Annotated in this window: 59 protein-coding genes and 1 pseudogene; 18 read left to right on the top strand and 42 right to left on the bottom strand. The window is 59.9% G+C overall.

All coding sequences use genetic code 11. The features are described from left to right. The 10 genes from G404_RS0115600 to G404_RS0115555 all read left to right on the top strand — a co-directional run. Positions 1-690 (top strand): aldolase/citrate lyase family protein (locus tag G404_RS0115600; protein ID WP_028641907.1); only part of this gene is annotated, 690 nt, incomplete at its 5' end. Then, a complete protein-coding gene (locus G404_RS0115595) occupies positions 690-1,388 on the top strand; it encodes a hypothetical protein (protein WP_028641906.1) in 699 nt (232 codons plus the stop codon). The genes G404_RS0115600 and G404_RS0115595, both read left to right, overlap by 1 nt. A gap of 3 nt (positions 1,389-1,391) precedes the next feature. After that, positions 1,392-3,161, top strand: a complete 1,770-nt coding sequence (locus G404_RS0115590; protein ID WP_028641905.1) for a thiamine pyrophosphate-binding protein — start codon at positions 1,392-1,394, stop codon at positions 3,159-3,161. 4 nt (positions 3,162-3,165) lie between these two features. Beyond that, the gene (locus G404_RS19930; RefSeq protein WP_051280822.1) at positions 3,166-4,179 is read left to right on the top strand and encodes an NAD-dependent epimerase/dehydratase family protein; all 1,014 of its coding nucleotides are present in this window, start codon (positions 3,166-3,168) and stop codon (positions 4,177-4,179) included. Between the two features lie 95 nt (positions 4,180-4,274). After that, a complete protein-coding gene (locus G404_RS0115580) occupies positions 4,275-6,215 on the top strand; it encodes an SLBB domain-containing protein (RefSeq protein WP_051280820.1) in 1,941 nt (646 codons plus the stop codon). Further along, on the top strand, positions 6,212-7,357 hold the full coding sequence (locus G404_RS0115575) for a GumC domain-containing protein (RefSeq protein ID WP_028641903.1): 1,146 nt from the start codon (positions 6,212-6,214) through the stop codon (positions 7,355-7,357). The genes G404_RS0115580 and G404_RS0115575 overlap by 4 nt, the downstream gene beginning before the upstream one ends. Beyond that, entirely contained in the window at positions 7,296-8,312 is a 1,017-nt protein-coding gene (locus G404_RS0115570; RefSeq protein WP_245584555.1) for a glycosyltransferase family 2 protein, read from the top strand. Before G404_RS0115575 ends, G404_RS0115570 begins: the two co-directional genes overlap by 62 nt. Positions 8,313-8,316: 4 nt before the next feature. Next, entirely contained in the window at positions 8,317-8,706 is a 390-nt protein-coding gene (locus G404_RS0115565; RefSeq protein WP_028641901.1) for a GtrA family protein, read from the top strand. Continuing rightward, positions 8,703-10,115 (top strand): glycosyltransferase family 87 protein, encoded by a 1,413-nt coding sequence (locus G404_RS0115560; protein WP_028641900.1) that lies wholly within the window; start codon positions 8,703-8,705, stop codon positions 10,113-10,115. Before G404_RS0115565 ends, G404_RS0115560 begins: the two co-directional genes overlap by 4 nt. A 6-nt stretch (positions 10,116-10,121) precedes the next feature. Further along, positions 10,122-11,744, top strand: coding sequence for an ArnT family glycosyltransferase (locus tag G404_RS0115555; RefSeq protein ID WP_156906330.1), 1,623 nt, complete (start codon positions 10,122-10,124; stop codon positions 11,742-11,744). 348 nt (positions 11,745-12,092) lie between these two features. Here the strand turns inward: G404_RS0115555 and G404_RS19365 are convergent, their stop codons facing one another. The 3 genes from G404_RS19365 to G404_RS0115540 all read right to left on the bottom strand — a co-directional run bounded on the left by G404_RS19365 (position 12,093) and on the right by G404_RS0115540 (position 16,097). After that, positions 12,093-13,733, bottom strand: a complete 1,641-nt coding sequence (locus G404_RS19365) for a strawberry notch-like NTP hydrolase domain-containing protein (protein ID WP_051280818.1) — start codon at positions 13,731-13,733, stop codon at positions 12,093-12,095. A gap of 547 nt (positions 13,734-14,280) precedes the next feature. Then, positions 14,281-14,973, bottom strand: a complete 693-nt coding sequence (locus G404_RS0115545; RefSeq protein WP_036521707.1) for a ParA family protein — start codon at positions 14,971-14,973, stop codon at positions 14,281-14,283. 263 nt (positions 14,974-15,236) lie between these two features. Next, entirely contained in the window at positions 15,237-16,097 is an 861-nt protein-coding gene (locus G404_RS0115540) for a hypothetical protein (protein ID WP_156906329.1), read from the bottom strand. Positions 16,098-16,442: 345 nt separating this feature from the next. Between G404_RS0115540 and G404_RS0115535 the strand changes: the two genes are divergently transcribed. The 4 genes from G404_RS0115535 to G404_RS0115520 are packed head-to-tail and all read left to right on the top strand — an operon-like array spanning position 16,443 to position 20,555. After that, positions 16,443-18,245, top strand: a complete 1,803-nt coding sequence (locus G404_RS0115535; protein ID WP_036521687.1) for an HsdM family class I SAM-dependent methyltransferase — start codon at positions 16,443-16,445, stop codon at positions 18,243-18,245. Beyond that, positions 18,245-19,303 carry a BsuBI/PstI family type II restriction endonuclease gene (locus tag G404_RS19360; protein WP_036521705.1) on the top strand — a complete coding sequence of 353 codons (1,059 nt, stop codon included), beginning with the start codon at positions 18,245-18,247 and terminating at the stop codon, positions 19,301-19,303. The genes G404_RS0115535 and G404_RS19360 overlap by 1 nt, the downstream gene beginning before the upstream one ends. Further along, on the top strand, positions 19,300-19,446 hold the full coding sequence (locus G404_RS20775) for a hypothetical protein (protein WP_211230797.1): 147 nt from the start codon (positions 19,300-19,302) through the stop codon (positions 19,444-19,446). Before G404_RS19360 ends, G404_RS20775 begins: the two co-directional genes overlap by 4 nt. Beyond that, positions 19,443-20,555, top strand: a complete 1,113-nt coding sequence (locus tag G404_RS0115520; protein ID WP_425411652.1) for a tyrosine-type recombinase/integrase — start codon at positions 19,443-19,445, stop codon at positions 20,553-20,555. Before G404_RS20775 ends, G404_RS0115520 begins: the two co-directional genes overlap by 4 nt. A gap of 249 nt (positions 20,556-20,804) precedes the next feature. Here the strand turns inward: G404_RS0115520 and G404_RS0115515 are convergent, their stop codons facing one another. From G404_RS0115515 to G404_RS0115410, 23 genes are all read right to left on the bottom strand, one after another. Continuing rightward, the gene (locus G404_RS0115515; RefSeq protein ID WP_028641894.1) at positions 20,805-21,098 is read right to left on the bottom strand and encodes a hypothetical protein; all 294 of its coding nucleotides are present in this window, start codon (positions 21,096-21,098) and stop codon (positions 20,805-20,807) included. Positions 21,099-21,142: 44 nt separating this feature from the next. Further along, the gene (locus G404_RS0115510) at positions 21,143-21,928 is read right to left on the bottom strand and encodes a TnsA endonuclease N-terminal domain-containing protein (protein ID WP_028641893.1); all 786 of its coding nucleotides are present in this window, start codon (positions 21,926-21,928) and stop codon (positions 21,143-21,145) included. A gap of 254 nt (positions 21,929-22,182) precedes the next feature. After that, positions 22,183-22,791: a recombinase family protein gene (locus tag G404_RS19355; RefSeq protein ID WP_036521685.1), complete on the bottom strand. Its 609-nt coding sequence runs from the start codon at positions 22,789-22,791 to the stop codon at positions 22,183-22,185. Continuing rightward, positions 22,788-23,150, bottom strand: coding sequence for a hypothetical protein (locus tag G404_RS20425; protein ID WP_156906328.1), 363 nt, complete (start codon positions 23,148-23,150; stop codon positions 22,788-22,790). The genes G404_RS19355 and G404_RS20425 overlap by 4 nt, the downstream gene beginning before the upstream one ends. After that, a complete protein-coding gene (locus tag G404_RS0115495; protein ID WP_028641892.1) occupies positions 23,143-23,571 on the bottom strand; it encodes a type II toxin-antitoxin system VapC family toxin in 429 nt (142 codons plus the stop codon). The genes G404_RS20425 and G404_RS0115495 overlap by 8 nt, the downstream gene beginning before the upstream one ends. Further along, complete coding sequence (locus tag G404_RS0115490) at positions 23,571-23,825, bottom strand: type II toxin-antitoxin system Phd/YefM family antitoxin (RefSeq protein WP_028641891.1); 255 nt, start codon at positions 23,823-23,825, stop codon at positions 23,571-23,573. Before G404_RS0115490 ends, G404_RS0115495 begins: the two co-directional genes overlap by 1 nt. Positions 23,826-24,198: 373 nt before the next feature. After that, the gene (locus G404_RS0115485) at positions 24,199-24,837 is read right to left on the bottom strand and encodes a recombinase family protein (RefSeq protein WP_028641890.1); all 639 of its coding nucleotides are present in this window, start codon (positions 24,835-24,837) and stop codon (positions 24,199-24,201) included. A 272-nt stretch (positions 24,838-25,109) separates the two neighbouring features. Further along, positions 25,110-25,940 (bottom strand): hypothetical protein, encoded by an 831-nt coding sequence (locus G404_RS19350; RefSeq protein ID WP_156906327.1) that lies wholly within the window; start codon positions 25,938-25,940, stop codon positions 25,110-25,112. A gap of 83 nt (positions 25,941-26,023) precedes the next feature. After that, positions 26,024-27,070 (bottom strand): DNA methyltransferase, encoded by a 1,047-nt coding sequence (locus G404_RS19345; protein ID WP_051280824.1) that lies wholly within the window; start codon positions 27,068-27,070, stop codon positions 26,024-26,026. Between the two features lie 309 nt (positions 27,071-27,379). Then, positions 27,380-27,931 (bottom strand): hypothetical protein, encoded by a 552-nt coding sequence (locus G404_RS0115470; protein ID WP_051280811.1) that lies wholly within the window; start codon positions 27,929-27,931, stop codon positions 27,380-27,382. Further along, positions 27,924-28,472 carry a hypothetical protein gene (locus G404_RS0115465; protein WP_028641888.1) on the bottom strand — a complete coding sequence of 183 codons (549 nt, stop codon included), beginning with the start codon at positions 28,470-28,472 and terminating at the stop codon, positions 27,924-27,926. Before G404_RS0115465 ends, G404_RS0115470 begins: the two co-directional genes overlap by 8 nt. Before the next feature lie 69 nt (positions 28,473-28,541). Further along, entirely contained in the window at positions 28,542-29,036 is a 495-nt protein-coding gene (locus G404_RS0115460; protein ID WP_084601386.1) for a Ros/MucR family transcriptional regulator, read from the bottom strand. Further along, positions 29,029-29,307, bottom strand: a complete 279-nt coding sequence (locus G404_RS0115455) for an HU family DNA-binding protein (protein WP_028641886.1) — start codon at positions 29,305-29,307, stop codon at positions 29,029-29,031. The genes G404_RS0115460 and G404_RS0115455 overlap by 8 nt, the downstream gene beginning before the upstream one ends. 203 nt (positions 29,308-29,510) lie before the next feature. Further along, complete coding sequence (locus G404_RS19340) at positions 29,511-30,569, bottom strand: helix-turn-helix domain-containing protein (RefSeq protein ID WP_028641885.1); 1,059 nt, start codon at positions 30,567-30,569, stop codon at positions 29,511-29,513. A gap of 178 nt (positions 30,570-30,747) precedes the next feature. Next, positions 30,748-30,960: a hypothetical protein gene (locus tag G404_RS20420; RefSeq protein ID WP_156906326.1), complete on the bottom strand. Its 213-nt coding sequence runs from the start codon at positions 30,958-30,960 to the stop codon at positions 30,748-30,750. Further along, positions 30,950-31,369 (bottom strand): hypothetical protein, encoded by a 420-nt coding sequence (locus G404_RS0115445; protein ID WP_156906325.1) that lies wholly within the window; start codon positions 31,367-31,369, stop codon positions 30,950-30,952. The genes G404_RS20420 and G404_RS0115445 overlap by 11 nt, the downstream gene beginning before the upstream one ends. Next, positions 31,362-31,586 carry a helix-turn-helix domain-containing protein gene (locus G404_RS21025; RefSeq protein WP_425411653.1) on the bottom strand — a complete coding sequence of 75 codons (225 nt, stop codon included), beginning with the start codon at positions 31,584-31,586 and terminating at the stop codon, positions 31,362-31,364. The genes G404_RS0115445 and G404_RS21025 overlap by 8 nt, the downstream gene beginning before the upstream one ends. A gap of 115 nt (positions 31,587-31,701) precedes the next feature. After that, a complete protein-coding gene (locus G404_RS19335) occupies positions 31,702-32,589 on the bottom strand; it encodes a 2OG-Fe(II) oxygenase (protein WP_084601382.1) in 888 nt (295 codons plus the stop codon). 34 nt (positions 32,590-32,623) lie between these two features. Beyond that, on the bottom strand, positions 32,624-33,571 hold the full coding sequence (locus G404_RS0115435; RefSeq protein WP_028641883.1) for a CsgG/HfaB family protein: 948 nt from the start codon (positions 33,569-33,571) through the stop codon (positions 32,624-32,626). A gap of 34 nt (positions 33,572-33,605) precedes the next feature. Further along, on the bottom strand, positions 33,606-35,912 hold the full coding sequence (locus tag G404_RS0115430; RefSeq protein WP_169719721.1) for a S8 family serine peptidase: 2,307 nt from the start codon (positions 35,910-35,912) through the stop codon (positions 33,606-33,608). A gap of 409 nt (positions 35,913-36,321) precedes the next feature. Next, entirely contained in the window at positions 36,322-36,543 is a 222-nt protein-coding gene (locus tag G404_RS0115420) for a hypothetical protein (RefSeq protein ID WP_028641880.1), read from the bottom strand. Positions 36,544-36,567: 24 nt separating this feature from the next. Then, positions 36,568-37,404: a M23 family metallopeptidase gene (locus G404_RS20770; RefSeq protein WP_084601379.1), complete on the bottom strand. Its 837-nt coding sequence runs from the start codon at positions 37,402-37,404 to the stop codon at positions 36,568-36,570. Further along, a complete protein-coding gene (locus G404_RS0115410; protein WP_028641879.1) occupies positions 37,404-37,718 on the bottom strand; it encodes a hypothetical protein in 315 nt (104 codons plus the stop codon). The genes G404_RS20770 and G404_RS0115410 overlap by 1 nt, the downstream gene beginning before the upstream one ends. A 98-nt stretch (positions 37,719-37,816) precedes the next feature. Between G404_RS0115410 and G404_RS0115405 the strand changes: the two genes are divergently transcribed. Together G404_RS0115405 and G404_RS0115400 are read left to right on the top strand one after the other, a co-directional pair. Next, positions 37,817-38,077, top strand: a complete 261-nt coding sequence (locus tag G404_RS0115405; protein ID WP_028641878.1) for a BrnT family toxin — start codon at positions 37,817-37,819, stop codon at positions 38,075-38,077. Then, positions 38,067-38,360, top strand: coding sequence for a BrnA antitoxin family protein (locus tag G404_RS0115400; RefSeq protein ID WP_051280807.1), 294 nt, complete (start codon positions 38,067-38,069; stop codon positions 38,358-38,360). Before G404_RS0115405 ends, G404_RS0115400 begins: the two co-directional genes overlap by 11 nt. A 3-nt stretch (positions 38,361-38,363) precedes the next feature. Here G404_RS0115400 and G404_RS19325 read toward each other — a convergent pair whose 3' ends face one another. The 15 genes from G404_RS19325 to G404_RS0115330 all read right to left on the bottom strand — a co-directional run bounded on the left by G404_RS19325 (position 38,364) and on the right by G404_RS0115330 (position 52,380). Beyond that, on the bottom strand, positions 38,364-38,990 hold the full coding sequence (locus G404_RS19325) for a prepilin peptidase (protein ID WP_036521682.1): 627 nt from the start codon (positions 38,988-38,990) through the stop codon (positions 38,364-38,366). A gap of 4 nt (positions 38,991-38,994) precedes the next feature. Next, a complete protein-coding gene (pilV, locus tag G404_RS0115390; RefSeq protein WP_028641875.1) occupies positions 38,995-40,266 on the bottom strand; it encodes a shufflon system plasmid conjugative transfer pilus tip adhesin PilV in 1,272 nt (423 codons plus the stop codon). Between the two features lie 28 nt (positions 40,267-40,294). Further along, the gene (gene pilV / locus G404_RS0115385; protein ID WP_028641874.1) at positions 40,295-40,897 is read right to left on the bottom strand and encodes a shufflon system plasmid conjugative transfer pilus tip adhesin PilV; all 603 of its coding nucleotides are present in this window, start codon (positions 40,895-40,897) and stop codon (positions 40,295-40,297) included. After that, positions 40,894-41,343 carry a hypothetical protein gene (locus G404_RS0115380; protein ID WP_028641873.1) on the bottom strand — a complete coding sequence of 150 codons (450 nt, stop codon included), beginning with the start codon at positions 41,341-41,343 and terminating at the stop codon, positions 40,894-40,896. Before G404_RS0115380 ends, pilV (G404_RS0115385) begins: the two co-directional genes overlap by 4 nt. A gap of 1 nt (position 41,344) precedes the next feature. Continuing rightward, entirely contained in the window at positions 41,345-41,863 is a 519-nt protein-coding gene (locus tag G404_RS20170) for a type 4 pilus major pilin (protein WP_084601377.1), read from the bottom strand. A gap of 2 nt (positions 41,864-41,865) precedes the next feature. Then, positions 41,866-43,011 (bottom strand): type II secretion system F family protein, encoded by a 1,146-nt coding sequence (locus G404_RS0115370; RefSeq protein WP_028641871.1) that lies wholly within the window; start codon positions 43,009-43,011, stop codon positions 41,866-41,868. Continuing rightward, complete coding sequence (locus G404_RS0115365) at positions 43,008-44,543, bottom strand: GspE/PulE family protein (protein WP_028641870.1); 1,536 nt, start codon at positions 44,541-44,543, stop codon at positions 43,008-43,010. Before G404_RS0115365 ends, G404_RS0115370 begins: the two co-directional genes overlap by 4 nt. A 19-nt stretch (positions 44,544-44,562) precedes the next feature. Further along, the gene (locus tag G404_RS0115360; protein WP_028641869.1) at positions 44,563-45,093 is read right to left on the bottom strand and encodes a hypothetical protein; all 531 of its coding nucleotides are present in this window, start codon (positions 45,091-45,093) and stop codon (positions 44,563-44,565) included. 7 nt (positions 45,094-45,100) lie between these two features. Beyond that, the gene (gene pilO2 / locus G404_RS0115355) at positions 45,101-46,252 is read right to left on the bottom strand and encodes a type 4b pilus protein PilO2 (protein ID WP_028641868.1); all 1,152 of its coding nucleotides are present in this window, start codon (positions 46,250-46,252) and stop codon (positions 45,101-45,103) included. Then, complete coding sequence (locus tag G404_RS0115350; RefSeq protein WP_028641867.1) at positions 46,249-47,820, bottom strand: secretin N-terminal domain-containing protein; 1,572 nt, start codon at positions 47,818-47,820, stop codon at positions 46,249-46,251. The genes pilO2 and G404_RS0115350 overlap by 4 nt, the downstream gene beginning before the upstream one ends. A 95-nt stretch (positions 47,821-47,915) precedes the next feature. Continuing rightward, positions 47,916-48,182 (bottom strand): toxin co-regulated pilus biosynthesis Q family protein, encoded by a 267-nt coding sequence (locus G404_RS21020; RefSeq protein ID WP_169719720.1) that lies wholly within the window; start codon positions 48,180-48,182, stop codon positions 47,916-47,918. Continuing rightward, complete coding sequence (locus tag G404_RS20680; protein ID WP_169719719.1) at positions 48,172-49,323, bottom strand: tetratricopeptide repeat protein; 1,152 nt, start codon at positions 49,321-49,323, stop codon at positions 48,172-48,174. Before G404_RS20680 ends, G404_RS21020 begins: the two co-directional genes overlap by 11 nt. After that, a complete protein-coding gene (locus G404_RS0115340; RefSeq protein WP_084601374.1) occupies positions 49,320-51,485 on the bottom strand; it encodes a DNA topoisomerase in 2,166 nt (721 codons plus the stop codon). Before G404_RS0115340 ends, G404_RS20680 begins: the two co-directional genes overlap by 4 nt. Further along, the gene (locus G404_RS20155; protein WP_084601373.1) at positions 51,482-51,847 is read right to left on the bottom strand and encodes a hypothetical protein; all 366 of its coding nucleotides are present in this window, start codon (positions 51,845-51,847) and stop codon (positions 51,482-51,484) included. The genes G404_RS0115340 and G404_RS20155 overlap by 4 nt, the downstream gene beginning before the upstream one ends. Further along, positions 51,844-52,380: a hypothetical protein gene (locus G404_RS0115330; RefSeq protein WP_245584554.1), complete on the bottom strand. Its 537-nt coding sequence runs from the start codon at positions 52,378-52,380 to the stop codon at positions 51,844-51,846. Before G404_RS0115330 ends, G404_RS20155 begins: the two co-directional genes overlap by 4 nt. Before the next feature lie 316 nt (positions 52,381-52,696). On the opposite strand from G404_RS0115330, the gene G404_RS21015 reads away from it, so the two are divergent. Both G404_RS21015 and G404_RS20145 read left to right on the top strand, forming a co-directional pair. Continuing rightward, positions 52,697-52,936: a helix-turn-helix domain-containing protein gene (locus G404_RS21015; RefSeq protein WP_084601372.1), complete on the top strand. Its 240-nt coding sequence runs from the start codon at positions 52,697-52,699 to the stop codon at positions 52,934-52,936. A gap of 21 nt (positions 52,937-52,957) precedes the next feature. Beyond that, positions 52,958-53,707, top strand: a pseudogene (locus G404_RS20145) (IS66 family transposase); the annotation flags it as partial. A 306-nt stretch (positions 53,708-54,013) separates the two neighbouring features. Here G404_RS20145 and G404_RS0115305 read toward each other — a convergent pair. Further along, a complete protein-coding gene (locus G404_RS0115305; protein ID WP_028641860.1) occupies positions 54,014-55,036 on the bottom strand; it encodes an IS1595 family transposase in 1,023 nt (340 codons plus the stop codon). Positions 55,037-55,151: the final 115 nt, after the last annotated feature.

The raw sequence follows: 55,151 nt of genomic DNA, 5'->3' as shown, positions 1-55,151 counted from the left end.
GGAGAGTTCGAGGCGGAGGGGCTGTCGCAAGGCAGCATTGCAGCCGAATCGATCTTTGCTGCCCGCAACGGCTTGTCTTACCTGGTCAAGATCGGTGGATGCGAGGCCAAGTCCGACGTGCGTTTCCTGATGCAGATCGGTGTGCGCAGCATCGTCGCGCCGATGATCGAGAGCCCGTTTGCCATGCGCAAATATATGGAAATGGTGCCACAAGGCGCGTTCGATCATCTGGGCGTCACGATTGAAACCATCGATGCTGTCCGGCGGATCGAGGATATCCTCGACGCAGGGACCATGTTGGATGGCGGGAACAGACTGTCGGAAGTCACCGTTGGCCGCACCGATCTGACCGCCAGCTATGGCGGACCGGGCGTGGACAGCGACGAAACGATCGCCATGGTCAAGACCGTGGCGCGCGCGGCACAAAAGCGCGGATTGCACACTACGATTGGCGGCTCAGTCGGTACAGCGACGGCAACGCGCCTCGCCAACGACCCGGAACTGTGCGGCCTGATCGCATGCGTCGAAACCCGCAAATGCGTCATGCCGGTGGACCGGTTTCTCGAAGCGGGTGCGGTCGCCGACGCGTTTGCTGTCGAAGAGGCGCTGCTCGCGCTGCAACTCGATCATCATGGTGCGATTGCCAATTCTGCCTCGGCGCGGATCGGTCAGATCAGGGCCCGCCTGTAATGGAAATCAAATTCGTCCTCGATTTCGACGGCGTGCTGTTTAACAGCGCCTACGAGGCCTACACTGTGGCCAACCTGGCCGTTCAGGGCCGTCCCGAGTTCCGTCAGGACGTCACATACGAAGAATTCCTCGCCTTTCGAGGGGTGGTGACCGACGCGTGGCAGTACAACCGACTGTACAGCAAGGACCACGCGTTGCCCCCGCAAGCGATCAGCCAATTTACACCCGAAGCGATCGACTGGGCGTTTGCGGCCGATTTTTTCGCCGCGCGCAAGGCCATCATGGCCGATTCGCAATGGCCCAAAGTCATGCCCGCGTATGACTTTTTCCTGCTGCTCAAACCACTGCTGCTCGCCTCCCCCGAACGCTTTGCCATCCTGTCGACCCGCAACGTGGATTCCATTCGCGAGACGCTGGCATTTCACGGCGCGGACGTTCTCACCGTCTTTGGTCAGGAAGATATCCGCAAACAAGGCAGCAAGTTGGCGGTGGCCCAGGCGCAGCACTGGCTCGATCGCGGCAAATATCTGATTGTCTACGTCGATGACATGAACAGCCATCTCGAACCATTCGAGGGTGAGATCCACCTGCCGTTGCATGCCGATTGGGGGTATGACCGGGGAACCCCGGGAAGCCTCTCTGCAAATCAGGTCCACACGATTATTACTTCGCTAATGACTATTGCGGAAAAGGATTGAACCTTGAAATACAGCGACCAGATTGGTGCTTGGTTGCGAGCCGCAGGCTACACCCACTATTTCTATGTCGGCGGGGGCAATATAATGCACCTGACCGAAAGCCTGGATCGCTATCTGACCGGCATTCCCGTTGTGCATGAAGTCGCCGCCGGGATTGCTGCCGAATATTTCAACGAAATTGCCGCGCCGGCAAAGGCGCTGGCGCTCGTCACCACCGGTCCCGGTCTTACCAATATCGTTACCGCCGTCAGCGGCGCCTGGCTGGAAAGCCGCGAACTGCTGGTGCTGGGCGGCCAGGTCAAGACCGCCGACCTTTCCAACGGGACCGTGCGCGCGCGCGGCATTCAGGAAGTTGCCGGCGTCGAATTGCTCGAATCGACGACCAAGACCGCGTATCGCTTTACGGCACCGATCGGCGCTGCACACTTCCTGTCGCTGATCGAGACAAGCTGGACGCCGCGCAAAGGGCCGGTGTTTCTGGAAATGCCGCTCGATGTCCAGGCCGTAACGGTCGAGGAAGAGCCCCTGCCCGCCATCGCGCCGCAACCGCTGAGATGCGCAACCGATGATCAGATCACCAATGTCGCATCGCTTTATCGCGGGGCGAAGCGGCCGGTGCTGCTGATCGGCGGCGGAACCGACTATGCCACCGTCGATGCCTTGCGCGCACGGATGGAAGCGTTGGGCATTCCGGTGATGACGACCTATAACGGGGCCGACCGCTTTGACGGCGATGCGTCCAATTTCCTGGGTCGTCCGAACACCTGGGGCTTGCGCGGCGCCAATATCGTTATCCAGCAGTCGGATCTGATCATTGCGGTAGGCACCCGTCTCGGGCTGCAACAGACCGGGTTCAACTGGCAGGAATTCGGCCGCGATGCGCAGATCGTGCAAGTCGAGATCGATGCGCGAGAGTTGCGCAAGGGCCATCCCCGCATCGATTTTGGCATAGAGGCCGACGCGAACGATTTCCTTGCGCGCCTGGTCGCGTGTGATCTGCCCGCGAGGTCCGACTGGATCGATGCGGCCAAGGCGATCATGGCGAAAATCCCGCGTATCGAGCCGGTCAACCAGACCGGGCCGGCATTTTTGTCGCCTTACGAATTCATCGTCCGGCTGGAAGATGTGACAACGCCCGCAGACCTGATCATTCCGTGTTCGAGCGGCAGTGCGTTCACACTGACCATGACACTTTACAAGCCCAAGCTCGGGCAACGCATGCTGACCAACAAATCGCTGGCGTCGATGGGCTATGGCCTGTCTGGCGCGATCGGTGCGGCCATCGCGGGAAAAGGCCGGCGCACGATCCTGATCGAGGGCGATGGCGGTTTTGCTCAGAACATGCAGGAATTGGGCACCGTGGCGGTCAACGATCTCAATCTGAAGATGTTCATTTTCGATGACCAGGGCCACGCCTCGATCCGCATGACTCAGCGCAGCTATTTTGGCGGCAAATACCTTGGCTGCGACCGCAAGTCGGGCCTGGGACTGCCGCGATGGGATAAACTGTTTGCGGCCTGGGACATCCCCGTCATGCGCTTGCCTCTCGATTTTTCGACCGACGCCGCGTTCCTGGCGGCGATGGCAACGCCCGGGCCGCATGCGTTTATCGTGCCGGTCGATCCGGAACAGACGTATTTCCCCAAAATCAGCAGCCGGATCACCGCAACCGGATCGATGGAATCCAACCCGATCGACCGGATGAGCCCGGAGGCCGATTATGGCACCGAGATGCCTGTCGGCGGGGCTCTTGTCGAAAGTCTCTCCAAGTAAAGGCATGGTCCAGGCCTGCGATCTTGACCGGCAGCAGGGGCAGTTTGCACCCCTGACGTTGTCGCTGCTACGCTCCGACACGCGCCGCATCGTCATCGTCGGCGCGCGTGGCTGGATCGGCCGGACTTTGCTGTCCTTGTTGCGGGCCGCGCTCCCTGAGGATGAATTCTCCCGGCGCGTGGCCTGCTTTGGCTCGGCCCACGCCGAGATCATGCTGGATGACGGCACGCGCATTGTGCAGCACGCATTGGACAAACTGGCAACGCTGCCCGCAACGCCGACAATGCTGTTTCATCTCGCGTTCCTGACCAAGGACAAAGTCGCAAGCATGGATGCGACGGCCTATTGCGCGGCCAACCGCGCGCTTTCGCAAACGGTCCTGGATGCGCTTGACCCGATTGGTGTCGACCGGCTGTTCGTGGCGTCTTCGGGCGCCGCGGCGTACGCCGATGACCCCGACGCAGCGGCCGACCTCAGGCTTTATGGTGCGCTCAAGCGCGAGGACGAAGACCGGTTTGCCGACTGGGCGCGTGATCGCGCCACCAGGTGCCGCGTGGCAATCGGCCGGATTTACAGCGTTTCTGGCCCGTGGATGAACAAGCACGAGACATATGCGCTGGCCAGTTTCATTCTCGAGGCGCTCGCCGGGCGGCCGATAACGGTGCTTGCCCCGCGCCGCGTGCTGCGCAGCTATGTCGCGGTGCGCGAATTGCTGTCGGTTGTTGTCGCCATGCTGCTGTGCGCGGATGGCCCTGCGGTGGAATCCTTTGCGACCGGGGGCGATACGCTCGAACTGGGGGACGTCGCCGCCGTTGTCGCGCAAGTCTGCGGAGGCGAGGTTTTGCGCCGTCCGATCAGCGAGACAGCCGACAATCGCTATGTCGGCGATGCCGCGGCGTGGGCGGTATTGCTGGAAAGGCATGGCATGACACATGTGCCGATCGCGGGGCAAATCGCAGAAACAGCGGTCTGGCTTGCCCGTGAAAATCCAGAAAACGTCGTCTTCCGGGCTAGTTAATTGAATGGGCAGATGGTAGCGGGCCACGTGGCATGCAATGCGCATTTTTGAACGGGCATTTTCCGCAACGAAGCCGGACTTAGGGGTTGAGTAGAGTGACAGTTGCCAAGATTCGCAAGACCGGGGTCAAAGTCATCATCGGTGGGGTCGTGCTGGGGCTGACGACGTCGGCTTATGCGCAGGTGACGGTGCCGACCGGATCGCCGATCAGTTCGGACCAGTCGAGTTCGTCGTCCACAAACTCGAATTCGCAATCGGGTTCGCAAAACGGCACGAACAATAGCACCAATGCCAACCCATATGGCGGCAGCCAAACGATCAGCGCGCTCGATGTCAGCGAAAAGAGCACGACGCTCACGCTCGATCAGTCGGGAAACAAGACCGCGGTCACTGAAAGCCCCGATAACACGATCAAGAAACCGCCACTCCCCGGGGAATTTGAAAAGTACATTTCCGAGTTGCTGGGCCGAAAGGTCATGCTGTTCGGCACCAAGCTGGTCTTGCCGGCGTTGCGCGATTTCGCGGCCCCGGCGACCGCGACCGTGCCGCCCGATTATATCGTGCAGCCCGGTGACACGATCGACATCGCGCTGTCGGGTTCGCTCGATGGATCGGTCCAGCGTGTGGTCGACACGAACGGGAAAGTATTCCTGACAGGTGTCGGCGCGGTGCGCGTCGCAGGCGTGCGCAATTCCGATCTGCACGATGTGATTGCAGGCGCAATCGGCACCAAATTTCGCGGGTTTACGACGTCGGTAACGATCACCAAGCTGCGCGGCATCCGCGTCTATGTAACAGGCCTTGCCAACAACCCAGGCGCATTCACGGTCAGCAGCCTGTCGACGCTGGCCAATGCGGTGTTCCAGGCGGGCGGACCAAACGCGGGCGGCAGTTGGCGTGCGATCAAGCTCTATCGCAATGGCCGACAGATTGCCGATTTCGATCTGTATCAGTTGATGCGCGGCGGCAGCCGGGTCAATGACGTGCAATTGCAGAATGAAGACGTCCTGTTCATTCCGCCCGCCGGCCCCGAAGTCGCGGTAATCGGCAGTGTGCAGGAAGAAGCGATTTACGAGGCGCGTCCAGAAGAAAGCATTGCCGGAATGCTGGCCGCAGCCGGCGGACCCAATACGGTCGGCGATCCCGCGCATTTCGTGCTGTATCGCGCGAACGATCCCACGAAACTGGGTCCGCAGCGGCTCGATAACGCGCTCGCATCAAGCATTCCGATCGCGGGCGGGGATATCATCCAGGTCATGTCCACCGGCACGCTGACAATGCCGATCGCGACGCAGAAAGTACTCGTGCGGATCGAAGGCGAAGTGCAGAAGCCGGGTATCTATTACGTGGCACCGGGTACACCAACGTCGGAAGTCATCGCGGAGGCGGGCGGATTGACGACGCGCGCCTATCCATTCGGCACCAAATTTACGCGACAGTCGGTGCAGATCCAGCAGCAGGAAAGCTTCAAGGAAGCGCTCAACCAGTTGGAATTCTCGCTATCTGCCGCGCCGCTCAGCCAGGACCCGACGCTGCCTGGCGGCGACCGGACGACACAACTCGCGGCCGCACGCGCGGTGGTGGCGCGATTGCGTGAAGCCAAGCCCGATGGCCGCGTGGTGCTGGACATAGCGCCGAACGCAACGACTTTGCCGGGCTCGATCCTGCTGGAAAACAACGATTCGATAATGGTCCCGCCCCTGGCTTCGACCGTAGGCGTGTTTGGCGCTGTATATCGTCCTACGTCGTTCCTGATCGATGCCGATCATCAGGCCAAGCGCGTGCGCGATTATATCGACGACGCCGGCGGCAATCTGCGCGCCGCCGACAAAGGCGGCATTTTCGTCGTGCGCGCCAACGGCGAGGTCATTCCCAAGAAGCGGGGCGCGCTCAATATGACAGTGCTGCCGGGCGACGTGATCTTCGTGCCGGTCCGCACCGAGCCGAACCTGTTCTGGGCGCGGTTCAGCGCGATCGCGACGACGCTGTTTGGAATTGGCCTTAGCGCGGCGACTGTCGTTGCGGTGACACGATGACACCGCGCCACAGTGCCGTGGGCACGCTGATCGGTTGGAGCTGGTTTTCGCGGTTTCGCAATCGGGCGCTGGCATTCGTCGCGGCGATTGCCATCTGCCTGGTGCTGACCGTGTTTCCGCAACGCTATGAGGCCGAGGCGCTGCTGGCACCGACCGATCCCAGCAGCCTGGGCCTGAGCGGGACGCTCGGGCAACTCGGCGCGCTCGGCAACGTGTTCGGGAACCAAGCCGCGATCGAGGTTGCACTGCGCGTGGCCGACAGTGTCGAAGTGCGCCAGTTCGTGATCAAGGATCTTCATCTGGAGCAGCGCACGAACAAGACCCCGCTGCAATTGCAGCGGTGGCTGCGCCGTCGGATCGACATTCGATCGCTGCGCGGCGGGATCGTCCAGGTCGATGTGGACAACACCGATCCCCAGCTTGCCCAGGATATAGTGTCGTCATTTGTCGGTTCATTGCAACACCGGCTGGGCGAAATCAGCCGCATACAGACGTCGTATAAACGCGACATTCTCATGAAGCTGGTGCGCGAAGCATCGGACGGCCTTGTGCGCACGCAGGCCAATTACGATTCATACCGCCTGCAACACCAGGAAGCCGTGCCCGAATTGCAGACCGGCAGCGTTGCGGGGCGGATCGCGCAGCTCGAATCGGGGATCAAGGGCAAGGCGATCGCGCTGTCGCTCGCCCGGCAGATGTACACCGATGACAATGTCATCACCAAGCAGATCATTGCCGAAACCCAGGCGATGCAGACACAACTGGCAGAAGCCAAAGCGACCAACCCGCAATCGACGCAAAGCGTCGGCAGCGTGGTTGCCAGCACCAGCAAGCTGTTCCAGTTGCAGCGCGAACTCACCCTGCAACGCACTCTGTATGACAGCTATATGCGCTTTTTGCAGGGCACTGCGGTCGAAGACCTGACCTCGACAGCCAATATGCGCGTGCTCGAACCGCCGCATATCAATCCCGAGCGGCAATACTGGTTCCCAGCCATGGCGGTCGCAACTGCACTTGTCGTGCTTTGGGCAACGATCGAATTCTATCGCCTGCGCCCACCGGTGGGTGCGCCGATCGCCGGTGCCGAGCCGCAGGTCATCAGGCGCGAACGCGGTCTCCCGGATGAACTCGACCATGGCTGAGCTGATGACCGGGGATCCGGAAATTTCGGTGGTACTGGCTTGCCGCAACGAGGAAGACAACGTCGAGGCGATTGCCGCGGCGGTGATCGCGGTGTTGGAGCCGATTACGCAATCGTTCGAACTGATCTTCATCGACAACGAGTCGCAGGATCGAACGGTCGAAATCATCAAAATGATGTGCGCGCGCGAGCTGCGCATCCGCCTTATCGTCAACACGCGCAACTTCGGCCAGATGCGTTCGCCAACGCACGGCATTTACCAGGCAAGCGGGCGCGCTGTCATTTCGATGTGCTCGGATTTTCAGGATAGCCCTGATCTGCTGCCCGAATTCATCCGGCGTTGGCGCGCGGGCACGCCGATCGTGCTGGGCGTGCGCGAAAGCGAAAAATCGGGCGCGGTGCTGACGTTCATGCGTGAATTGTCGTATCGGCTGCAGAGCCGGTTCGGCGACTATCCAATCATTCCCAACGCCACCGGGTTCGGCATTTATGATCGCCGTGTTGTGGAATCGATCCGCGCGCTCAATGAACCCGAGCCGTTCTTTCGCGGCTTGCTGGTCGAGACGGGTTTTGCGGTGGAAACGATCGCGTTCAAACGCCCGCCACGCGCCGGGGGCAAATCGAACAACAATTTCTTCACCCTGCTCGACTTCGCGCTAAACGGTTTGGCCGGATCGTCGAAAAACCTGCTGCGCGCTCCGCTGTATGTCGCGTTTTTTATCATGCTTATTACAGGTATCAGCACGCTGGGTGCGGTCTTTGCGTTGTTTACCGGACATTCGTGGCAATTGTGGCTGTTTGCCGCGTTGCTCGAAGGCCAGTTCGGATTGCTATTCCTTTTCCTGGGGCTGCTCGGCGTACAGATCGCGCTCGTATCCGAACGCACCCGCAATCAGGCGTTGGTGATAGAACGCGAACGCATCAATTTTGCCGACAATTCCGTCGCGAAGGCCTGATCGCGTGTTCGAGTGGAAGTCTGGCAAGGAATGGCGCAGGCTGTTTCGGTACTACCAGGCCGGATTGATCAACATGGCGTTCGGCTTCGGCCTGTTTGCGCTGTTCGTCCGGATCGGCCTGAATATCTATGTGGCGCAGATCTTGAGCCATATCCTGGGAGTGACGTTCAACTACTTCACCTATAGCCGCTATGCCTTTGCGGGGCACGATGGAAAGCGCCTGCGCTTTATCTTGTCGTATGTGGCGAATTATTTCTTCAATCTGGTCGCGCTGGCGATCCTGATGCGATTTATCAAATCGCCTTACCTCGCGGGTTTGATTACGACGGTTGGCGTGTCTGCGGCCAATTACTTCGTACTCAAATTCCTGGTTTTTCAGGAGCACCCGGCATGAAACGCTCCATACCGATTTTCCGGATCGTCGAACATCTGCTGGCATCGACCGTGCTGATCGCGTTGATTTATGATTTCTGGTATTTCTTTACATACAAGTATTTCCCGCAGCCGTTTTTCTACGACATGGGCGATACGTGGATGGACTGGTTCAATCCGGCATTCTGGTCGCATATGTCGGGCGCATATGATTCATACCTGACAATCTATCCGCCGCTGACTTATGTCATTCTGAAAATGATTACGTGGGGGCCCTGCTATCCCGGTGCAGAGGGCGGCTGGTCGCGCGAATGCGATGTGCTGGGCATCATCTCGCTGCATCTCGTCTATGTGCTTTGCGTGGTGCTGACCGTGCGCACGATGCTGAAAATCGACCGCCGCACGGCTTTGCCCCGATCGCTGGCGATCAGCATCGGCCTGCCGATGATGTGGGGGCTCGATCGCGGCAATGTCATTCTAATTACGTATATTTTCATGCTGCTGGCCTATGGCCCGCTATTGAAAAGCGCCTGGCTGCGCTGGCTGTTCGCAGGGCTGGCGGTCAATATGAAAGTCTATCTGATCGGGGCCATTGCTGCGCAACTGCTTCACCGCCGCTGGCGCTGGGCAGAAGGCGCGCTGATCGCGACGGTGCTGATCTATCTGGTCACGTATGCAATCTTCGGATCAGGCACGCCGATCGAGATCTACTACAACATCACGGCTTATGCTGATGGCCTGGTCATCAACAATCCGCTCGACATCTGGATGGCATCGACGATGCTGCCGCTCGAACAGCTCACCCATTCCACGGTCTTTCCCACGCTGCTCGTACTGGGTTCGAACCTTACGAATCTGATCGAATTCGTGACGCCTTTGGTGATGCATGCGGCGCAGGCGATTATCGTGATGGGCGCGATGGCCTGTTTCATCCGGCCGGAGGTCGTACCACGCACCCGTATGGTGGTCTTGAGTGTCGGGCTGGCGGTGATGTCAACCGAAGTCAGCGGCTATACCGAAATCATCGTGCTGTTGTTTACGTTCATGGAGCCATCGCGCGGATTTTTGCGCCGGTACGCGCTGCTCGTATCGTATGTGATTTGCATTCCGTTCGACATCAACATCGATTCTTTGCCGCCGCTGGTCAAGGATGCGTTCTTCTTTCGCACCCAGGTAATCGTGGAATACGCCGTGCAGATCGGCCCGTTCATTCGCCCGATCCTGACTCTTTCGATCCCGACCTCGCTTGCGCTGCTGACGATTATCGAGGTGTGGCAGGACATTCGCCTGCAGGGATGGGCGCAGCGCTGGCGGTTCCGCAACGACGTGCCGCTTCTGCCGTGGATCGAACATCCGGTGGGGCCTGCCAAAGCACAGACAGCGCGCGACGATCGCCCCATGGTGCCTGCGCCAGAACCTACCCAAGGATAATCAGCGATGTCGTGGCGACTCAAGCTACGCCGGCGCTGGGCGATGCCGACGATAGTGCTCATCGCACTCGCGCTGCGCCTGTGGCCGATCAATTTCGGGCTGCCCGCGCTCAATGATCCCGACGAATTGATGTTCGAGCTGGGCGCGGTGCATATGTTGCAGTCCCATTCGCTCGATCCCGGCTGGTTCGGGCATCCGGCAACGACCACGATGTATCTGCTGGCGTTGGTCGATATCGCCGTGTTCCTGGTCGGCCATGCGCTGGGCTGGTTTGCCACACCAGCCGCATTTGTCAGCCGGCTTTATCTCGATCCGGGCTGGGTGATCCTGCCGGGGCGGATCGTCATGGTGCTGTTCGGGGTCTGGACAGTGGCGCTGACCGGGCGGCTGGCGGGACGGATCGCAGGCCCTGTTGCGGGCAACAACGTGTGGTGGGCCGCTGCGCTGTTGCTCGCAATAAGCCCGGTGCATATCGCCTGGTCGCAAGTTGTCCGATCCGATATCATGGCCAGCGCGTTCTTGGTGCTGACCATACTTAGCGCGCTGGACGTGCTGGAGGGGCGGCCACGGGTGCTGCGCGGCGCATTGTGGTGCGCGCTCGCCATTGCCAGCAAGTGGCCTTACGCGATCGGCGCCATCGCGATGATCGGTGCGCTGTCGTGGCGGTGGCAGGCGGGCCTGATGTCCGGACGCAAGGCCCTGCGCGCAGGCGGTCTGTTCATCGTGCTGGTGCCGGTGCTCCTGGTGATAATCGCGCCTTACCTGCTGATCGCACATGCCACGGTGCTGCGTGACGTCACCGGCGAAGCGCAAGTGCGCCATCTGGGCGCAACGGGCGGCGGTCCGCTCTATAACGCGTGGTGGTATGCATCCGGACCGCTGACCACGGCATTTGGCGGGGTTGGACTGCTGCTGTGCGGATGGGGCGTGTGGGCGCTGCGCCGGGTCTCCGCAGCGCAAGTGTTGCTGTGGCCGGTGCTGATCGCTTTCATGATTGTGGTCAGTTGTCAGCATCTTGTCTGGGACCGCTGGATCCTGCCGTTGCTGCCGTTGCTGGCCGTGTTCGGCGGCGTCGGCCTGGTCGCGCTGCAGCGCCGGCTGGCCCGCCGGATGGGGTCCGGCCTGGGGATGGCGCTGGCGCTTGGCGCTGCAGGCCTGCCCCTGATGCTGGCCGATGTGGCGGCGTCGCGCGCGCGGGAAAACAACACCGCGCAACAGGCCTCCGCCTGGGCCGTCACGCATATACCGGCGGGCAGCACGGTGCTGATCGAACATTTCGGTTTCGATCTGTTGCCCCAACCCTGGCACATGCTGTTTCCATTCGGGGATGTCGGTTGTGTTGATCCGCGCCATGCGCTGGGTGGCAAGATCGATCATCACACGATTGCCAGCGGACGCGGTGCGCGCGCCAATGTGGATTACGGCACAGTCGCTGCCGACCGCCGTTTCACATGCACGGCCGATTATGCGATCCTCACGCAGTTCGACCGCTATAGTGCAGAACGAAACGATTTCCCGGACGAGTATGCCGCCTATACCCAGTTGATTAAACGGGGCCGTGTCGTCGCAAGTTTTTACCCGCAAGACGGAATTTCGAGTGGGAGAATTGTGCGAATCGTAAAGTTCTGACGCATGCAGCGTTCAAGCTGAAATGAAGTGCCTCCGGCGCGCGCGTCAAGGCCGCCGGCGGCGAAGGGCCAGGGGGCCCATAACTGCTGACTTTGGCCAGAAATAACCGACCCTGCTCGTCCTGACAGTGTCGACACATCTAAGCCGACAATGCAGCTGCCATCGGAGACGTACTCTCTTTGCGCCAGACGGTTTTTGCGTCTTTAAGGGCCCGCAGCGAGCATGCATAGCCGTCAGACCGTTCAGGTCTCGCCCTTAAGGGCCCTAAGCGAAAACCGGGTTGGCGTTCTTTCCCACAACGATTGCTCTTTGGGCGGTCTTGGGTCCCCCGGCCTCCATTGCTTAAGATCAGAGGGCGCGAATTGATCTATCCTGCTGGGCTGCGTCAACGGTCCGATCAGCTTTGCGGGAGACTCCGCAGGCGATTATCCCAACTGAAATCCAGCAATGGCGCCGCTGCCCGCGCAGCCACTGATCCATGATCATGCCTGCGATCTGCCGGCCTTTGCCGGCACCAGTGCCATCGCCCAGGAAATAGCCCTGCCGATAGACATTGCCTTCAGCATGCGGAGCAAGATCAATGGCCTTGTCCGGCAGGACATAGCGTCCGGGCAAATCGTGCTCCATCGCATCGAGCGCGTGGACGACGGTTTCCAACTGCGCGGCAGAAAGAACCGCGTTTTCCATCACCGCGCGTGGCAGGCGCGGGACATAGTGCGGGACCGGTGGCAGGACCGATGCCATCGCAGCGGATTCAACGAGCGCGGCGGGATGTTCGGCTTCCCCCGCAAAGACGATCCGCTGGGGCCGCCAGGCGGCATAGACCCCGCCCGACTGGTCGGCTGCTTCAGGCTGCTCGATGTGCGTGTAGGTCACTTCGCGCCAGATCGCGGCCGTTGCGGCGGACGATGGCCCAGGAATGGGCTTTGCAGGCATTGTGCTCGCGCCCAGTGCCCCAAACAGGCTGGCTGCGGACTTGGTGGCGGGTCGTACCTGGCTCGCAACGAGGGGGGTAGATGGGGCGGGCATCGGCGCGCGGGGTGGCACTTGGTCGAGGAAGGGGACCAATTCGGACAGGCTCGAACACTGGATCACTGCGGTCGTGTTTTTGCCCGGCACTTTGTCGATCGCTAGCAACCGCACCGCAACCGATGTGCCGTGTGCGGCGAATGCGCCTTCAATCCGGAAATGCTTGGCAACGCTGCAACCTTGCAAAGCGCGCGCGAAGATCTCTGCGCCCTTCCCCGTGCCGGAAAAACTGTCCGGCATGATCGCAACCAGTCTTCCGCCCGGGCGCAGCGCGCTGATGCCAGCGGCGATATGGCGCGCAGCGGCAAGCCGGTCCTCACCGCCTGCCGCGTTGCGGGCGAACGGCGGGTTCATCACGATGACATCAGGCCGAATGCCCAGCTGGGAGATCCTGGCACCGTCTTCACAGGTGATCGAAGCGCAAGGGAACAGCAGGCGGAGCAATTCGGCACGCAGGGGGTCGATTTCGTTGAGGTGGAGCCCCCTGCCCTGCCCGAGCCATTGTGCCAGCATGCCGGTGCCCGCACTGGGTTCGAGGGCGACATCATTCGGGCCGACACAGGCAAGCCGTGCCACAAGCCAGGACAGCCCCAGCGGTGTCGAAAAGTGCTGGTGAGCGATCTGCTCTTCGCTGCGCACCGTCTGCGTCGGCAGTAGCCGTGCCAGGGCGGCGAGCCGCTTGAGCGCCTCGCCGTCGGTCGCCCGCGCATCAGCTGGGCCGCAATCAACATCCAGAGGCAACTCCCGCGCCGCCAGGATCAGGGAGATCTCTGCCGCGACAAAACTGTCGCGTTGCGACCATTCACCCGACGCGCTGGTAGCCTCGAACGCTGACGTCATCGCGGCATTGAGTGCCGCACGATCGACGCGCGACCTGCCGACCAGATTTGGGACCAGCGCGCGTGCCGCCTCGATCAGGCGCGCGGTGAACAGCGACGTGGGGGACATCGGGGTGAGCATGGGAGTGGGCCTTTCTCTCTCTTTTTCGGCCTCAATTGGCCGAAAGCTCCCATTCCCTCTCCCCTCTCATGGATGGCTGACGGCGGGCTGGACGCCCCGCGCGATCCTGACAAGGCATTTATCGGATTTTGTAAGAAGTTTTTCGAGAGAAACGGTCGTCCGTGATTGATAGCGATCTACGTGACTCATCTAGACCCCAATTTTTCCTCTAACGCTTCGAGTGCGCGTTCAAAGGTCGCTCCTACCCCCCCCCAAGACGGGTTGGCATCGACGATTGCATAGAAGCGATCATAGTGGCCCGTAGTTGTGCGGCATGTGAAGGCCTTGTCGCGGCCAGTACGTTTGCGGCGATCTGGCTTGATCGCAGGAATCGTTACTGACTGAGCTATTTGGGGAGCAGGCTCTCGGCTTGGAAATCCACTTATCTTGGCCGCTTCCTCTGCGGCTTGTCTTCGCAATGCGATCTCTTCTGGGCTCTTACGCGATGGAATCGTTAGTTCGACGCTTGGGCCCTCGTCAGTCCCAAAGCCAAGGCTCCTGCGGCCAGTCATGCGGATTTCTCCTGGGAATTTAGATCAGCAATTTCCTTGAGGGTGTTCATGACCTCTTTGGCGAATGCTCGGGCGTTATCGACCGCTCTTTCGACATTGCTGACGCTTTTCGGATCTAGTTCGTGAAGGAGCCCCCCGTAATCGAAAATGTCGCGAAATGCTGCACGTTCAACAATTGAAGTAGTGAATGTCTTGATGTTCGCCTTAGCCAATTGTTCTTGCACGTTCTTAAGCGATCGGGATGCCACTGCGGCGCTCGTTCGCGTCAGGAGCACGCGACTATGGACGGGCCTCCTAAGCACGCGTTCTTGAGACCGGATGATTGATGTAATGGCAGAGCCTCCTCTGGCGTCCATAGATGACCCTTGTAGAGGCATTATGATTAGGTCAGCCATACCGATGGCATATGAGCCAAGCTGGCTTGCAGTCCCTTCGTTGTCCACGAGGACTATTTGGTGCTGCTGAGAGCAGTCGTCGATCAGGTCGACGATATTCGTCTCGTTCACTTCTGAGTAGACGGTTACATTCTCTAGCGGCTTGATCGATGCCCAGTCGGTAATCCACTTCAATGGATCGGCATCGATGATGCCGACATCAACGCCCTGCTCTGCCAGCACGGATGCGAGAATGGTTGCCGAGGTAGTTTTCCCTGATCCGCCCTTGGGATTTGCAAATACAATAACCGCCACGTTTCGTCCTCGTTTCAGCTCCGTCACCGTTTTGACGTTGATGTGAAAGCGGTGTGTTTGCGGTATAGTGCCGTGGTGATTGCAGTGTGTCAACGGTGAGTGTGCATAACGTTTATTGAATGTAAACGTCTACACACCGTAAACATGGCGTAGACGTTGCGGTGGCCGGGCGCGACAAGGCCTGCTGGTCAACGAGATTTAAAACGTGAGACCTAAAAACAACGGTGCAGTGCAAAACCAAGCCAACCCCGCTTCCGGTATTTTCAGTTCCCAAATGGCAAAAAATCAGCTGCATAGCGCCTGAATGCCGCGCCATGCGTAACCTCTCGCAAGATCCGAGCGTCACAGGCTTGTTCAAGTAGCCCTGCAGCGGCCTGCCTGGAGATTCCTATCTCTTTCGCAGCCTGCACTGCGGTGAGAGAATGGGACTTTGCCGTACAGAGACAGATGGCGCGAAGATGCGAGGTGTTTCGCAATTCGGCACAAACCTCGTTGAGCTGGGTCAGCCAAAAATGAAATGCCTGCGCCAACTTCACAACGTGCAGTCCACCGGTTTCGAGCGCGGCAAGCCATGCCAACCGGATCCGCGCTGCGTCACCCGCCGCAGACAAATCGTCAGCTTCTTCGCCGGCGCAACCTGCGAGCAGGGACCTCCAGGGAATCTGGCGTGCCTTCAGACCGATTGCGGCGATACCGCCCGCAGAAAGATGGCCGTGGCCTATCAGGATCCTCTCGGCAAGCATGGTGCCGATCACGACGTTGCTGTGTTCAAGCGGACTCATGCGGGCGAAGGCCGCGGCAATATCGGCGGCGGACAGAAGAGGGGGCTGGGCGGCGGCTTTGGCAACGGCGGCGCTGACAAGCTTGAGACGGTCCATATCGAGCGCAAGCGGCAAGTCGCCCGGGGCAGGGTAGGGGGCTTTGGCTTGAACCCGCGGATTGATCCAGTTGGCGATGTTCGCAGGCGAGGGTCTTTCACCTCCGCCGATTTTGCGTTCGAACACGCGCACAAAGGTGTAGGGCCATCTGCGCCACGCTCCCGCCGACGTACCATAGTCGAGCGCGAGCAGATCTGGTGTGAATGAGTCGCCAGCGAGCCAAGCGAGTGCGTCCTGTTCGGCCATGCGGACCCGGGCGGTTAGGATGGAAGGTTCGCAGTATCGAGCCGTGTGATCGCGAGCGCGGGCGAGGGCTGCGGTGGCTCTGCCATAGGCGTCTACAACGTCGCCGGAATAGAATTCAAATTGAGCGCGTGCCATGACCTAGTTTCCGCATCTTGCTAACACATTTTCAGCGACTTAGACTATAAGTGTCAAGCTAACCTCCATTTATCAGGCGCCCCCTGTATTCGTAGTATCGATAATGGACCTTTATCAACACCAGAACAAAGACGGAACCACGACTTGCGCTCTCCCTGGACTGCGGCTAACCTCATCATAGCGACCATAAGTGGGGCGCAGGAGAGCCAAATGACAGCGCGCGCCAGCAAACCGGAAGCCCCATTGCCGGCGACCGATCTTGACGCCACTGTGGAAGCGGCTCGCGTGATGTGCCGCGCACTGGGCGAAGCCAGCCCAGCCACTGATCGGCTCAACCTGGCGCACCGCTTCGGTTATCACCTCGTTGGCGCATGGTGGCGCGCCTTGGCCGTCACTGCCAAATGCAGCCTTGAGGTGCGGCCGCCGTTGGCCGACCTCGACACCGCGCGCCTGCCCAAAGCGGCCGCGGATCTCGCCCAGAGTTTGGGAACCACGATTGCAGCGCTTGAACCCGAGGCCGGCGCCTACCAGATTGGCCGTGCTTACACCGGCATGCTGCCCGAATCCTATCGCGGCGAACACGGGATTTATTATACTCCGCCAGCGCTTACGGCGCGGCTCCTCGATCTGGCGACCGAGGCTGGTGTCGACTGGTCCGCCGCGCGTGTGCTCGATCCGGCCTGCGGGGGAGGGGCCTTCCTGGCACCGGTCGCCAAGCGCATGCTGGCAGCACTCGAAGACTGTACCCCGGCGATCGCGTTGCGCAATATCGGAGCGCGTTTGCGCGGCTACGAAATCGATCCGTTTGGCGCCTGGCTATCGCAAGTTACGCTCGATGCCATGCTACTCGATTTGACAAAGGCGACCGGAAAACGTCTGCCGGTCGTGGTGAGCATGGGCGACAGTCTCGCCCGGTTCAATGCGCGCGAACGCTTCGACCTGGTTGTCGGCAATCCGCCCTATGGCCGGATCAAGCTCGATGCCGATACGCGCGCCCGCTATCGGCGAAGCCTGTTCGGTCACGCCAACCTCTACGGCCTGTTCACCGATCTCGCCTTGCGCCACGTTCGCCAAGGCGGCGTTATCGCCTACGTAACGCCGACCAGCTTCCTGGCCGGCGAATATTTCAAGCAGCTGCGCGCGCTGCTTGGCGCGAGCGCGCGACCGATGTCGGTGGATTTTGTGAGCGCGCGCCGCGGTGTGTTCGATGACGTCCTTCAGGAAACCGTGTTGGCGACGTACCGGCGTGGTGCCAGTGCGCCGCCGATCCGCATCAGCGAGCTTGTGCATCAGGAGGACGGTTCTGTTGCGGTTTCCCCAGTCGCAACCGGCCGATTGCCGGGCGACCCTTCGCAACCCTGGATATTGGCCCGCACCGCCTCGCAAGGCGCTCTGGTTGCGCGTCTTGCAGGCATGTCGCATCGGCTCGCCGACTGGGGGTATACCGTCAGCACCGGACGATTGGTGTGGAACCGCTTCAAGAGTCAGCTGGTGGCACGCCCCGGGCGGAGCCGATACCCCTTGATCTGGGCAGAATCGATCGGCGCTGGAGGCAGCTTCCGCTTCCGCGCCGACAAGAAGAACCACGCGCCCTATTTCGAAGTGCGCCATGGCGATCAATGGCTGCTGGTCGACAAGCCGTGCGTCCTTCTCCAGCGCACCACCGCCAAGGAGCAATCGCGGCGTCTCATTGCCGCACCTTTGCCACGCGCGTTCCTGGAGGAGCATGGCGCGGTCGTGATCGAGAACCATGTTAATATGGTGCGGCCAAGCCAGGCCGAACCGGTGATCTCTGCTGAGGTCATGGCGGCGTTTCTCAACAGCGGCGCTGCCGATCGCGCATTTCGGTGTGTAAGCGGCAGCGTGGCCGTGTCGGCCTATGAGCTTGAAGCCCTGCCATTGCCCTCGCCCGAAGAGCTGCAGCCTTTGGCCAGACTGGTTGCGCAAAACGCGCCACGACTGCAGATCGAAGATGAGTGTGACCGGCTCTACGGCGAAAGCCTGTCGGCGTGATGCTTCCGCCTTATGTTTCCCGCGCTCATGTTCTCGAGCGCCTGGCGCAGATTTTCCCCGAGGGAACACCCAATCGCGTCTATTGCACGCGCGAACTTGCCGCGAGTACGGTGTTCACCGCGCTCTACATCGGCGCGATCGAAGGAAATACTGTGTATCTCGGCCCCAAGCACGTCTATCGGATGACGCATGAGCAGGCCGCAATCGAGGACGCGGCGGCACGGATCGCTTATCGCGATGTGGCCAAGCCCAGCGGTGCGGCCGTAGCCGGCACGCGTTGGTATGCCGACAACACCCGCGAGCCAATCCGGGACGAAACGCTACGCGAAGGTCTGGTTGCGATCGGCGCTGTGACAACACTCGCTCTGCCAACGACCTCTGGCAAGCCGCGCTATACGCTCAAGCGCGAGTTTGCAGCATTGTTTGCGCCTGACCTGATAGGGGATGATCTGGCGCAGGCCATATCCGCATACCGCAGTGCCCATCTCAGTCCAGGCGCTCTTGCACGGGTATCGATCATGCTCGCAGGAGCGGGCGCGGGTGACGATGGTGTGCTGGTGGCCTTTCCCAATGGCGAGACCAGGCGGCTCGCACCAGGACCAAGTTCAATTATCGCCAAGGGCGTGATCGAGGTATTTGCACCAAGGTTTTTAGGGTCGCCGGCTATTCTGTGGCTTAGCGAAAGCGGCAACAAAGTTGTCGCACGCGATGACCGACTGGCCCAGCGCATCGGGCTTCAAATCGAAGCCGACAAGAATCTTCCCGATATCATTCTGGTCGACCTGGCGCCTGCCGAACCATTGCTGGTGTTTGTCGAGGTGGTTGCAACTGATGGCGCAATTACCGAGCGGCGCCAGCGGGCCATCCATGAATTGACGCAAGCAGCGGGATTTGATCGAGGCCAGATTGCGTTCGTGACAGCGTACCGTGATCGTGAGTCGTCTGGCTTTCGCAAGACGGTCAGCAGCATTGCGTGGGGCAGCTACGCCTGGTTTGTGTCGGAACCCGATCATCTGATTGTGTTTTCCGGCAAGCCTATCGCCATAGAAGGCGCATGATGATGGCGGCCGTGGAGCAGGCGTGTTGTCGCTATGTCCGCCAAATCGTTGTCAGGCGCACAAACCTTGAGGTCACGCCGGGCAGGCTGGATTGGCTGCCCGATCGCCATGCCGGTTCGAATGGCAAATGGAAAGGGCTGTGAGCGCGCGTCACATTGTGAGGCGCAGCCACACAACGGAAGATCTGTCGGCCGAGGTGAAAGCCATGCTGGGCGGGGCGGCCGTGATCGATCCGGCGCTGCTCGATGCCGCCTTCCGCGCCTGGTCGGAGAATACGCGCCGGGCTTTTCGCTCCGATCTGATGTTGTGGTGGCGGTGGTGCGGACGGCGTTCGATCGAACCTGGTCGCGCAACTCCGACCGACGTTGCGCGCTGGATTCGTGAGCTCGCTGATGGCGAGGACGGGGAAGGTCTGGGGAGGGCTGTAGCAACGATCGAGCGGTACCTCGTCCACGTCGGCCGTGCCTACCGGCTTGTCGGCGTTGAGAACCCGGTGTCGGCCGAACTGGTGCGGCTCGAGGTCAAGGCGATGCGCAACGCGCGCGGCGTCCGCCAGCGTCAGGCGAAGCCGATCCGGTTCAAGGGCGAGATCTCAGACCTCGACAGTCCGGCGCAGGGCCTGTCTCTGGTCGCTCTACTGAAGGCTTGCCGGCGCGATCTGCTCGGTCGGCGCGATACCGCGTTGCTGCGCGTGGCCTACGACACGGGCGTGCGTCGCTCCGAGCTGGTGGCGATCGAGGTCGCCGACATCGAGGGACCCGATGCCGACGGTGCCGGCACGCTGTACATTGTCCGGTCGAAGTCGGACAGGGCAGGGGAGGGGGCGCATGCCTATTTGTCACCGTCGACGATGACGGCGATCGCGGCATGGCGCGAGAAGGCCGATATCAACCGTGGCCCGCTTTTCCGGCGGGTGCGGCTGCATTTTGACGGGTCGGTCGACCAGATCGGCGCCGAACGGCTGCACGCGAATTCCGTGACAAAGATCTTCCGGCGTCTCGCGTCCAGTGCGCGTGAGAAAGGCCTGCTTGGCGAAATGTCTGATCAGCAGTTTGAACGCATGCTTGCTGGTATATCGAGCCATTCGATCCGAGTGGGGGTTGCCCAAGACAATTTTGCGGCCGGCGAAAGCCTGCCGGCTATCATGCAGGCGTACCGCTGGCGGGATGCCAAGACGGTGATGCGATACGGCGCCAAGCTGGCGGCCAAGAGCGGGGCCAGCGCGCGGTTGGCCAAACGGTTCTCGGATTGACGATAGGCGGGGCCGAGGCAATTCAGCGGACCCCGGCTATCATCGGACTCATTGCTTAGGGATGTCATTTCGTCCCGATCCCGAACTGCCCCCTCAAGGCTGAATGTTCTGGGAACCGTACGGTCATGTCCCCTGCAGGCCAAATTCGTTGCGACGTGCTGGCGGCGCGCAACGCCGCCGATTTCCAGCACGCCGAAGAGTTGGGCTGGGCCTGAAGCGAACGACGGGCAAATCCCTTAACGTACGATTTCACACCCATCCCGAACTGACCCCTACATCAGCCTTGGTGTTGCGAGAATCGTCCAGCAAGGGTTTCAGAGCATTGAGATAAGCCGGGACCTTCGCCTGCCTCCTGATATCCTGCTCCTCAACAGCTGGCGCCTGCACGGCTGCCTCGGCCTCGAGATCGGCGACAGCGACATGGAAGTATTCTCCATTGGCGCTCTTGAGAGTGATCGAACCGAAATCAGGAGTACTGACGACCTTCATCGGCTCGCCGCGCCAGGTGACCTTGCTTCCTCGCGTTGTCCGGATGAGGCCCATTACGCTACTCCCTCTGCGTCAGGATATCACGCCGGTTGCGCAGGTCATTCCGCTTTTGCACTGAACAGCATCTTGATGATGGCATCACCTCGGGGATCGGTACCTTCGCCAATAGGGGCATGCCTGAGGACCGAACTGTCTGCTACTTGCTTCGACAGGTCTACCAGCACCATGCGATAGGCAATCATCTTTGCCACGATGTCCGAGGCCTCGACCATGTCCGCGGTAATGCCGTAGAGCAACTCGGTTACTTCACCGACAGTGGCAGGCAGGACGCTACCTACCGCGCGTCGGCAGGCAACTACCGTCTCGTCGTAGACCCCGCCATCCCGGTATCTGGAGAACCTTCTGGCATTGGTCAGGTAGGGGGTCAGTATCTCATCCTCGGTCATGACGCGAAACTCACCGCCGATCGATGCGGCTGCCAAACGTCCAACATGAAATCGCAGATCACGGCTCGTCGACTTCCGCTGCAGTTCTGCCTTCCTTTTGACCTCAATGAGGAAAAGGGCTGCAGGCTCGTCAACGTCCGAGAGGATTTGAACGGCTATGTCGGGGGTATACCGCCTTGCCTTGCCATCGAGACGGTAGTTGAGGATCGGCTGCGTGATCAGATCATATACAGCCGGCGAGAAGGCAAGCTGGCGGACGAGCTTGGCTTCCAGATCACTTTCGGTCCACTGGGCGCCCGACGGGGTTTCCAGCGGAATGAAGCTGGTGAAGGACCCCGACGTGGTCCTGATTTTTCGTTGCTCGAAGACTTCGCTCAGCACAATAAGCCCGACTTTACAGGACTTGTCGTCGAATTCCAGTTGTTGAATTGGTCTCACTGTCTTCCTCCAAAAAACATATGAGTCTCGCCAGCTTCCGCGCAAATCTCGCACTCTTCCGCGCAGAATGCCCATGATCGCGCCGGGCGTTGTAACGTACTTCCTAGATTAACAGGAACCTACGTGCGTCAGACAGGAACGACGCGGACCAAGGAAGACCTGGCGCAACACGGACTTCAGAATCGATCAGGCCCGGGCTTGGCTTTGACGTGAAGGTTGAGGGGGAGGGGTGATCGACGTGGCCACCGCGAGAGTCATCCCGTGGGTTGCAAGGGTTCAGCGTTCGACTGAACTGCAGCTGCTGCGCGCTCCGCCTTCAAGCGCTTGTAGATGGCCTGACGGCTGACGTTCATCAGATCCGCCACGGCCGAGACAGCCATGTTGGTCGGCGCCGCCATCAACAGCTTGGCCTGGGCCCACTGGCTTTCGGAGATGAGGGGAGGGCGCCCCAGCTTGGCGCCAGCGCGGCGAGCCGCGTCCAGACCTGCGTTGGTGAGGTCGCGGATGACGTCGCGCTCGAACTGGGCGAAGGCTCCGACGATGTGAAAGAACAGCCGCCCCGCAGGGGTGACAGTCTCGATCTGCTCGGACAGGGACCGGAAACCAAGGTCCAGACGGTCGAGCATCTGCAACTCGGTGATAAGGGCGAGGAGGGACCGCGACAGGCGGTCCATCCGCCAGACGATGATTTCATCGCCTGGCCGCGCGCTCTTGAGCATGTCGCCATAGGCGGGCTTGAACACGGCGGAGCCTGAGACGCCCTTGTCTTCAAAAATGCGCTCGGCGCCCGCCGCTTTGAGGGCGTCGATCTGCAACCGCATGTTCTGCTCGTCGGTGCTGACGCGGGCATAGCCCAGCTTCATGGGCATCCCTCTCGCTGCATTTCCTCAATGCGGGCGGTGAGAACATCGCAGGTCAATTGCAGGCCTTTGATCGAATATGAATCGGCAATGACCTCCTTGGTGTCAAAGCGTTTTTGAAAATCGACACGCTCCTGTCCGATGCTCATCCAAAGGCGAACCTCCGCATTTCCCTCACGCGATTTATGAAACTCTATTGACGACCTAGAGAATATATCGCCAACATAATCCCATATCAAATCGCGTATGGCGTTACGAACACTCTTCCATTCGCTATTTGATAATTTTACGGGAATAGAGTCCATGATTGTCTCAATCATGTCATCCCATTCAGGACCAACGCCATTATCGGTATTATCCATTACCATTCTCCCATGGATTATGAATCTCGACACCGGACCGGATAAAGTCACGGCTGTTTCTGGTGACAATTGTCATGGCGTGCACAAGCCCGGTCGCAGCAATCAACATATCGCGCTCAGGGGCTGGGTCTGGGACGTGGAAGGGAGAGCAACGAAGCACAACGCGCTCGTCCACCGGCAATATCCGCCCCGCAAAGGTTGGGCGCACTTGCTGATCAAGCCACCGGCGCAAATGCTGCCCCTGGATAGGGTCCTTACGTTCAACCAGGCGAACGCCAATATCGAGCTCGAGAAGCGTGATTGCGGAAATGAACATGCGCTCCTCCTCGACCTGCGCAGCCCAGGCTACGATCGGCGCAGCCGATGGCACGCGCGGTCCTTTGCGCAATTCGGAAATGGCGTTGGTGTCGAGAATAAACATCAAAACAGATCGGCAGGCTTGAGGCCGATGACAGCGCGCGGGGGATCGAAGTCAACCTCAACATCGCTAGCCATGGTAAGCTTTTCGACGATAGACTGGCCTTCACCGGTGATCCGCCGAAACTCCTCGATCCTCATCAACACATGCGTGGGTTTGTCGTGGTTGGTGATGAAGACGGTGCCATCAGATGTAGCCTTTTTGGCTCGGCCCGGATCGCGGCTGAAATCTCGACTGCTGACATAATGGACGCTCATGGGCTGGCCCTTTCGACAATGTATGGTATATACCGTACAATATCGGCAGCGCTCCAATTTGTCAACTTAATCTGAAATAATTTCGATTAAGTTTTCACAGGCGATTTTGCCATAAATGCTGCACCGCACAAGCGGCGCAAATGCTCTTGATGGCAGTGGTGGAACGGAAGGCTGGTTGTCAGTGAACTAAACCACCGTTTTGTTGTCACTACCGGCAGGCAGAACAGAACCTGTGGCGAGGTAGGGTGGACAGCGAAGCGGTTGGGCTCCCGCAGCCCTGCCGTTCGGGGCGCACAGAGCTTCTAATCGCTAATTGATGCATCCCAGTGCCAGTTTGGTCGCTCCCATCGCGGGAACTTTTGCAGCACTCCCGTTATGGGGCCTCACCTGGATTTGTCCGAATGCCCCGCATCTGGCGGGAAATCTTGGCAAGAAGCGTCCGGCTGCAACCGGTGGCAGAAATAATCTGCCGCCACGAGCGCCCGTCACCCAGCATTGCGGCGATGGCTGCGTTACGGGCCTTGTTTTCGGGCCGTCCCGTGTAAACGCCCGTTTCCTTGGCCCGCGCCATGCCTTCGGATTGCCTCCGCCTGCGGTCCTCATAGTCCTTGCGGGCAACGGCCGCCAGGACATCGAGCATCATGCTGTTCACCGCGGAAAACATGCGAGCCGTAAATTCGTCGGACGGCGCGGCAAGGTTCCACGAAGTCGGCAGATCCAGCGCGACGATACGAATTTGCTTGGCATCGATTTCGTTGCGCAATTTGATCCAGTCGGGGGAGGTGAGGCGGGACAGTCGGTCGACCTGCTCAACCAACAGGATGTCACCGGGATCGCAGTCGTCGATCAACCGGAACAGTTCCGGACGATCGAGCCTCGCGCCACTTTCGTGCTCGACGTAACGAGCAGCGATGCGCAAGCCCCGTTCGGCCGCGAAGGCATCGAGGGCACCGCGCGCCCTGGTGGCGTCCTGCTGGGAGGTCGAAGCACGAAGATAGGCGCGAACAAACACGATCAGTCTCTTTTGGATGATCTCCTACATATCGGTCTTTTTAACCTTGTCAAATCACCTATAAAAGACCGGTGTAGGGCTGGTCTTTGAAAGGTATACCCAAAACGTACCGAGTCCCCGCGGGGTCATTTAGCGCCGAGCCGGAACTGACCCCCAGCTGCTCTGGACACAATCGGCCTATATGCGTGAGGACACCTACTACCTCCTCGGCAAGCGGACCGTGTTCACATTCCATGATCGCAACGCGCTCAGCTCGGCGCGCAAAGTGCCGGTCAACTGCGCGAGATAAGATCGCGCAAGCCATCTTGTATCTTGTCGAAAGCATCAAGCCCGGACGCTGTCAGTCCGGCTTTCTCCGCCTCCTCGCGCATCGCCAATAGCTTTCGCTCAACAACATTCGCCTCAACGCCCTCGGCGAAGATGCGCAAAAACGCCTGCCAATGCTTTGACGGTATGCCGGAAATGGGTTGTTCTTGCAGTTCGGCGATAAAGGCCGTCATGAGATTGCCGCGCGCGACCCGGCCGAAGTTCTTCCCTCGGTCGGCCTTCGGCTCGTCGTTAAATTGCGCGCCTTTCGACGGGTAAGGTTTCGCGACCGGCGACAATTCGACCCTGGCGGGGTCGCCCGTCACCCCCCGCAGCACTTCCCAATAATGATTCCGGTGCTCGGCCGCGTATCGCGCTTCTTCCACAAACGGCCGCAACAAACGCGGCGCACCGGAAATCACTTCATCAAGGCCCCACGGGAAAACAACCAGCAAATCTTGCGGGGCGCAGACCAAGGGCGACGCTTTATAGCGAAAGGATGGCTCGCCTTCCTTCGCGAGCACAAACCATCCCTTCAGCTCGATCCCCATAAGGATGCGCTCGGATTCAGCGACGCCCGGCGCTGTAGTTTGCAACCGCACGTCTGGGAAAACCTGCGCCTGCCGGACAAATGAATAAATCTCGTACTCGTGCTTCGGGTCCCACAGGTCGCGAAGCTCGTTCAGGTTTTCAACGACTGACGCTTCAATAGCCGCGCCCAGGGGCGTGTTCAGGGTAAACAGGTCCGTCGCGCTAATCCCTGCAATGCGAAGGGACGTGCGAAAGCGCGACGGCAAGGCATGGAGCGCGTCTAGGACGCGGTCATAAAGCGCCCTGTGCGGCCAAGTCTGGTCTGGCCCGTTACTGCGAACCGGGGCCGTCAAGAGACGGCTCGCAGATCGCCGGAGCGAATTGCGGCGCGGACTCGGTCTGCGCCTGCGTCGAAAAACGTAGGATTCAGCTCCGCCGCGTGCGCGCGGCGGCCGGTGCGCACAGCGGCAACAGTCGCCGACATAAGCCCCCCAAACGGCTCCCAAACAACGTCGTTGATGTCCGTCGCCGCCAAAATCTGGCGCTCCATCAAGGCAAGTGGCTTCTGATTGGCGTGAAGATAGCCGGTGCCGGTCGGGCTTTTCACCCGTTCAGCCCCATGCACCGGGGGTTCCTGCCATACGTTCGTGCGGGCGTGGACGTGGGTCCATTTCGCCCGCATCCGGTCCCAATCGGCGGCCTCGATCGGCGTGACGCCATCAAGAGAAAAATAGGGCCGGGTCGTTTTTGCGCCATGCTTTGCGCACCACTTGGCCATCGCAACTACGGCGTCGCCTGGCGGGAAATACCACATGTGGCATTGGGTGAGGTATTTGCGTGTCGCCGCGTTTGCGACGCCGCAAGCTTCATTGCTCTGCGACAGGGGCAAGCCGGACCTCTGCCACTCGGCGCGGAGCCATGCCTTTAGCGGAAGCTCCGTCCCGTCAGCCGAAAAGAGCGTGGCTTTTCGTGTGTAACGGACCGCCAGTTCGGTCACGACCGGCAGGCCCCGGATAGTCCGTGAGTTCACGTTTCCGGCGATATGGGCGATGCCCTTATCCCAAACGACTGTTTCCTCGTACTGCCAGCCATGCAGCTCAAGGGCTTGATGAGCTTTGGCCCAGCCGATTTCGCTATTCCAAAACCAAAGGGTGGTGAACGGCTCGGAGTATTTAGCCCAAGCCGCAGCATGGGGCGCATACCACTCGGCGAGCCCGTCCGGTGAATGAGCTTCGCCGGGGAATTTCCCCAACCCATAGGGGCCATCTGCGATAATGACGGTCGGCGAAAGCCAGCTATCATAAGCCTTCAAGGCGTCGCCCTGATATAGCGACACGGTGCCGAGGCGAAGGGTGCGATCATTGGTATTTGCGAGCCCGATTTTTGCGCGGGACATGCCCATTCCCCAATTTGATTCGCGTGGTCCGTTCCGTGTTGAATCGTATATGGCCGGGTGTAAAGCCCACCTCGCCACATTCTCACAATCTCACTAGCTCACATCGAGCCTTTAAGGATGGGCTTCGGGCCACACGGCGCACGAAGCGTCAACCATTGCCGGAATGGCCGTTCTGGCGGTTTGGAACGGCGCGGCTTTGTTGGTGCGCCTCTTCTAGCCACGATTACACCCCGTCAGCCCATGACAAAAATTTGTGTTTCAGGGACAAGGCCAGCAAAACATCAACGGTCTGACAAATCAAGCATATTGTCATCCGGCAGCCACCAAGATGCGCGCATCCAATTGTTCGAATACGGTATCGATGTACCCCATGCCCCGTTCCTCCACGCCATCTGCGCGCAGTACGCTTTTGAATGCGGTGACCGCGACTTGCCACTGCCGATGGCGGACATGAAGGTCTTGATACCCTCGACGGAAAATTTTCAGTCTATCGTGTTGTAGCTCCATAAAACCGCGCTCAATCTCGGCGGCTGTACGGAGCAAATGCTCGGCGGTTTTGATGTCGGGCTCAGGTAGGGAGGCTAGCCCATCATAGGGCCGGGCCGCCTTTTCGTCTTCTGCGGCGGTGGCATCCTCCATGATGCGTGCATAGATGGAAAAGCCGGGAAATTGCTGCATCAGCGCAAGCAATTGGTCATCGGTTGCTTCGGTCCAGATCGCGTGAAGGTCGGGCAGATGGCCAACCATGCGGTTAATAATCACTGGCGGCTCGGTGACATTGTGGTCGGCCAGAAGTTGCATGTGCTTTTCGATCAATATCGCCAGCTTGCGCAGCCGCTCCATCGTCTGCGCTTCAGCCACTTGCTTCGGTCCCTGTTGTTTGCAGTCCAGCATGGTGGGCCGGTTCGCTGATGGCATCCTGATCCAATGCCGCCATGGCCTGTGCTTCGAGAAATTCCTTATCGCTGTCGCAGCGGATGAGCGCGAGATGGAGATCGGTGGATTTGATGTCCGCTCTCGTCGTGAGAAAGTCTTTGCACTGGCAAACACCGGCAATGAGCCTATCGAAACGCCGTGCTGAAAGGGGCTGCCCCCAGACAGGGGCGTTGTGATCAGTTTCAAGAACAGGAACATTGGCTTTTGCCAGCCAGCGCAGCCAGGACTGTCTGACTGCGATGGTGCACTGTTCTTGCTCCTGGGTGATGAGGGCAGGGTAGCCAAGCAGGGGGAGCGAGGGGGTAACCTTGTGTCTGTGTGCCCTCTGCTCGCGACGAGCGAATTCGGTGATGCACTCGGTGAGTGCGGTTTCTGCACGCAATTCCCAATCGGGCTTGCGCAGCAGACCTGCGGCACGCGTCATGATGCGCACCAGTTCCGCTTCACTGGCTTTGCTATCGATCATGCCTGTGCGCGGATATTGAGGCGGCGCAGGTAGGCGAGGCTCAGGTTGGTGGGATCACCGGCCATGGCGTCATCCAGCCTTTGCGGGTTTGCGGCCCAGTCCGATTTTCACAGCGAGTTGGCGTCGTTTGTTGGCGTAGTCGGATGCGACCATGGGATAGCTGGCGGGCAGGTTCCAGCGGGTGCGGTATTCATCAGGTGTCAGCTGGTGGTCGGCATTAAGATGTCGCTTGAGCATTTGGTAACGGGAGCCGCAATCGAGGCAGGTGATGCCATCGTGCTTGACGCTTGCGCGCACCGACACAGCTGGGGTTCCCGGTGCCTTGTCAGCCACACTTGCGGACTTGTGCCCGAGCTGGGCAAGGGCTGCATGGACCGATGCGATAACCACCGGCATGTCGCTGACCTCCACGGCATTGTTACTCGCATGAGCCGCGACGATATCCGCGGTCAGGGCGAGCAGGGCTTGTGCCTGGTCATTCGCCGCGACGATATCCGCGGTCAGGGCGAGCAGGGCTTGTGCCTGGTCATTCGCCGCGGCGCTGTCTTCGGCGCTGTCAACCATTGAGTGCTTCCTTGGCAGCTTTGGCAGCCGAGAACGTCAGCTTTGTGCTGGCCGGAATGGCGATGCTCTCACCGGTCGCAGGGTTCCGGCCGGTACGGGCTTCGACGTGTTTGACCGCGAATTTGCCGAAGCCAGGCACGCTGGTATCTTCACCCCGTTTGGCGGCATCGAGGATTTCTGCAAAAAGATCCGCGGCGATTGTCTTGGTGGCGGCCTTGGTGAGACCGTGTTTGTCGGCAAGTGTTGCAGCATGATCGGCGAGAGATGGCATCAAGACGCTCCATAAAAACCGGGTAACAAGTCCCTCACCATTACGTTTACCACCCGCGCCCCAAGTGCAAGCCCAAATCGGCATACGCCATCGCCGCTTGCTCCTTATGGGAGCAATCCGGCGGCACAGCCGCCGGTCCGACGCTTGCCGGATGCTGTTATACTCTCATTTATGCGCTGCTATCTGCCCCAAGCCCGAGCCCGTCAGGGCGGATTCATCGGCCGACCAGGCCGATTCCGCTTGAATTCCTCTTTATTAAATAAATCATGATGAGGAGGAGTATCTTTTTGGCACTCTCGCATGTTTCCTTCGTTTTGAGCGCGTGATTCAGCCGCGATCGCAGCGGCAATCAGCTTTGCTCGCAAGCTGTTGTCGGCCGGCATCGCCTTGAGGCGTTCTTCGGGAAGTAGGCTTGCCAGCATGAAGGCGTGATCTTCTGTGTCGGCGGCCCGCGCGTGATCGGCATCGTCGGGCAGGGGCGGGGGAGCAGCGGGCGACACCAGCCTTGTCAGCCAGTCAGGCAGCTTGAAACGGTACAGGTTGCTGGTCTGCTCGATCCGCGTGCCTGCCACTTCGTCTTTGCTGTAGGTGAACCGCTTGATCCATTCGATCAGGCCCAGGTCCGCCAGCTTCCTGAGCGCGCGCGCCACTGTGGTGCGGCTGTAGCCGGTCCAGCGCATGATCGTCTCGTAGCTGGGCATGCACCAGCCTTTGCGGAATTTGCCCTCGTCGATCAGCCGGATCGCGATATCCCGGCAGGCCGCGGTAAATCCATACAGCCGGGTCTCGTCCAGCGTTGCCTGGCGGCTTGCGCAGCGCTCGTCGTGGCGTGCCTGCTTGGCCAGTTTGAACAGCTTGTAGCAGGCCCCGATCATCTGTTTGGCGAGCGGGGCAGGGACAGGCCTTACAAAGTCATCTTCTGCGGCCGAGCCTGCCTCAATGCTCCCGGCATGGACCGGGCGACGGGTCACGTGAATGCCGCCGGCCGGCTTTGCCCGGCGGGCGGAGCCGGGGGCAGGGGCGGGGGTCGAGGCCAGCGCGCTGGAGGCCTTCCATGCCGATGCCCTGTCGCGCCGCTCACCGCGCCCGCAGATCGTGCGCAGCGACAGCACCGTCACCCCGGCCTTGCGTTGCGCCGCCTGAAAATCCAGCGCCATCCGGATATCCTCGCGGCTCACGCCTTCGGCCAGCAGTGCCTCGATCACCGAGCCGCCGCCTGATCCGCTGACGCCAGCGGTTCTGTCATAGGTACATGTGGCCATACGTCCCCCTTCAAGGAGGCCGTGAACGCCGCGCAAAACTTCTCCGTCGGCCAAAACGCACAAAACGCTTGACGTGCTCGGTCACGGATTGTAGTTGGGGGTCGCTTTCGTATTCAGCGGCCAGGAACGCCAATTCCCTGTCCCAACATTACACCCGGCCCAAAAGGCCGGGTTTTTGTTATGCGGCGTTCACGGCATCTCCTTCGTACTGTTGATCCGAATTAAAACCCGGTGCTGCCATCGTGGCGGGCGCAAAAGCCCGGTCACGGCGCACAATCCCCATTCTGCAAATGTTCTCATTGCCGGGTGTCACGGGCTTGGCAAGCAACGGGGCGCGAAAAACCACAGGTTTGCTCGCAAAATCCGCCAATTTTCGCCATTTACCGGCCATTAGGCGCCCCTGCTGCGATCAAATTTTGCGCGAACAGCGCTTCACATGAGTCAACTGGCGCCGAATCGAGCGCCTGGCGCGGCTGTGCGCGCGCAGTGGCGCGGAAACCAACCAGCGATTCGTGTTCGTCCCGAGCCGGCACGGTTTGGGCGGGTTCGTCTATCTGGGCGTAGAGCGCCGCCAGGTCGATCCATGCGGCCGGGCTGTAGCCATGGGCCGCAAGCGCCGCTCCGAGTAGCTTTCTGATTTGGCCGCCAGTTATCGCACAGACAGTGCCGCCCTGATCGAAATTGTGGATTTGCTCGGGCCGGATGGGGAGTTGGACTGCCTGACCGTTTCGACCGAAGACGCAGCCCAGGGGCATGGATTTGGCGCGGGACTGTCCATAACCCGAATGGCAGCTATTCATCGACCAAGGCGCCAACCGTGGTTCCTAGCGTCGACGCCAAGATCACCAGCAATTCGAGGGACGGGTTGGCGGCGCCGTGCTCAATATGGCAAATATGCGTTACCGCTATTCCGGTCCGTTGACTAAGCACAGCCTGGGTCCACCCCAATTCACGCCTCTTCTTTAAAACTCTTTCGGCAAGCCTGTTTCGAACTTCTTCGCTAAACCGGCCCCACATAATCACAGTCCTTCCGTCAACGACAATGTTTTGTTTAAGAGCAACGCTTTGATCCGTCATTCACGCTCACCGCTCGACCGCCCGCCGCGCTCGTTGAATCCGCCGTTGGTCGTCTTTATTCAAAGCGCCGCTGCCGCTGCCAGAGTGTCAAAATCACCTTCTCCCCGTCATCGACCGGCAGACCGCCGTGCAAGCTGGCTGGATCGCGTTGTCCTTGGCTGTCGACATTGCGAAACACCACCGCGCCACCGGCCCGTGGCCGGATCGACAGGCCTGCTTTGGGAAATACGGTGGCCCCGCCCGACCGCGGTGTGCGCAGATAGACGATCACCGTATTCAATCGCTGTCCGCCATGTCGCAAATGGCTCGCGCCAGCTTCGGTTTCTGCGAAGGCGTCGAAATGCGGCCGGTATTCCTGGCCCTCTCGATAGGCGAGGATCTGCAAGCCTTCGCCATGCTCGACCGGCCAGCGGGTGAGCTCGGCGAGGCGGGCTTCGATCCGCGCAACAAGCGGCGTTTCTGCCTTCGCGAACATCACTCCTGAACTTGTTCGCTCGGGGTGCGGTACGTTGGCCCCATCTTTGTCGTCCACCACTGTCGATGGCACGAAACCCTTCTTGCGCGCATAGGCAAGCAGTTGTGTGCATTCTCCAGCGGATAGCACGTTTTCGCAGAGTGCAACTGCTGGGGTGTTGAGCCGGACTGTCACGTCTATCGGTCGACCATCAAGGTTCAGTGTGCCAAGATCGGGCAAGCAGGGCATGGCCAGTGTATCGAAGTCGATCGAACGGTTGAGATGCAGTTGGTGCGCTGCGATCGTGAGCGCGTCGATCGCGCTCTGTTCGCTCCATGCGCCGCTTTCAAGCATTCGGCCTTTCATGTCGATCGGATCACAACCAGCCCGAAGGTTTGTGACAACCCATTCGCGCCAGGACGGTCCCTGGCTGTCTAGCGCGTTGCCAAGCGTCGGTGTGAAGCTGATCGGATGATGGGCAACAACCATGATGTCGGTCCTCGCTCAGACGTGTTGCGCCTTTTTATCGCGCCGGCTCAAGCTTGGTGTTGAGGGTCCAGCCCACATTGTCGTTTTCGTCGGAGACCTCCCACCACAAGCCCTCCTTCTTGCCGGTCGGGAAAACCTTGCTACCTGGCACGAGCGCGCGGATCACTTTTCCGGCCGGCGAGGGCTTGTCGCGCAGCGATGCCGGCATCGTGGCGACAAAGACTTTGGTTGGCGCGGCCTCAGCGGTGCCGACGCTCCCGGCCTGGATGCCGCCCAGCTGGGTGACCAATTTGGTATACGCGTCGATGAACGATATCGTCACCACCCGGCCGATGTCGGTGTTGTCGTAGCCGCCGCCGACGCCGCCTGCGCCCACAGCGCCAAAGATCCCTGCGCCTGCACCAAAGCTGATATCGTTCTTCGCAGCATAACCTTCGACGGTGGCCATCGTCTCGGTCGTCCGCACATTGGTCACAGACAGCACGGTGTTGGCTTCGAGCTTGCGCGATTTGATTGCACCAAGCAGCCCACCGAGTGGGCCACCGATCAGCGCTCCTGCTCCTGATCCTTGCGCATTTCGGTTTGCTGCCTGGACTTCGGCTTGCAGAACATAATCGGCAGCCTTGATCTGGCCTTGTCCGACGTTCGAGTGCTGTTGAAGCCCCAGTCCATTGCCGATTGCGCGCTCGCGCTCGGCCGCAGCGAGGCCGCTGCCGCGGTCAACTATGTTGAAGCAGCCGGAACGCTGAACAATGACCTTGAGCAGCTTTTGGGGTGGTGCCAGGTTGAACTGTGTCCAACCGAACGGATCGTCGCCATTGACGATCGAGATTGTACCAAGGTTCCGCGTACAATGCGGCACATCGTCCATCGCTTTGCGCTGCTGCTTTTCAGCGTTGGACGGCTTCGCCTCGTCAGCGAGTGCCGCCGTAGCAATGACAGCGAGAACACTAGCGCACGCCAACGAAATAGCACGATTCATGAGACCCTCCTGAGTCAGTTTTGCGCGGGCTGATTTAGAATTTGCTGCTGAACTTCATCCAGGCTGTGCCGGTGGTGAGACCGGCCTGGTTTTGGGTGTTGGCCGTGAGCGAGGCGCCCATCGAGAGGTTGGCCCAGCGCGAGACGGCTTTGGTCCAGCTACCCTCTACGTCCATTTCGCGGGCGTCAGGTGCCATGTTGATGGTGCTGGTGGTGTCGGTGAGCGTGTTGGTGTGCCAGTTGTAGGACGTTGGACGGGTGTAGGCGAGGACGGCGCGCGATGGCGCAAGCGGGGCTGTGAGACCAAGCGAGAGCCATCCCCCTGAAAACGCGTGGTCGGCTTGAAACCGCGCGCCGGTGGTGATCACCGGGCTTGCGAAGGCCAGCATGTTGCCGTCTGCCTGCACGCGGGTTTGGCCGAGCATGGCTTCGCCCGTGATTGTCCATCCTGCGAGATGTTTGGTGTAACCAATTCGGCCGAACGTCGACTGCGCGCCGGAGATCAGGAACGCTCCAGTTGCGGTCATGCCAAGTGCCTGGCTTTGTTCGGTGGCAGAAGCAAAGCCCATCACGAGGCCGTTTTTGAGCGTGACGCTGACATCGGACAGGACGCTGTGGCGCGGCGTCAGCAGGCCGCCATTGGCGGCAAGCGCAGTCGTGTCGGGATCACCAAACAGTTCGCCCTGGGTGCCAAGGCCAGCGGTACTGCCGAAGGTTGTTGCGCTCGATCCGTTGCCGGAAGAAAAACCGGCGCGCACCGAGTAACCCGGGTAGGCGATCGCGAAGCTGGTTCCCGTTGGGGCAAAGCCGAGGTTCTTGAACATTTGTCCGGTGACGAATGGACTTTGTTCGACGCCGCCATTGCCGGTGAAGTTGAGCGTGCCGCCGCCGACAAGAGGCATCACGACCGTTGCGGGCAAATGGTTGATGACGGGGTGTGCGTAATCCTCGTTGGCGAACCGGGACGCGAAGTCGAGCAAGCCTGCCTGTCCCTGGGCGATCGCGACTTTGTAGGTTGGCTGGATATTCAGCAGCCCCATCAGGCTTACGCCCTGGGGACCGTTCCATGAATGTGCGATCGACGCCGAGGTATATGTGAAATTGCGCCCATAGCGATCCATCGCCACGATGTTTCCGCCTTGCGTGCCGAACTTCGCCGCGCCGGCCGCGGATCCGAACGCGGGCGAGAAAACGAGCCCGGTTGCGCTCAGCGCCGCGCTGACGGCTGTGCCGGTGGTCGTGCCTGGCGTCGTGCTGCAATTGGATGCCTGGGTATTGGCGCAGTTTTGACCGGTGTTCGGGGTGGCTGCTGCGGCAGCGACCGCGGCACCTGTGGTGGTGGCAACTGCGGGTGTCTGCGCGGTCATGGCGTTGCCGATATCGAGCATGGCATAGCCGGAAATATTGCCTTCCTTGACGCTGTTGGCGCTGGTCGGACTGTCGGCGGTTTCCAGCAGGATCGTGGCGATCTGAGAACCGTTCAGCTGCGGCCAATATTGCTTGAGCAGCGCGGCCGCGCCTGAGATGGCCGGTGCAGCGCTACTATTCCCGGTCACGGTCTCTATTCCGGCTTTGCCTGTGTTGGTCGTTCCGCTGATGGTGTTCACGACGTAAACATATCCGCCTTCCACCCCGGGCACTGCGATCGTGCGCGAACCCAGCGGCCCGGGATTGCCGTTGTTGGCCGGCGCAACACCTGCCATGATGCCAAACAGGAAGTTGTTTACGTACTGATTGTTTGGACCAACCAGCTGCTGTGCGGTTTGTCCTGTGAAGCTGTCCTGGCCCGGCGTGTTTGAGACCGCCACTACGAAGAGCCCATTCTTGGCGACTAGATTTTCCATTGCAGCCGTCAAGCTGCTATCAGTGGACGCGCCACCCCCGCTCAAATTAATCACAAAGGCGCCATTATTGACGGCATAATTGATGGCGTCCGCTGTGATCAGAGCGGTATTCTGCGATTGGGTTGGTGTGGAGCTTGGCGCAACAGCTGTTGAGGTAGCCGCCGAAAAGGTGACATTGGCTGGGGCTGTGACGCCGATTGCGAGAATTGTTGCACCCGGGGCAACACCCTGCGGCCCCGCCCCCGACGAACTGGCAGCAGCGACGGACGCCACCCAAGTGCCATGGCCGATCGCATCCTGAAGGGGGTAGGTGTACGTGTAGATCGTGCTCGAACCTGGCAGCGAATAGTACGCTGGCATCGAGGTACTGGCTGACGAAATGCGCCCGGTGAATGCCGTGTTGTTCAGATCTATCCCGCTATCGATGATCGCGATCGTGACCCCCGATCCGGTAAGGCCCGCATTATAGGCCGGTTGGGCGTTCACATGCGCCGCCACGCTGGAACTGCTGATCGATGGGGACGGCGTCGGCGTGGGCGTCGGTGTTGGGGTCGGCGTCGGCGTGGGCGTCGGTGTTGGGGTCGGCGTCGGTGTTGGGGTGGGCGTTGGACTTGGAACGGGTGGCGGTGTCGTGCTGACCCCGCTCGTGCCCGCTCCCCCGCACGCGGAGACCAACATCAACGCGCCGAGGGCCGTAATAACCGAAGCGCTGTTCAAGGCGCGCTGTGCAGGTTGGGCATTTGGCTGCGCGGGCATTAGCGGGTCCTCCGGGATGCTTTGGGGTTGCCTTTCTGTGCGCGCCCCTTTACGTTGTCATTTACAGGCTATAAATGGAATATAATGATGTCAATAGACGATGATCGAATAATGAAACTTTTCGAACAAAAAAAGAACAGGCATTGGAGTTTCAGCCATGGGTAGACCCCCGATCGGCCAGCACACCGCCCTTCGCTTGTCGGCAGAGACGCTTGCGCGGATAGACAGACTGACCAAACCTCGCGGGCGCGCTGAATTCATCCGCGATGCGGTGGAAGAAAAGCTTGATCGCCTTGATGCACAAGCGGACTACGCCAGCCTGGAAATTGATCTCCTGACGTTGCCACCACGCGAAATTGTTGCTTTGCTGCATCGGTATCTTGACCCCCTTTTCAAGCTAATGAGCAAGACCCAACGGGTTGATCGGAACACCCCTGAACCGGACTTCGTAGTGGAGATGGGGTCCGGTGGAGAATCCGGTCGATCCGACGTTGCCGATCGTGGTTCCGCGCGTGACCTGCGTTCCGGGTAAGACCGAGATCCGCGACAGATGGGCGTAGCGGGTCGCAATGCCATTTGCGCTGGCGACTTCGACCATGAGCCCGTAGCCACCGGATGCACCAGCGTGTGTGACCACACCATCGGCTGAGGAATTGACGGGGGTGCCATAGGCTGCCGCAATATCGAGACCCGCATGACCGCTGATGGCGTGCGTGATCGGATGCACGCGAAGGCCAAATCCGCTCGTCATCCGGTACGCTGCTGGCGCCGGCGAAGGCGCCGGTCGGGACTGAGCGAAGTTTGCTGGCCTTATCCGATATTGCGCCAGCCAGGCGTTCCAGCGCTGTGCTGCTACCATGATCTGTGCGCGATAAGGTGCGTTAAATGCCGGGGTGTGCGAATGGTAATTGGCGACCCTGGTCCAGTAGTCTCCATGATCGCGCAGGATATGGTTCCTGATACGCCACGCAGCCAGCTGGTAGCTGTAGCACCCCGTTGCAAGCGCCGCTCTTGCAGGTACGCCATAGCGTGCGAGGCTGGCGAGCCAGGCCGTGTTCAATTGCATCGATCCCAGATCGTAGGTTCCGTTGGCATTGCTGCGCACAAGACCCGGCTGCCCGCCCTCTTGCGTCGCCACTGCCAGCATCACAGCGGCCGGCACGCCAAAGCGCTCTCCGGCTGCGATCGAGCAGACGATCCGCTCTTGCCAGATCGGTGGCAGATCGGCCGCCATCACCCGGCGGCCATTGCGCGCGCTTCGCGCAGCATGAATTGCACAAGATCTGCCCACGCCATATCATCGGCGGGTGGAATGCTATCGCCAGCCAGGAGTGCGAACTGACGGGCCATCCGTCCACCTAGCTCGGCGGCCTGGTCGAACGAGAGGCGCGGCATCCCGTCAGGGTCGAGCAGGGGCGGGGCAGGCGGGAGAGCAGCGATTGCCCTGGCGACGATCGCAGATGTCACAGTGTCGGCGCGGATATGCAGACCCGCCAGTTGCCGTTCTGCCGACAAAACGTCAGCGGACGCGCTCAGATTTGGTTGCATTGCTGGCTCCCTGTTTTCAATGTGTGGCCCGGGCGGCGTGAGATGAACGGCCTGGCGCACCGCTTGCTCCAGCGTTTAAATGCAGGTACAAATAACCTATGGAAATTGAGTTCGACCCGGAGAAGGATGCGACAAATTTCGGGAAGCATGGTTTGTCGCTGGAGGATTTCACCGGCTTTGATGATCTTCCGACCGAAGTTCTCGATAACCGGCGCTCTTATGGGGAAGCCCGCTATCGCGCCTACGGGTTTATAGGCGGCGTGGGCCACTGCCTGGTCTACACGGTTCGGGAAAGCCGAATTCGTCTGATCAGTTTTCGTCGGGCACGAGCAAAGGAGATGCGGCGTTATGGAAAATGACAAGCCGATCGTTGCGGATTTCAACGCCCCCGATTGGGATGACAATCCGGAGTGGACCGACGAGGATTTTGCCCGCGCGCGCCCTGCGAGCGAATTCCATTCCCCCGAAGTTCTGGCACTGCTGGTCCGCCCGGCCGGCCGCCCTGTAGGTTGGCGCAAGCCAAACGCGAAGCAGTCTGTAACGCTGCGCTTGTCGGCCGACGTGCTGTCGACGTTGCGTGCCAGCGGCAAAGGCTGGCAGACCAGACTGGATGATATGCTCCGCAAGAGTCTGGAATTGTAGCGCTCAGACACCGATGCTGATCCTCGGTGCGATCCATGCCGTAAAGGCCAGCCCCGCCACCAGATGCGGGCCAAGCGGGAAACGCTTGCGCAGGTCTAATCCATGCCAGGCTATTGCGCTGACGCAGCCCGCGAACAGGACGACGTCCAACCTTATCCAACCGACGTTGGCGCCGATCGCCGCGATGAGCTTTACGTCGCCTCCGCCGAACGCGGTGCGACCGCGCCATTTGCGCATATGCCTCGCGAAAACTTCAGAGCTTGCAAACAGGACGACGCCCGACAGCGCCAGATAGGCTGAGGAGAAGCCGGGCGCGAATGGATGAAAGACGATGCCGATGCCGGCGATCGTAATCACCAGTGTGTCTGGAATGATGCAGGTATCGGCATCGCAGGTCGCCACCGCCCCGAGCGCGATGCAGAGGACCGCAAGCGCTATTCCGCTCGTCGGTGCGCAAATGGTGAGGATGGCTCCAAGCATTGCCCCCAGCATCACCGTCTTGGGGTGCGGCACAATCGGGAGTGACGAGAGCCTGCGCTCTGTCGCGCGTGCGCTCCACAGGCCACCCAGTGCCGCAAAGGGACTGCCGGCCAATGCCAAGACGCCAAAGGTGAAGCTCGGTTCGGTCACAAGATTACTGAATTGTCACGGAGCCGGATTGCGGATGTGACACAGAGGACCAGGAACAGGTCAGCCCCCAATCCCAAGTGGCCGTGTTACCCGACGTGCTGTAACATGCCGAGGCACGCTGGAGCGTTCCCGATCCGGGAATGGTGATGCTGGTCCACCCGCTGTTGGGTGGCGGACCGGATGATCCGGTCATGGTGAGATAGACATCAGCGCCGACGGACGATGAATTAATGCCGGTAATCGTGTAGCCGTTGAAGGTGGTGGTGCTGAGGCTGCCGACGCCTGCCGAGACCAGAAATGTCGAACCGCCATATGTTGCGTAAGTCGGAGCCCAATATCCGTAGCTGTATTGGTTAAAACCGCCTCCGCCCCCAAACACACCGCACGCTATGCACAGGCTGCTTTGTCCGATCGTCAGATTGGCACTGAAAGTGGGCGAATTCTGATAGGTGAAGCCGCCAGGTGGTGGTGCCGGTGACGGAGCGGGCGCCGGGGTTGGTGCGGGCGCCGGGGTTGGTGCGGGCGGCGGCGCAGGTACTGGTGCTGGCGCAGGGACCGGCACGGGCGCGGGCGCAGGAGCCGGGGCCGGAACCGGGGTGGGTGTTGGCACTGCCGCCGGTGCAGGCGGCGGGGTTGGGGCAGGCGGCGGGGTTGGGGCAGGCGTCTGTGTGTAGTAGATCGAATAATCAACCGGACTGCCCGATGGCAGCGCATTGCCGCCGGGTATGTAATCCGCAAGCTGAGCCTTCCAGGTCCCATGTGTGCCGTTGGCGGTGGCCGAGCCCACCGGCACATAGCCACCGCTCCAGCCAATCTGCAACGCGACGCTGCCGCCGTCGACCGCGTTCAGCGGTGTTCCGCCTGTCGTGGTGATAAGCGTGTCGACGACTGTGCTGGAGGCGTCATGCGCATAGATGACGAACGACTGGCCATAATTGTCCTTGGCCGGAAAACTCGATGTCAGCATACCGGCGGACTTGAGGGTCGAGAGGGGAATATTGACCGGCCCGGCCGCGGCCGCACTTTCCACGGCCGCAAAGTTTGCTTTTACGTAGTGATCGGTTGCATTGCGCAGCGTCTTCAATTCATCGGCGACAACTGCAAGCCGCATGTCGTTTTCGTTGCGATAGACCAGCTTGGCGATAGCGCCCGCTGCCATCGCGAGGATCAGCGCGGCAAAGGCACCTTCCGTGACCGTCAATCCCGCCTGACGCGATTGCGCGATGGCCTCTTGCACCGGTGTGGGATGGGGCGTCGGGACGATGCGAGATTTCATGGCGTGCTCTCTTTCAGGTTCCCAAAGATCAGAATTGCTGCGCCGAAGGCGCGTAGTGAAATTCGTAATCGGCCGGATCACCGGATGGATTGGGTGAACTTGCCGGCACGATCGCGCTCAGGTTGACCTGCCAGGCGCCATGGGTGCCGTTGGCTGTGTTCGAACCCACCGGGACATAGCCGCCCTGGCTCTTGAGCATGATCGCGACGCTGCCACCTTGTGTGGCGCTGAGCGGTGTCCCGCCGGTGGTTGTCACCAGCGTTTCAAGCCCGTTCGCGGATGGTGCGTCCAGATAGATCCGGAACGTCTGCCCATAGGCGTTGGTCGCGGGAAAGCTGTTTTGCAGGTATCCTGCGCTGATCAGCGTCGAGACCGGTATGCTGATCGGGCCAGAGGCAGCGCTGGTTTGCAAGGTCGTGAAATTCTTGGCGACGTACTGGTCGGTTGCTGCTCGCAGCTGCTGGATCTGGTTGGCCACACCGCTCAGCTTTTGGGAGGCAGCGGTGGTGTTGAGCATGTAGACGATGCCGATCGTCGCAATGACCAGCAGCACCAGGCTGAGCATGGCCTCAATAACGGTGAATCCGGCCTGGCGGGACTGTTCGATCGAAGGGGGCAGGGGCCGGGTCATGCGACGGGGGCCCGGATGACAAGGCAATTTGCCGGAATGAGTGAGGGAAGCGCCGCAGACGTACCGTCCCGCCAGGTGATCGTGCCGTTGCCGGCGATTCCGACTGCAACTTGCGGATTGTCGGCAAACACATCAATCCGCTGGCTTGCCGATGCCGGGTTGCCGCTGAATATCCAGATATAGGTGCCGTCACTATAAGCCTGATTGGGATAGGCGGCATTGATGTCGGTATACGAGGCCGGTAACGTCATGGACGCGCGGTCGATGGTGCCGGGCGTGGTGGCGTTGGTCGCCCAAGCCGCTGTGGCAAAGATCTGGTATTGTGCACTGTAGGACGCCGACAGCTCGTCGTATGCGACGACGGCTGCCGGCGTGACCCGGTTACTCGCCAGGGGGAGGGCGGCCAGCAGTGCCGCCATCATCAGCGCGAGCATGATCAGTTGCATGTCAGTTGGTTGTCCACACGATGGTGTTGGCGGTCGTGCTGTTGCACGCTGCGGCCGCTGCCGTTTCGGTGTAGGGTATGGTCTGGGCGGCACCGTTCACGCTGATCGCGGTCGGATTGATCTGCAGCTGGCTGAGCTGGATGCATTCCTTTTGTGGCACACCGCCTTCGGAGATCGTGAAGCTGCCGCTTGCCCCTGTCACGGTGACAGTTCCACCCCAGGCATTATGGAGTGCGGTGCCCACTATCATCGCCGCAGGCGCGGCTTTGGTGCTGACCAGCGTGGCCGTGATATCGGCGGTGCCATAGTCGTTGCTGGCACCGTACATTTGCTTGACGGCGCTTGCGAGTCCGAGCGCATTTTGCTGCTCGTTCTGGACTTTGGTGCCCGACAGCGTGTTCTGATAGAGACTATAGACGCCGTAAACCGCAACGATGGCGACGGCGAGGACCAGAGCGATTTCAATAATGCCCAGCCCCGACTGACGGGAGTCCGTGTAGTCGTATTGTACTCTTTTCATGATCAGTGTCCTTGTGAGAGTTGGTTCATGATGTCGTAATATCCATTGAAAACAAAACCGAGCACCGTGAAGTTAACCATCATGATAGCTTGGGAAACGATGCCCACCTGTGTTTGCATCCGCTCGGTTGCATCGGTGATCCACGACCTGACGATCAGGCCGAGCCCTTCCTCAAGTCGTCCGAGTTTTTCGAACAACTGGATTTCTTGTATCAACTCGCGCTCGGGGAAATTCTCCCCCGATGCCTGGAGCGCTTTTCCGAAACCGATGCCTTCGCGAACCATGCGCAGCGATCGGTTGATCTTGCCCACCAGATAGGGGCTGGTGTTCTCGCGCGACAGCTCGAGTGCCTCGCGCAAGTTGCGACCGCTTTCCATGTAGACGAGCACGGCCGTCATAAACGCGGTGCCGGTCAGAAATCTGTGGATCGACCACGGCGGCAGGCGGTCGCACCAGGTGCGGGCGGACCCGGTGAAATAGGGGAGCGTGGCGATGATACCAATCAATGCGGCGACTATGGAGAGCAACGTTGGTCCGAGCCCACTTTGCGCCCATTGCAGAAAATGGACGGTCGAGCCGGCACTGCCCGTCCATTGATCGGCCGGCTTGCTGGTCAGGATCATCGGCAGAAATTCTGTCGACATGAAATAGATGATGCCGGCCAGGACCAGCGCAGAGAAAATCGGGTAAGGCAGCTTGCTCGCCAATTTGCCCCGCACTTCTCCCATCTTTTCGTTGAGTTCGAGCATGATTCCCATCGCCTTGCCGAATTTTCCGGACTTTTCGCCGGCTTCGATCAGCAACACTTCCTGCCGGGGTACCCACCCGGTGACGGCCAGCGAGAGCCTGCCGTGCTCACGCAAGCCGCGCAGCCATTGCGCAACGGCGATGGCCATCATGTTGCCCGGCTTTTCCCCGTCTTGAGAGACGATGATGTAGATGAATTCCAGCGCGTCGCGCGAGGCTACGTCCGCGTCCAGCAGGCGGCCATATGTCCGGTAAAAGCGATAGCGTTCGTCGGACGAGAAACGCAGATACAGCTTTGCAGCTTTTATCTTGAAGCCTTCATCTGACCGGTCGCTTTTCATCCCGCCGATGATTTTTTCGACGCGCGCGCGCGCTCTGGTGATCAGATCGTCCAGCTTCATGACACCACTCGCAAGCTGGGCTGGTGTCTCGCGAGATCGGACAGCGACATGAATTTCGAAATCACCCGTGCCGAGATCTGCCCCCGCATGACTTTGCGCACAACGATATCGGCGATGGATGGCTCGCCGCGGTTCCGCGCGAATTCCTTGGCATCGACCGCACCGTGTTGTTCCAGAAAGCGCAGATAGGCAGGATCGGTGCGGATGACCTCGGCCGCCACCGTTCGTCCCTTGATGCCGGTGTGCCGGCACCGCGCGCAGCCCGCGCCTTCGATGCACACCTCATCGCCAAGGTGAGCAAGGTGTGTGCGCTGCTGGTGTGACAGACCGACATCTGCGGGTGCATCGACAAGACGTACCTTGCAGCTTGCGCAAAGCATCGGGACAAGCACTTGCGCCACCGCGACTTGCAGGATGTCCGATCGGAAGATCGAGGCGCTATCAACGCCTTCATCGACCAATCGCAAGGGGACTTCATGGGCCGATATGCAATGCAGAGTGGTCCAGACCTGATGGCCGGTTATTGCCGCTCGGATCGTCAGCTTGGCGGTGATCCTGTCGCGAATTTCACCGATCATAATGACATCGGGATCGTCGCGGAGCGCCGCGTTGAGTGCTTCGGCAAATGCAGTTTCGCGCTGTTCTTCGGTTTCGGTATTGGGCACCACCAGCTGGGTCACGCCGTTCAACCGGCGTTCCGGCGGATCTTCGACCGCGAAATAACTGCGGCGCCTGCCGTCTTCCTGTTCCTGGCGCATCTGTCGGGTAATCAGCGTTCCGAGCGCCGTCGATTTGCCCGATCCGGTGATACCTGAAACGACGCAAAGACCGTTCTGGCGGTCGGCAAATTCATCGAACACAGCGATCTGTTCAGGTTCGTAGCCGAGGCTTTCCAGCGTTACGGTCGTGTCGATCGTGCCGAGCAGCCGGAAGAATGCGGCGGTGATGCCAAACGCCACCGGGTTGTATTGACAGCGGACCGCTTCGAGCCCGTCCTTGAACGCCCAGGTGTCGCGTCCCGCCTTGGGAGCGAGCCGCGCCGCCAGATACAGAGATGGCGAGTAGGCCTTGTTGGCAATGTCAGCCATGCTGTACGAGGCTGCGAGGAAGCGCTGGCCGTAATCGGCTGTCCATGTCGTCGGCTTTGTCAGGAAGCCGTCGATGCGCATTTGCACATGCGTAATGTTCTCACCCACTTTGATATGGATGTCGCTGGCGCGCAGGGCCTGCGCCTCGCCGATCAGATCCTGGATGGCGCTTTCCATCTTGGAATCGTCGGTTGACCGCCGGCCGGCGATCCCGAGCTTGCGCGCCTCTACGATCGCATCGTGATCGACGTACTCACGCTTGATTTTGTGCGACAGTCGCCTTTCAGCGAAAGCGAGCAATTCGCGGACCTTTGGATTGAGTGCCTGGTTTTTTGCAATCAACGCGCGGCCATCGTCAAACAGCGCTACCAGTTCGGCGCAGGTCTTTCCCTCCGGCCAATCTCCGTCCGCGATATCGATGTAACTGGCTGCCGAAGTCGACATTGTGGTGGGTGCCCTGATTTCAGTTGTATGTGTGCGTTTTGCCGCCGGCGTCAGCGACGGTCAGGCCATCGGCCCGGATGGCCACGACTTTCACACCCTCGATCACAGACCCGATTTGCACCAGGCGCGCGCCGCCGGCGGCGGTCTGGACGATCGCGCGCGGGGCATCCGTTGTGCCAGTGACTTCGGTAACCGCCAGGCCGGGCCAGTGCGAAACTGGACGACGGTGTGCGTGGCGTGACACTCCGACAAAGCCGTCGGCGGGCAAGGGCGGCAGCACAGCACCGGTCGGTGGCAAGGGCGGTGTCAGGCCTGCATTGGTGCCAGGTATCGTTGGTGTGCCAGATGCCTCGGCCTTGGCCTTGGCGATTTCGGCACGCAGCTTCGCTTCCTGAAGCTCTGCGTGCAGCGCATCGATCCGCGCTAGTCGTTCGGCTGCGCTATAGCTTTGCGCCGTCGGTGCTTGCGGGATGCTGGCGGTGACGACAGGCGGTGCGGCGCTTGCGGGCGAACCCACGAGTGCTGCGAGCACGAGAACGCCGACGGGCATAAGCCGGTCAATAATAAATGAAGCCTGAAACACGCCAATCCTCCTTTTCCAGATCGATGCGGGTGATGGTTGAGGTCGGATAGCGGGCAAGCCCTGCGGCCAGGACATCGGGTGAGAGCCCCGTTGTCACCGTGAACGCCACTTTATGACCCACATCTTTCCATTGCGCCGGGGGGGTCAGACCGATCAGGAAATTGCGCGCCGCAAACAGCGCCTGGGTCGATGGACGTTCTGCCTCGCGTTTTGTCGCCGGCACAGTGAGTGGTCCATTGAGCAATACATTTTTACCATCGGCCCCCAGCTGCGTGGTAAAGCCGCCGACCTGCGGCTGAACAGCAAGGTCGGTATAGGGCGACAACGAGGCGGTGATTGTCTTGGCGGTCAGGTCGCATGCGATCGTGTCGATGTCCCAGCCCTGATGAGCGGTTTCAGCAAGACGGGCTCGCATATCCATGCACAGCGCCGCCGCGGCTTGCGGGTCTGGCTGTCGCTTCCAGTCGGTCTGTGGCGCGGGCAAGAGCTGGACGGTCGCTTGCCGCGCTGCGGTTGCGATCTGCGTTGCCGCGTCGCTGGCGGCCGCCTGCCGATGCTGCCACACCCAAAACCCCCCAAAGGCGACAAGCGCGAAGCCACAGGCGAGGACGACTGGAGATATGGTCTGACCTGCGACCACCCGGTCACAGGCAGGAGCGGTGTTCCAGTCAATCTGCGCAAGCACGGTGCCACTGTCGCTTGCGCCAGCGATCCCCCAATGTGCCGGCGCAAACGTCTTGTTGAAAGTCGGCGCTTCCTCGTCAAAGCGTGACCGCGCGCTTGCGACATCCATCACCTGGTCGGAGTCAGCGCTGATGCATTCTTCGATCACGGCGATGAAGACCGCCTGGCTGTCGACGTCAAACACACCGCACCAGGTGGGTTCAGAAATTACATCGCTGACGGCCGCAGCAAACGAGATCAGCCGAACGTCGTCACCCACCGCAGTGCCCGTTTCGACAAGCCCCAGGTTTGTCCCGCGCACACGCAGCAACAAGGCTTTTGCCTTCGCCTTGCGCGCGCTTTGGCGCGCGTCGCTCTTGCTCAGAACCTTGCTGGCGGTATCCCATTTGAGACCCGCAACGATTGCCTTTTCGGCGCCAAGATAAGAGAGCACTTCGCTCATGTGGCGGGCTCGCTGACGATGATCGGCTCCATCGTGATGATGATCCGCTTTTTCTCGGTCGAGGCATTGCGCGTGCCGCCCAGCAGCAAGTTGGCCGGAATACCTGTGCCCTGCTTCGCGTCCGCTGCGCTCTCGGCGATGTAGCCCATCAGCATCAGCACCTGACCGGACTTGAGCATCGAACTCTGGAGCCCGGCGGTGCCGGCAACTGTTGGCAACTGGATGGTATTTCCGCCCGAAGTCGCGGTGTTCATAACGACCAGGCTGCTGATCGAAATCGAGTAGCTCATCTGGACTCGGTTGCCGCTCAGCACGCGCGGCAGCAGCGTCATCGAAAAACCTGTGCTGATCGAGGAGGGCGTCAGTGCCGTCGTGGCGGTTGTCTGGTTAACCGTCGTGGCCACACTCGAAAGATAGCTTTGGGTCGTCGTATCCTGTTTGGTTATTGGCTGATTGTTCAATGACGTAACGGTCATGTCGGTTATCAGTGACGTGTTTGTCACCGATGAAATCGCCTTGCCGATAACGTCGGATCCAGCAAGCTTGCTGGTCGTGCTGAGCACCGAGGCGGTCAGCGATCCCACCGGCGTCAGCGGCGCGGTTCCAGGGCTTTGCAAAGCGAGTCCCAGACCACTTGCGGCACTGGCAAATTTGGCATTGAAATTGAGTGCGAGGTTGTCGCCTTCCTGCAAATCGACGCTATAGACCTTGATGCGCACGAAGACCTGGCGAGTGATCAGCTCGTTTTGCTCGCGCACATAGGTGGCCACCTGGTCGAGGATCGCAGGCGATGCGCTGACCGTGATTGTGCCGGTTGCGGGATTGACTGAAAACCTGCCACGATCGCCGACAATCACGTCGACTTCGCTTTTGAGACCATTCCACACGTCCACCGAGGCTTTCTGCGAACTCGCCTGGTTTGAGGTTGGCGTGATGGTCTGGCCGGAGCTCGATCCCGACGAGCTGCCCCCGCCTCCACCGCTGCCACCACCGGATCCACCTGTGGTGGTAGAAAGCTCGTTGGAGAAATTGTCGGTGGTAGGTGCCTTGTTGATGACAAACGTGCGCGTTTGCATATCCGACATCATGATGACGCCGGCACGATAGTCCCAGGCCACCCCGAACCGAGCTGCGGCCATATCGAGCAGACCGGCGAGCGGACCTTGCCAAACCACCTGAAAGGTCGGGCCGACCGGCCTGTTGGCGGGGTTGCTGTTGTGCGGTTCTGTGTCGATTATCGCAGGCGTTGCGCCTGTTGGTCCCAGCGCCGTCGGGGCTGCCTGTTGTTGTTGCTGTTGTTGCACAACCGGCTTTACCCCAAGATTTATCGGGATCTGGGTTGCCTGGCTGATCAGCGCAGCAAATCCGCGCAGATCAACTTCGCCTTTGCTGCGAATAACAAGATTATCGAGCCTGGCAGGAAATTCATCGCCGTGCCGGCGCCGAAACACGTTTTGACCGAAGTAGAGTTCGTCAACGTGGCTGATATCGGGGTTTCCCCGAACGGGTTCCAACTTCGGGGGCGTTTCGAGCGCGGCAAGCGCCTTGTCGCTGGCACGTTTGATCATACTGCCGGCGTGTCGCTCAGCTGCGCAGCCACAGAGTGCCATTACAGCACTTGATACCAGCAACAGCGATGCCGATCGGATACGGCTACGATAAATCAAGGCTCGTTCCTCTCATCCCAAACGCGTAAAACTCTGTTGCTATTGTAGAATTTGGCTTTCAAATGCGGGGTTGTGCGTGCAAACGCCGATAACAGGCGATCTGCGGCAGACGGAAAATCGCCGGTAATCGTGGCGCCGGCCGATAAGCGAAAATCGGCATCGCTTTCCCAGACGACTTCCCAACCGGCTCTCTGTGCCCAGGCCGTCAGAGTGCTGCTCAGCGGCTCGTTGGCGCGCGCCGCCCACTCCTCCTCAACCACCATACCGGCGGTGGTGTCGCCTGTGGCGACGGTGCCGGCGGTGGCTGTTGAGCGAACTTGTGTGTTGGTTGTTTGCGTTTCCAATGCTGTCGTTGGCGCGATCGCTGCTGCTGCCAGTAGGAGAAAGTGCATGGTCCTGCTCGTTTCCAAAGTTTGGTGATGGGAAAATGCGTGGTGAATTTTGGGCCGCCGATGTGAACGTGATTTGTCCTGGCTCGATCTGAGCGACCAAATTGAACAACCGCGCGATGTTGTTCGCAAAAGCATCCGCAGGGCCTGTCCAACTCACGCGCAATCTGTGCGTGGTGTCATTTCTCTTGAAATCGTCCGCCTCGCTGAGCGCGAAAATGACCCGTGATCCGGATGTGCGTTCCAATTCGGCCGCGATTTGGCCGAGTGTCATCGGGTAAGTACCTGTGAATGTGATTGTTGATGTTGAGTTCGTATTGCGTTTGTTGAAATTAACGGAGGTATTATCGGCCCCGGGTTGAATTTCGATCGCGCGCATAGGCGCCAGTTTTTGGGGCACAGTATGTGGGAGATTTCCCAGATCGTGCTTAGGCGCAAATTGCATTTCTGATGCTTGCTTCTCGAGCTCAGTCGCTCGCAGGATTGTCAATGGAGCCCAAGCTTCATCAACACCCGAAGTTGCTGCCGACGTGAGGTGTGCGATCGCGCGGATATTGTTCTGCTGTAGCCCGTCGCCTTTCATTTCTGCGAGCCCGACGACATAGGCCGCGCGCGCTCCGCCTTCCTTGTCTGCGACTTCGATGAGCATCCGCAGGCCCTCATCTTTATGGGCCGGCAACTTGCACAAGGTCAGGCCGAGCTGTTCGCGCGCCTTGGCATAGCCAAATCGCACGGCAAGCCGATAGGCAGCGAGCGCGGCATCTTGATTGGTGGTGGTGCCGCGGCCGAGGCGGTATGCTTGCCCCAGATTGTACCAGGCCTTGGCGTTGTTTCTGAGTGCGAGCGTTTGCCAGATATGGACGGCAGCATCGTCCTGGTGGTTATTCCAATCCTGACGTGCTTCTTCGAGCCGCGCCAGATCAGTGCCATTCTCGCCATCACTTTGAGCATGCGCGGTGGTCGCTGCGAGCAAGGCGGCGGCCGAAATAAAGCAGGATGCGCTTCGGGAGATCACGGATGATTTTCCTTGGTAACGCTGGTGGCCGGGTAGAGGGGCCTGCCAGAGACATCACGATAGGTCTGACGGCATGAAGGGAAGGCAGAGCAGGCCCAGAAAAAGGAATCCGCAGCCTTCACCGATTTCCTGCGGCGCAGGCCGCTTCCGCACACGCGGCATGAAAATGTGTCGCTGATCGGCGGTGGCGCCATCGCCTTGCGAATGACCGGCTTTCCGTCGTTGTCGTTCGCCGTGAACGAGCAAGTCTGACTTGCGCAGCGCCAAAAGTGCCGTTGGGGCGGCTCTTTGGTACGTTTGCGGATAAGCTTTTCGGCGCACAATGGACAAGCTGGCGCTTCCATGTCCACAGGAATGCCGCGGCGCCTGATATCGTCTATTGCGGCGGCTGTGTTGTTCTCGACGCTTTGGAGAAAGACGTCGGCGTCAAGCGTGCCCTGTTCTATTTTGCGCAGCTGTAGATGCCAGTGCGCCGCCATGTCCGGGTAGGTCATGGCGGCGGGCAAGGCATCGTGCAGGATATAACCCTTGTGCGTTGCGACCACCCTGTCGCCATCCAGGGAGAGGTAGTCTTGTTCGAACAACTCCTTGATGATTGTGTCGCGGGTTGCTGCTGTCCCGACGATGCCGGGTGCGCCAGCGGCGAGGCTGCTCGCAACCGTCCTGCGCAGATCCGCGTCTTGTACGTCTTGTTCAATGCGGCCGAGCGCGTCCAGTAAGGTGGCAATCGTGTGGCGGGTGTCTGGCGCTTGGCTGGAATATTCAGACCTTTGCTCGCAAATACCGTCCTGGTGGATCCGCAAGCCCGCGATCGCGCCGGCTTGTGCGGCATTCGACCGAGTAGCAAATTGCTCGGTGTCCTGGCTTTGCAGGGATCTGATCGCGGTCCATCCAGAGACTGTTGTCAAATCTGCTTGCGCTCTGAAGGATTGCCCTGCCACGGCAATGTTCACGACGATGCGCTGTACTTCCCAAGGTGTGAGGAACTGGGCGAGATAGTTCTGGGATACGAGTGTATAGATTGCGCGTTCCGCTTTGCTCAGCAGCAACATGGCCGGTGTGGCAGCGGTCGGAATAATGGCATGGTGCGTGCCGACATTAGCGGAATTGAACGCTGCGCTAACGAGGTTCATGTCAGCGACGTCTACCAGGGTTGTCAGATCTGGCAGATTGCGAGACACTGCGCGCAGGAGTCTGCGGGCACGGCCGTGCTCGGTGTCGGGAAGGTAACGGCAGTCAGACCGAGGGAAGGTTATCAGCTGATAGGCGTCGTGAAGTTTGCGCGCGATCTGGCTCACCTGATCGGGAGAAAGCCCATATTGACGTGCGGCTTCGACCTGCAGCGATAGGAGGCTGTGCGGGAGCGGCGGCGGGGTGCTGACCTTTTCAGCCCTTCGAGCAATCACTTTGGCAGCCGTGCCGTTCAACCCCTGTGTGTCGAAATTGGCCGGGTGCGGCTGATCACTTGAGTTGACGCCGATCACTACATCATCAAAGCGGATCGCGAGCCCTGCACTTGCACCGGATGATTTGCGAGTGGCGGCATACGCCCGCTCGCGGCGCACAACGATGCCCAGGATCGCATTCTGGACGCGCCCGACGGTGAGAACGTCCGCGAAACCCTTCTCGTTCGCCGCTAGTGTGTAGGCTCGCGTCAGATTAATTCCATGAATGGCATCTGCGAGCTGACGCGCCTTGGCTGCGGTGGACAGGTTTGCGTAATCGGTGTTGGGACGTAGCACCTGGAGGGCTGATCGAATGCTCGCAGGATCAGCAACATGGAAGATGAGTCGGTTGACGGGCAAGTCGGCGTGTGCCCATTCGATCACCTCATCGACAATCAGCTGACCTTCATCGTCCGGGTCGCCCGCATGGATCATGCAGGTCGCCGATCGGATCATGTCGACCATGCGGTCAAGGTGTGTGCGCCGCTTATCGATAGGTCGGTTGTGCGAGGGCAGGAAGCTGTGGGGCAATTTTTCCCAGGACCATTCTCGCATTGGGGGCAATGCGAGTTCGAGCATGTGGCCAAGGCACCAGGTGATCCGCATTTCAGCGCAATCGATAAAGCCTTCGCGGTGCTGCGCATTGCCGAGCGCATCGGCGATGGCGCGGCCACGATCTGGCCGATCTGCGATGATGAGGGCCAACGCGGCGGTCATCGCGCTCGTCCGTTTGTTGTTTCAACGTAGGCCGTCGCGACGATCGAGCTTCCAGCGACCAGTCTGCTGTCAACCAATGCAGTTTTGAGCGTTGATTTGTTGACGGCATCGGCAAACAGAAACGGCTGCCCGATTTTCACTTCGCGGGCGATCAGTCGGCGGTGTTGGGCGTCATTGAGACCGATGAAAGGCGCTAGATATGCCCGCTGAGCTTTAAGCCAAACGCGATAACGCCATCCCTTTCGCTCGCCGAAAGGATAGCGCTCGCGCAATAAGCTCTCGCGATCACGCAGCGTCGCATTGGCCGGCATGTCTTTGGCTATTTCCGCGATGATTTCACGTGCGCGGCGGGCGTGGCTCATTGGCCGCCTCCGTGGTTGAAATGAAACCGCGCAAGGTTCTCCGGTGTCGCGTAGAGTTTGTACGCCGCGATCCAGTTGGTCGCGATGGAGGTCTGGGCGGTGGCAAGCGGAACTTCGCCGTCGCAAACGAGCCGCCACAGCACGTATTCGAGGGCGTCCTTGTCATGGGCGTTGTTCGGCCCATTCCATGGCTCAAGCCACAAATTGCGCAGGTCGTCAGGAGCCCCCCCGATCGACAGCGGAACGAGATGATCGAGCTCGTACAGGCGGGCCGACTGGAAGTGGTGCTCTGCGAGCATGAGCTTGCGCTTGATCGGCTCTGTGACCGTCAGGGCTGGCCGCACCGAGCGAGCGTATCCGGGTATGCAGATCGTATCTTTTATGGTTCCTTGCGTCACTGCCGCGTTGAGGGCGCCGGTGACATTTTTGGGGGGGAGGGCGTCGTTCACCCCACCGGCAGCCTCCTCCTTGCTAGTCTCCTGGCTGGTGGTGAGCGACATTGCGAGTTGCCGCGCGGGCAGCACCTTGGACATGCCGGAAAAGTAGCCGTACGCCCACACCCACAGCGCCAAACATGTGGCTCCAAGGAAGACAATTCCGCGTGCCATTACAACAGGAAACCAGTGTCTTGAGCGTATCGCGTGGCGGGGTACATCGTGGGAGGGGCTTTCAATGGGATGCCGCGTTTGCCAAATGCTACACATTCCACCTTTTTACACTCCTGCGCCACCAGCGCAACGCGTTTGTTTGGGCAAAGTTGCTCGGATTGGGCTGTCGCTAGTTGAACGATAGCGAACGAGTGGGTATTGCCGCCCTCCTGCATTAGAATACAAATGTGAGGCGCATCGCATGCCGACAAAGATAGATTCCATGGACCTCCTTCCCAAGCATAGAAAGCTATTTGCATCACGAATGAAGTATAAGAGAAATTTTTTGGGATTAAGTCAATCGCGGTTATCTCAATTGACAGGGATGGCCACGTCCCATATTTCTGCGTTAGAGACGGGTCAAGTTAACCCATCACTTGATGTCATGATAAGGATTTCTAGAGCTTTGGATGAATCTTTGGCATATTTTGTTATCGAGTAATAGACATCGCCGGGGGTGGGTGTATTTGCAATAAGTTCACGCTCAGACCCATCAGCAAGCGTAACTGCTCACGTAGTTGGCAATATGGCCACGGCCTTTAAGGCGATTACGGCCACGCTATTGATGGCGCGGGTTATTGCGTCAGATGAGACAACCACGCGCACCAACGGCGTCACCCATTGGCACTGGGCATTCCTTTCGGACAAGGCCGTCTTGCACAAGATCGCCCCGCGCCGTGCACGCAGTGTTGCCGAGGACGTCCTGAGCGGTCATCAGCCCGAGGTGTGGGTGTCATACCGCTATACAGACCAGCAGGAGCTGGGCAAAGAGCACCAGGTCTGCCTCGCCCATGTGTTGCGCGATGTTCAATACGCCATCGACGGTGGCGACACGGTCTTCGGCCCCAAAATCCGCGATCATCTGCGATGGGCAATCCGTGTCGGCAAGTGACGATCTGAGCTCAAGGATACGGCATTGGCCTGCTATGCGACCAAGGTCGACAACAAGCTGACCGATCTGATGCGTTTGCCGGTGGCGCACCCGGCGGGCAAGGTTCTGCCCAAACAAATCAGGGTCTGGCGCGGGAGTTTCTTCGTGCTCTTCACCAATCGTGATGTGCCAGCGACCAAAGTCACAAACGGCTTCCGCCCAGACTGGGGCGCACAGATCCACGCTCGGTATAGATCTGTCACCGGCACTGTACGCCTGTCGGTAAAATCGGCCCTCGATGACCTCGGCGACCTCGTTGATGAAAACCTCGCCGTCGCTTGATCATTTCCCGACACGCCAACCGCGTGGTCAGTTAATAGCAAGCCGCACTGGAGCGCAAACGTCTAATATACCTCGATTTCTCGTGGCAGCGGTGATCTGACCGGGTACTCAGTTTATATGCGAATATATACTATATTCAATATAGTTGCACAGATCTGGCATCATACAGTTCACAAACATCCAGAATGGCGAAATTTTGCATCTTGACACTATAGTCTGTTTTCGTCTTTTCTTGTCCTTGCTATGTTTCCGGCATAGCTCTGCCTGAGAGGACAAATTCAGATGGAAAATATCGTGCCTATCCGCTTAAGGCATACACCCACTAGATATGGTATGATGGGTCCATTGGCCTGAGTAGAGTTCGGCAAAGGTCGGCGCCTCGATATCACTGGCGATCCCAAGGAGGGATCGGAAGGCGTTGAACGGGTAGAAGCGGCGATTGAAGCGGAAAGTGAATTCGTTGAGGTAGGCTTGCAGATGCTTGGCGCTGACGCCGTGGTGGATGCCGTTGAGCCACGCTTTGAGGTTTGAGAACACCAGATGGACGATGGGCAGGAACTCTTCGGACACCTCCGGGTCGCCACACTGGGCGATGGCGTGATGGTCGTAACCGCCGCCCTGCAACCCGCTATAGCCGCTCCAATCATCGGTGATGACCAGCGTTCCCGGCTCGACCGCGCTCTGTACAAAGCCACCAAGGGCACCGGCACTGCGGTCTGCACCGATGGCCAATCGAACCCTTCCGGCATAGCGTCCGTTCCGGCGGCGGTCTTGGCCAGTGCCAGGCTCCCGGTGACGAACTTCGACGGCGGCGACCACCAGCGTTTTGTGGTGGGTTCCCCGGCCTTCGCCGCGCGTTCGCCCGCCGATCCAGGTCTCATCGACCTCGACATGCTGACCGCTCTGCCCGCCGATCCGATCCTGATCGGGGCGCACCATCGCGGCGCGCAGTTTATGGAGCAGGCCAAAGGCCGTCTCGTACCGGGTCAGGCCAAGCTGGCGCTGCAACTGGACGGCAGATATGCCGGTCGTCTGACTCGCAACCAGGTAAGCGGCCCAGAACCACACGCTGAGCGGGATGTGGCTTCGTTCCATGGCCGTGCCGACCATCAGGCCGGTCTGACGGCGACACGAGCGGCACATCAGGATGACAGGCCGAGTGGTGAAACGAAACGGATCGCCGACGACGCCACAGCGTGGGCACGCAAATCCATCAGGCCAGCGAGCTTTTTCAAGCCAGGCCGCGCAAGCGCCATCATCCGGGAAAAGCCGCTGGAACTCGGGGAGGGATTTCGGGAACGGCAGCTTGTCGCGGTCAAGAACGTCCACAATCCCCACCCTTTACAACCGCTTTGGGTGGCGCCAAGCCGCAGGAAAAGTCAGGCGCGCGCCACAAGGCAGCCACTAGATGTAGTGGGTGTATGCGTCAAGCGGATAGGCACGG

This window comes from Novosphingobium acidiphilum DSM 19966, from assembly GCF_000429005.1.
GTDB lineage: Bacteria > Pseudomonadota > Alphaproteobacteria > Sphingomonadales > Sphingomonadaceae > Novosphingobium > Novosphingobium acidiphilum.
Note: the sequence above shows the minus strand (reverse complement) of the source record. Positions and strands in the feature narration are given on the sequence as shown.

What these genes read in the sequence shown, in the direction of transcription:
- G404_RS0115595 (WP_028641906.1), top strand. Translation starts at nt 690, where the DNA reads ATGGAAATCAAATTCGTCCTCGATTTCGACGGCGTGCTGTTTAACAGC.
- G404_RS19930 (WP_051280822.1), top strand. Translation starts at nt 3,166, where the DNA reads ATGGTCCAGGCCTGCGATCTTGACCGGCAGCAGGGGCAGTTTGCACCC.
- G404_RS0115575 (WP_028641903.1), top strand. Translation starts at nt 6,212, where the DNA reads ATGACACCGCGCCACAGTGCCGTGGGCACGCTGATCGGTTGGAGCTGG.
- G404_RS0115560 (WP_028641900.1), top strand. Translation starts at nt 8,703, where the DNA reads ATGAAACGCTCCATACCGATTTTCCGGATCGTCGAACATCTGCTGGCA.
- G404_RS0115555 (WP_156906330.1), top strand. Translation starts at nt 10,122, where the DNA reads ATGTCGTGGCGACTCAAGCTACGCCGGCGCTGGGCGATGCCGACGATA.
- G404_RS19365 (WP_051280818.1), bottom strand. Translation starts at nt 13,733, where the DNA reads ATGCTCACCCCGATGTCCCCCACGTCGCTGTTCACCGCGCGCCTGATC.
- G404_RS0115540 (WP_156906329.1), bottom strand. Translation starts at nt 16,097, where the DNA reads ATGGCCGAACAGGACGCACTCGCTTGGCTCGCTGGCGACTCATTCACA.
- G404_RS0115535 (WP_036521687.1), top strand. Translation starts at nt 16,443, where the DNA reads ATGACAGCGCGCGCCAGCAAACCGGAAGCCCCATTGCCGGCGACCGAT.
- G404_RS19360 (WP_036521705.1), top strand. Translation starts at nt 18,245, where the DNA reads ATGCTTCCGCCTTATGTTTCCCGCGCTCATGTTCTCGAGCGCCTGGCG.
- G404_RS20775 (WP_211230797.1), top strand. Translation starts at nt 19,300, where the DNA reads ATGATGATGGCGGCCGTGGAGCAGGCGTGTTGTCGCTATGTCCGCCAA.
- G404_RS0115515 (WP_028641894.1), bottom strand. Translation starts at nt 21,098, where the DNA reads ATGGGCCTCATCCGGACAACGCGAGGAAGCAAGGTCACCTGGCGCGGC.
- G404_RS19355 (WP_036521685.1), bottom strand. Translation starts at nt 22,791, where the DNA reads ATGAAGCTGGGCTATGCCCGCGTCAGCACCGACGAGCAGAACATGCGG.
- G404_RS20425 (WP_156906328.1), bottom strand. Translation starts at nt 23,150, where the DNA reads ATGGATAATACCGATAATGGCGTTGGTCCTGAATGGGATGACATGATT.
- G404_RS0115495 (WP_028641892.1), bottom strand. Translation starts at nt 23,571, where the DNA reads ATGTTTATTCTCGACACCAACGCCATTTCCGAATTGCGCAAAGGACCG.
- G404_RS0115490 (WP_028641891.1), bottom strand. Translation starts at nt 23,825, where the DNA reads ATGAGCGTCCATTATGTCAGCAGTCGAGATTTCAGCCGCGATCCGGGC.
- G404_RS19345 (WP_051280824.1), bottom strand. Translation starts at nt 27,070, where the DNA reads ATGTCCCGCGCAAAAATCGGGCTCGCAAATACCAATGATCGCACCCTT.
- G404_RS0115465 (WP_028641888.1), bottom strand. Translation starts at nt 28,472, where the DNA reads ATGATCGATAGCAAAGCCAGTGAAGCGGAACTGGTGCGCATCATGACG.
- G404_RS0115460 (WP_084601386.1), bottom strand. Translation starts at nt 29,036, where the DNA reads ATGGTTGACAGCGCCGAAGACAGCGCCGCGGCGAATGACCAGGCACAA.
- G404_RS0115455 (WP_028641886.1), bottom strand. Translation starts at nt 29,307, where the DNA reads ATGCCATCTCTCGCCGATCATGCTGCAACACTTGCCGACAAACACGGT.
- G404_RS19340 (WP_028641885.1), bottom strand. Translation starts at nt 30,569, where the DNA reads ATGGCCACATGTACCTATGACAGAACCGCTGGCGTCAGCGGATCAGGC.
- G404_RS20420 (WP_156906326.1), bottom strand. Translation starts at nt 30,960, where the DNA reads ATGGCCGGTAAATGGCGAAAATTGGCGGATTTTGCGAGCAAACCTGTG.
- G404_RS0115445 (WP_156906325.1), bottom strand. Translation starts at nt 31,369, where the DNA reads ATGAATAGCTGCCATTCGGGTTATGGACAGTCCCGCGCCAAATCCATG.
- G404_RS21025 (WP_425411653.1), bottom strand. Translation starts at nt 31,586, where the DNA reads ATGTGGGGCCGGTTTAGCGAAGAAGTTCGAAACAGGCTTGCCGAAAGA.
- G404_RS19335 (WP_084601382.1), bottom strand. Translation starts at nt 32,589, where the DNA reads ATGGTTGTTGCCCATCATCCGATCAGCTTCACACCGACGCTTGGCAAC.
- G404_RS0115435 (WP_028641883.1), bottom strand. Translation starts at nt 33,571, where the DNA reads ATGAATCGTGCTATTTCGTTGGCGTGCGCTAGTGTTCTCGCTGTCATT.
- G404_RS0115420 (WP_028641880.1), bottom strand. Translation starts at nt 36,543, where the DNA reads ATGCAGCAAAGCAACAATTTCGCGTGGTGGCAACGTCAGGAGATCAAT.
- G404_RS20770 (WP_084601379.1), bottom strand. Translation starts at nt 37,404, where the DNA reads ATGGCGGCCGATCTGCCACCGATCTGGCAAGAGCGGATCGTCTGCTCG.
- G404_RS0115410 (WP_028641879.1), bottom strand. Translation starts at nt 37,718, where the DNA reads ATGCAACCAAATCTGAGCGCGTCCGCTGACGTTTTGTCGGCAGAACGG.
- G404_RS0115405 (WP_028641878.1), top strand. Translation starts at nt 37,817, where the DNA reads ATGGAAATTGAGTTCGACCCGGAGAAGGATGCGACAAATTTCGGGAAG.
- G404_RS0115400 (WP_051280807.1), top strand. Translation starts at nt 38,067, where the DNA reads ATGGAAAATGACAAGCCGATCGTTGCGGATTTCAACGCCCCCGATTGG.
- pilV (WP_028641875.1), bottom strand. Translation starts at nt 40,266, where the DNA reads ATGAAATCTCGCATCGTCCCGACGCCCCATCCCACACCGGTGCAAGAG.
- pilV (WP_028641874.1), bottom strand. Translation starts at nt 40,897, where the DNA reads ATGACCCGGCCCCTGCCCCCTTCGATCGAACAGTCCCGCCAGGCCGGA.
- G404_RS0115380 (WP_028641873.1), bottom strand. Translation starts at nt 41,343, where the DNA reads ATGCAACTGATCATGCTCGCGCTGATGATGGCGGCACTGCTGGCCGCC.
- G404_RS20170 (WP_084601377.1), bottom strand. Translation starts at nt 41,863, where the DNA reads ATGAAAAGAGTACAATACGACTACACGGACTCCCGTCAGTCGGGGCTG.
- G404_RS0115370 (WP_028641871.1), bottom strand. Translation starts at nt 43,011, where the DNA reads ATGAAGCTGGACGATCTGATCACCAGAGCGCGCGCGCGCGTCGAAAAA.
- G404_RS0115365 (WP_028641870.1), bottom strand. Translation starts at nt 44,543, where the DNA reads ATGTCGACTTCGGCAGCCAGTTACATCGATATCGCGGACGGAGATTGG.
- G404_RS0115360 (WP_028641869.1), bottom strand. Translation starts at nt 45,093, where the DNA reads ATGCCCGTCGGCGTTCTCGTGCTCGCAGCACTCGTGGGTTCGCCCGCA.
- pilO2 (WP_028641868.1), bottom strand. Translation starts at nt 46,252, where the DNA reads ATGAGCGAAGTGCTCTCTTATCTTGGCGCCGAAAAGGCAATCGTTGCG.
- G404_RS0115350 (WP_028641867.1), bottom strand. Translation starts at nt 47,820, where the DNA reads ATGATCAAACGTGCCAGCGACAAGGCGCTTGCCGCGCTCGAAACGCCC.
- G404_RS21020 (WP_169719720.1), bottom strand. Translation starts at nt 48,182, where the DNA reads ATGGTGGTTGAGGAGGAGTGGGCGGCGCGCGCCAACGAGCCGCTGAGC.
- G404_RS0115340 (WP_084601374.1), bottom strand. Translation starts at nt 51,485, where the DNA reads ATGACCGCCGCGTTGGCCCTCATCATCGCAGATCGGCCAGATCGTGGC.
- G404_RS20155 (WP_084601373.1), bottom strand. Translation starts at nt 51,847, where the DNA reads ATGAGCCACGCCCGCCGCGCACGTGAAATCATCGCGGAAATAGCCAAA.
- G404_RS0115330 (WP_245584554.1), bottom strand. Translation starts at nt 52,380, where the DNA reads ATGTCCAAGGTGCTGCCCGCGCGGCAACTCGCAATGTCGCTCACCACC.
- G404_RS21015 (WP_084601372.1), top strand. Translation starts at nt 52,697, where the DNA reads ATGCCGACAAAGATAGATTCCATGGACCTCCTTCCCAAGCATAGAAAG.